The 57,671-nt window shown below is 31.4% G+C and carries 55 protein-coding genes, 2 tRNA genes and 1 pseudogene (2 of these 58 running past the window's edge); 25 read left to right on the top strand and 33 right to left on the bottom strand.

Annotation, left to right across the window (positions count from 1 at the left end):
* The 12 genes in view from pseC to C7H52_RS03105 are tightly spaced (at most 41 nt apart) and all read right to left on the bottom strand, a layout consistent with a single transcriptional unit that may run on beyond the window.
* Positions 1–239, bottom strand: partial view of a UDP-4-amino-4,6-dideoxy-N-acetyl-beta-L-altrosamine transaminase gene (pseC, locus tag C7H52_RS03050; protein WP_106462414.1) — the 5' end (the start) only. The gene continues 910 nt to the left of window position 1, outside the view; the window shows 239 of its 1,149 coding nt (coding positions 1–239); it begins with the start codon at positions 237–239; its stop codon lies off the left edge, out of view.
* A 2-nt stretch (positions 240–241) separates the two neighbouring features.
* The gene (pseB, locus tag C7H52_RS03055) at positions 242–1,261 is read right to left on the bottom strand and encodes a UDP-N-acetylglucosamine 4,6-dehydratase (inverting) (protein WP_106462415.1); all 1,020 of its coding nucleotides are present in this window, start codon (positions 1,259–1,261) and stop codon (positions 242–244) included.
* A gap of 41 nt (positions 1,262–1,302) precedes the next feature.
* Complete coding sequence (locus tag C7H52_RS03060; RefSeq protein ID WP_106462416.1) at positions 1,303–2,289, bottom strand: SDR family oxidoreductase; 987 nt, start codon at positions 2,287–2,289, stop codon at positions 1,303–1,305.
* A gap of 6 nt (positions 2,290–2,295) precedes the next feature.
* Positions 2,296–3,564, bottom strand: a complete 1,269-nt coding sequence (locus C7H52_RS03065) for a nucleotide sugar dehydrogenase (protein WP_106462417.1) — start codon at positions 3,562–3,564, stop codon at positions 2,296–2,298.
* 19 nt (positions 3,565–3,583) lie between these two features.
* Positions 3,584–4,432, bottom strand: a complete 849-nt coding sequence (rfbD, locus tag C7H52_RS03070; RefSeq protein ID WP_106462418.1) for a dTDP-4-dehydrorhamnose reductase — start codon at positions 4,430–4,432, stop codon at positions 3,584–3,586.
* On the bottom strand, positions 4,433–4,975 hold the full coding sequence (rfbC, locus tag C7H52_RS03075; RefSeq protein ID WP_106462419.1) for a dTDP-4-dehydrorhamnose 3,5-epimerase: 543 nt from the start codon (positions 4,973–4,975) through the stop codon (positions 4,433–4,435).
* Position 4,976: 1 nt separating this feature from the next.
* Complete coding sequence (gene rfbA / locus C7H52_RS03080; RefSeq protein WP_106462420.1) at positions 4,977–5,837, bottom strand: glucose-1-phosphate thymidylyltransferase RfbA; 861 nt, start codon at positions 5,835–5,837, stop codon at positions 4,977–4,979.
* Positions 5,838–5,839: 2 nt separating this feature from the next.
* The gene (rfbB, locus tag C7H52_RS03085) at positions 5,840–6,850 is read right to left on the bottom strand and encodes a dTDP-glucose 4,6-dehydratase (protein WP_106462421.1); all 1,011 of its coding nucleotides are present in this window, start codon (positions 6,848–6,850) and stop codon (positions 5,840–5,842) included.
* Positions 6,840–7,892, bottom strand: coding sequence for a YveK family protein (locus C7H52_RS03090; RefSeq protein ID WP_106462422.1), 1,053 nt, complete (start codon positions 7,890–7,892; stop codon positions 6,840–6,842). The genes rfbB and C7H52_RS03090 overlap by 11 nt, the downstream gene beginning before the upstream one ends.
* Positions 7,893–9,584 (bottom strand): DUF6909 family protein, encoded by a 1,692-nt coding sequence (locus C7H52_RS03095; protein WP_106462423.1) that lies wholly within the window; start codon positions 9,582–9,584, stop codon positions 7,893–7,895.
* Positions 9,585–9,615: 31 nt separating this feature from the next.
* A complete protein-coding gene (locus tag C7H52_RS03100) occupies positions 9,616–11,112 on the bottom strand; it encodes a GH3 auxin-responsive promoter family protein (protein ID WP_106462424.1) in 1,497 nt (498 codons plus the stop codon).
* Entirely contained in the window at positions 11,113–11,982 is an 870-nt protein-coding gene (locus C7H52_RS03105; protein ID WP_106462425.1) for a M23 family metallopeptidase, read from the bottom strand.
* A 118-nt stretch (positions 11,983–12,100) separates the two neighbouring features.
* Here C7H52_RS03105 and tatA point away from each other — a divergent pair, with 118 nt between their 5' ends.
* Entirely contained in the window at positions 12,101–12,289 is a 189-nt protein-coding gene (tatA, locus tag C7H52_RS03110; RefSeq protein WP_106462426.1) for a twin-arginine translocase TatA/TatE family subunit, read from the top strand.
* A gap of 71 nt (positions 12,290–12,360) precedes the next feature.
* Here tatA and C7H52_RS03115 read toward each other — a convergent pair whose 3' ends face one another.
* The 3 genes from C7H52_RS03115 to C7H52_RS03125 form a co-directional block, all read right to left on the bottom strand.
* A complete protein-coding gene (locus C7H52_RS03115) occupies positions 12,361–13,341 on the bottom strand; it encodes a DUF4837 family protein (protein ID WP_106462427.1) in 981 nt (326 codons plus the stop codon).
* A 4-nt stretch (positions 13,342–13,345) separates the two neighbouring features.
* Positions 13,346–14,899, bottom strand: a complete 1,554-nt coding sequence (locus C7H52_RS03120) for a lytic transglycosylase domain-containing protein (protein WP_106462428.1) — start codon at positions 14,897–14,899, stop codon at positions 13,346–13,348.
* A gap of 103 nt (positions 14,900–15,002) precedes the next feature.
* A complete protein-coding gene (locus tag C7H52_RS03125; protein WP_106462429.1) occupies positions 15,003–16,190 on the bottom strand; it encodes a phosphoglycerate kinase in 1,188 nt (395 codons plus the stop codon).
* A gap of 112 nt (positions 16,191–16,302) precedes the next feature.
* Between C7H52_RS03125 and C7H52_RS03130 the strand changes: the two genes are divergently transcribed.
* Positions 16,303–17,457, top strand: a complete 1,155-nt coding sequence (locus C7H52_RS03130) for a DNA polymerase III subunit (RefSeq protein ID WP_106462430.1) — start codon at positions 16,303–16,305, stop codon at positions 17,455–17,457.
* Positions 17,458–17,459: 2 nt separating this feature from the next.
* Complete coding sequence (locus C7H52_RS03135) at positions 17,460–17,858, top strand: DoxX family protein (RefSeq protein WP_106462431.1); 399 nt, start codon at positions 17,460–17,462, stop codon at positions 17,856–17,858.
* Positions 17,859–17,913: 55 nt separating this feature from the next.
* On the opposite strand, the gene C7H52_RS03140 is transcribed toward C7H52_RS03135, so the two are convergent.
* From C7H52_RS03140 to C7H52_RS03165, 6 genes are all read right to left on the bottom strand, one after another.
* On the bottom strand, positions 17,914–18,423 hold the full coding sequence (locus C7H52_RS03140; protein WP_106462432.1) for an OmpH family outer membrane protein: 510 nt from the start codon (positions 18,421–18,423) through the stop codon (positions 17,914–17,916).
* 217 nt (positions 18,424–18,640) lie between these two features.
* Positions 18,641–19,483 (bottom strand): class I SAM-dependent methyltransferase, encoded by an 843-nt coding sequence (locus C7H52_RS03145; RefSeq protein WP_106462433.1) that lies wholly within the window; start codon positions 19,481–19,483, stop codon positions 18,641–18,643.
* A complete protein-coding gene (locus tag C7H52_RS03150; protein ID WP_106462434.1) occupies positions 19,476–19,904 on the bottom strand; it encodes a hypothetical protein in 429 nt (142 codons plus the stop codon). Before C7H52_RS03150 ends, C7H52_RS03145 begins: the two co-directional genes overlap by 8 nt.
* A 30-nt stretch (positions 19,905–19,934) precedes the next feature.
* On the bottom strand, positions 19,935–21,806 hold the full coding sequence (gene mnmG / locus C7H52_RS03155; RefSeq protein WP_106462435.1) for a tRNA uridine-5-carboxymethylaminomethyl(34) synthesis enzyme MnmG: 1,872 nt from the start codon (positions 21,804–21,806) through the stop codon (positions 19,935–19,937).
* A gap of 38 nt (positions 21,807–21,844) precedes the next feature.
* Positions 21,845–22,279, bottom strand: a complete 435-nt coding sequence (ybeY, locus tag C7H52_RS03160; protein WP_106462436.1) for an rRNA maturation RNase YbeY — start codon at positions 22,277–22,279, stop codon at positions 21,845–21,847.
* Positions 22,272–25,814 (bottom strand): DUF4175 family protein, encoded by a 3,543-nt coding sequence (locus C7H52_RS03165; RefSeq protein ID WP_106463064.1) that lies wholly within the window; start codon positions 25,812–25,814, stop codon positions 22,272–22,274. The genes ybeY and C7H52_RS03165 overlap by 8 nt, the downstream gene beginning before the upstream one ends.
* Before the next feature lie 154 nt (positions 25,815–25,968).
* Here C7H52_RS03165 and gltX point away from each other — a divergent pair, with 154 nt between their 5' ends.
* Positions 25,969–27,477: a glutamate--tRNA ligase gene (gltX, locus tag C7H52_RS03170; RefSeq protein ID WP_106462437.1), complete on the top strand. Its 1,509-nt coding sequence runs from the start codon at positions 25,969–25,971 to the stop codon at positions 27,475–27,477.
* A gap of 74 nt (positions 27,478–27,551) precedes the next feature.
* Here gltX and C7H52_RS03175 read toward each other — a convergent pair whose 3' ends face one another.
* Entirely contained in the window at positions 27,552–28,244 is a 693-nt protein-coding gene (locus C7H52_RS03175; RefSeq protein WP_106462438.1) for a hypothetical protein, read from the bottom strand.
* A gap of 75 nt (positions 28,245–28,319) precedes the next feature.
* Here C7H52_RS03175 and C7H52_RS03180 point away from each other — a divergent pair, with 75 nt between their 5' ends.
* Positions 28,320–29,243, top strand: coding sequence for an SPFH domain-containing protein (locus C7H52_RS03180; protein ID WP_106462439.1), 924 nt, complete (start codon positions 28,320–28,322; stop codon positions 29,241–29,243).
* A 58-nt stretch (positions 29,244–29,301) separates the two neighbouring features.
* Here C7H52_RS03180 and C7H52_RS03185 read toward each other — a convergent pair whose 3' ends face one another.
* Positions 29,302–29,514: a hypothetical protein gene (locus C7H52_RS03185; protein WP_106462440.1), complete on the bottom strand. Its 213-nt coding sequence runs from the start codon at positions 29,512–29,514 to the stop codon at positions 29,302–29,304.
* A gap of 434 nt (positions 29,515–29,948) precedes the next feature.
* Here C7H52_RS03185 and C7H52_RS03190 point away from each other — a divergent pair, with 434 nt between their 5' ends.
* Both C7H52_RS03190 and C7H52_RS03195 read left to right on the top strand, forming a co-directional pair.
* Positions 29,949–30,548: a hypothetical protein gene (locus C7H52_RS03190; RefSeq protein ID WP_106462441.1), complete on the top strand. Its 600-nt coding sequence runs from the start codon at positions 29,949–29,951 to the stop codon at positions 30,546–30,548.
* Between the two features lies 1 nt (position 30,549).
* Complete coding sequence (locus tag C7H52_RS03195; RefSeq protein WP_106462442.1) at positions 30,550–31,152, top strand: hypothetical protein; 603 nt, start codon at positions 30,550–30,552, stop codon at positions 31,150–31,152.
* 7 nt (positions 31,153–31,159) lie between these two features.
* Here the strand turns inward: C7H52_RS03195 and C7H52_RS03200 are convergent, their stop codons facing one another.
* Together C7H52_RS03200 and C7H52_RS03205 are read right to left on the bottom strand one after the other, a co-directional pair.
* Positions 31,160–32,311: a GNAT family N-acetyltransferase gene (locus C7H52_RS03200; protein WP_106462443.1), complete on the bottom strand. Its 1,152-nt coding sequence runs from the start codon at positions 32,309–32,311 to the stop codon at positions 31,160–31,162.
* A 64-nt stretch (positions 32,312–32,375) separates the two neighbouring features.
* Positions 32,376–32,857 (bottom strand): annotated as a pseudogene (locus C7H52_RS03205) (DUF1761 domain-containing protein).
* A 163-nt stretch (positions 32,858–33,020) separates the two neighbouring features.
* Between C7H52_RS03205 and dusB the strand changes: the two are divergent.
* A complete protein-coding gene (gene dusB, locus C7H52_RS03210; RefSeq protein ID WP_106462444.1) occupies positions 33,021–34,016 on the top strand; it encodes a tRNA dihydrouridine synthase DusB in 996 nt (331 codons plus the stop codon).
* A gap of 479 nt (positions 34,017–34,495) precedes the next feature.
* Here the strand turns inward: dusB and C7H52_RS03215 are convergent, their stop codons facing one another.
* Together C7H52_RS03215 and rbfA are read right to left on the bottom strand one after the other, a co-directional pair.
* Complete coding sequence (locus C7H52_RS03215) at positions 34,496–35,701, bottom strand: ABC transporter permease (RefSeq protein WP_106462445.1); 1,206 nt, start codon at positions 35,699–35,701, stop codon at positions 34,496–34,498.
* 1 nt (position 35,702) lies between these two features.
* A complete protein-coding gene (rbfA, locus tag C7H52_RS03220; protein WP_106462446.1) occupies positions 35,703–36,098 on the bottom strand; it encodes a 30S ribosome-binding factor RbfA in 396 nt (131 codons plus the stop codon).
* A gap of 78 nt (positions 36,099–36,176) precedes the next feature.
* On the opposite strand from rbfA, the gene mce reads away from it, so the two are divergent.
* From mce to C7H52_RS03255, 7 genes are all read left to right on the top strand, one after another.
* Positions 36,177–36,578: a methylmalonyl-CoA epimerase gene (gene mce, locus C7H52_RS03225; protein ID WP_106462447.1), complete on the top strand. Its 402-nt coding sequence runs from the start codon at positions 36,177–36,179 to the stop codon at positions 36,576–36,578.
* A gap of 56 nt (positions 36,579–36,634) precedes the next feature.
* Positions 36,635–36,708, top strand: a tRNA-Ile gene (locus C7H52_RS03230).
* A gap of 128 nt (positions 36,709–36,836) precedes the next feature.
* On the top strand, positions 36,837–37,577 hold the full coding sequence (locus C7H52_RS03235; protein ID WP_146130001.1) for a hypothetical protein: 741 nt from the start codon (positions 36,837–36,839) through the stop codon (positions 37,575–37,577).
* Between the two features lie 4 nt (positions 37,578–37,581).
* Complete coding sequence (locus C7H52_RS03240) at positions 37,582–38,124, top strand: hypothetical protein (protein ID WP_106462449.1); 543 nt, start codon at positions 37,582–37,584, stop codon at positions 38,122–38,124.
* Positions 38,121–38,696: a hypothetical protein gene (locus tag C7H52_RS03245; RefSeq protein ID WP_106462450.1), complete on the top strand. Its 576-nt coding sequence runs from the start codon at positions 38,121–38,123 to the stop codon at positions 38,694–38,696. The genes C7H52_RS03240 and C7H52_RS03245 overlap by 4 nt, the downstream gene beginning before the upstream one ends.
* Positions 38,697–38,759: 63 nt before the next feature.
* Positions 38,760–39,731 carry a type I phosphomannose isomerase catalytic subunit gene (locus tag C7H52_RS03250; RefSeq protein ID WP_106462451.1) on the top strand — a complete coding sequence of 324 codons (972 nt, stop codon included), beginning with the start codon at positions 38,760–38,762 and terminating at the stop codon, positions 39,729–39,731.
* Positions 39,732–39,809: 78 nt separating this feature from the next.
* Entirely contained in the window at positions 39,810–41,618 is a 1,809-nt protein-coding gene (locus C7H52_RS03255) for a M1 family metallopeptidase (RefSeq protein WP_106462452.1), read from the top strand.
* Positions 41,619–41,668: 50 nt separating this feature from the next.
* On the opposite strand, the gene C7H52_RS03260 is transcribed toward C7H52_RS03255, so the two are convergent.
* Positions 41,669–42,304, bottom strand: a complete 636-nt coding sequence (locus C7H52_RS03260) for a peroxiredoxin-like family protein (RefSeq protein ID WP_106462453.1) — start codon at positions 42,302–42,304, stop codon at positions 41,669–41,671.
* Between the two features lie 100 nt (positions 42,305–42,404).
* Between C7H52_RS03260 and rnpA the strand changes: the two genes are divergently transcribed.
* From rnpA to C7H52_RS03275, 3 genes are read left to right on the top strand one after another with little or no spacing between them, the layout of a single operon-like run.
* Positions 42,405–42,779: a ribonuclease P protein component gene (gene rnpA, locus C7H52_RS03265; RefSeq protein WP_106462454.1), complete on the top strand. Its 375-nt coding sequence runs from the start codon at positions 42,405–42,407 to the stop codon at positions 42,777–42,779.
* A 10-nt stretch (positions 42,780–42,789) separates the two neighbouring features.
* Complete coding sequence (locus C7H52_RS03270) at positions 42,790–44,424, top strand: S41 family peptidase (protein WP_106462455.1); 1,635 nt, start codon at positions 42,790–42,792, stop codon at positions 44,422–44,424.
* 7 nt (positions 44,425–44,431) lie between these two features.
* A complete protein-coding gene (locus tag C7H52_RS03275; protein ID WP_106462456.1) occupies positions 44,432–45,310 on the top strand; it encodes an OmpA family protein in 879 nt (292 codons plus the stop codon).
* A gap of 34 nt (positions 45,311–45,344) precedes the next feature.
* On the opposite strand, the gene C7H52_RS03280 is transcribed toward C7H52_RS03275, so the two are convergent.
* The 3 genes from C7H52_RS03280 to rpiB all read right to left on the bottom strand — a co-directional run bounded on the left by C7H52_RS03280 (position 45,345) and on the right by rpiB (position 47,270).
* A complete protein-coding gene (locus C7H52_RS03280; protein WP_106462457.1) occupies positions 45,345–45,788 on the bottom strand; it encodes a GNAT family N-acetyltransferase in 444 nt (147 codons plus the stop codon).
* Positions 45,789–45,923: 135 nt separating this feature from the next.
* Positions 45,924–46,835, bottom strand: a complete 912-nt coding sequence (locus C7H52_RS03285) for a cation diffusion facilitator family transporter (RefSeq protein WP_106462458.1) — start codon at positions 46,833–46,835, stop codon at positions 45,924–45,926.
* Between the two features lie 3 nt (positions 46,836–46,838).
* Complete coding sequence (gene rpiB, locus C7H52_RS03290) at positions 46,839–47,270, bottom strand: ribose 5-phosphate isomerase B (protein WP_106462459.1); 432 nt, start codon at positions 47,268–47,270, stop codon at positions 46,839–46,841.
* A 645-nt stretch (positions 47,271–47,915) separates the two neighbouring features.
* Between rpiB and C7H52_RS03295 the strand changes: the two genes are divergently transcribed.
* The 6 genes from C7H52_RS03295 (at position 47,916) to C7H52_RS03320 (ending at position 55,071) form a co-directional block, all read left to right on the top strand.
* A complete protein-coding gene (locus C7H52_RS03295) occupies positions 47,916–49,361 on the top strand; it encodes a T9SS type A sorting domain-containing protein (protein WP_106462460.1) in 1,446 nt (481 codons plus the stop codon).
* Between the two features lie 4 nt (positions 49,362–49,365).
* Positions 49,366–50,835 (top strand): T9SS type A sorting domain-containing protein, encoded by a 1,470-nt coding sequence (locus C7H52_RS03300; protein WP_106462461.1) that lies wholly within the window; start codon positions 49,366–49,368, stop codon positions 50,833–50,835.
* A 151-nt stretch (positions 50,836–50,986) separates the two neighbouring features.
* Positions 50,987–51,397, top strand: coding sequence for a hypothetical protein (locus C7H52_RS03305; RefSeq protein WP_106462462.1), 411 nt, complete (start codon positions 50,987–50,989; stop codon positions 51,395–51,397).
* A gap of 226 nt (positions 51,398–51,623) precedes the next feature.
* Positions 51,624–53,819, top strand: coding sequence for a ribonuclease R (rnr, locus tag C7H52_RS03310; protein ID WP_106462463.1), 2,196 nt, complete (start codon positions 51,624–51,626; stop codon positions 53,817–53,819).
* A gap of 231 nt (positions 53,820–54,050) precedes the next feature.
* A complete protein-coding gene (locus tag C7H52_RS03315; RefSeq protein WP_106462464.1) occupies positions 54,051–54,347 on the top strand; it encodes a YbjQ family protein in 297 nt (98 codons plus the stop codon).
* A 43-nt stretch (positions 54,348–54,390) separates the two neighbouring features.
* Positions 54,391–55,071 carry a LysE family translocator gene (locus C7H52_RS03320; RefSeq protein WP_106462465.1) on the top strand — a complete coding sequence of 227 codons (681 nt, stop codon included), beginning with the start codon at positions 54,391–54,393 and terminating at the stop codon, positions 55,069–55,071.
* A 14-nt stretch (positions 55,072–55,085) separates the two neighbouring features.
* Here C7H52_RS03320 and C7H52_RS03325 read toward each other — a convergent pair whose 3' ends face one another.
* A complete protein-coding gene (locus C7H52_RS03325; protein WP_106462466.1) occupies positions 55,086–55,826 on the bottom strand; it encodes a response regulator transcription factor in 741 nt (246 codons plus the stop codon).
* A 132-nt stretch (positions 55,827–55,958) separates the two neighbouring features.
* On the opposite strand from C7H52_RS03325, the gene C7H52_RS03330 reads away from it, so the two are divergent.
* Complete coding sequence (locus tag C7H52_RS03330) at positions 55,959–57,428, top strand: T9SS type A sorting domain-containing protein (RefSeq protein ID WP_106462467.1); 1,470 nt, start codon at positions 55,959–55,961, stop codon at positions 57,426–57,428.
* A gap of 178 nt (positions 57,429–57,606) precedes the next feature.
* Here C7H52_RS03330 and C7H52_RS03335 read toward each other — a convergent pair.
* Positions 57,607–57,671, bottom strand: a tRNA-Cys gene (locus C7H52_RS03335) (it continues 6 nt past the right edge of the window).

The raw sequence follows: 57,671 nt of genomic DNA on the forward strand, positions 1-57,671 counted from the left end.
GGTGTAGTTATAACACGGTCTCCAGGTTGTAAATCTAACGCTAAAACAGCTAGATGTAATCCCGCAGTTGCATTATTAACTGCAACCGCATATTTTGAACCAACATAGTTTGCAAAAGCAGTTTCAAACTCTGCTACTTTTGGTCCTTGTGTTAAATAATCTGAGGTTAAAGCTTGTACAACAGCATCTATATCGTCCTGCTGAATATTTTGCTTACCATATGGAATAGATTGTTTCATTTTTAAGCTTCAAACGTTGCATCTACATGCTCTTTAATTAGTGTTCTTAAACTTTCTACCGTTTCCCATTTTTCGTTATCTCCAGAATTGTAACTAAAGCCACTTTCTACTTTTTTAGCATCAAAAGCTTGTATAAAATCATCTACACTCCACGATGGGGTAGCAGGAATAATAGTATAGTACTTTCCTAAATCGTAAGTATAGAAAGAGTCTGAAGCAGTAATCATTTCTTCATGAACTTTTTCTCCAGGACGAATTCCAACAACGGGTTTTTCACAATTTGGTCCAATTGCTTCGGCAACATCCATAATTCGATAAGATGGGATTTTGGGCACAAATAATTCGCCACCCCAAGCGTGCTCTAAAGCATGCATTACCATATCTACTCCACCTTGAAGAGAAATATTGAATCTAGTCATGTTTGGATCTGTTATTGGTAACTTATTATCTTCTTTCTTTTTATTAATAAAAAAAGGAATAACAGAGCCATTAGACCCCATAACATTACCATATCTAACGACAGAGAAACGAATTGGATTTTCACCTTTAATATTATTGGCTGCAATAAATAATTTATCTGAAGTCAATTTAGTAGCACCGTAAAGGTTTATAGGTGCGCAAGCTTTATCTGTAGATAATGCAACGACACGTTTAACCTTAGTTTTAAAACAAGCATCTACTACATTTTCTGCACCACCAATATTTGTTTTAATACATTCGTCTGGGTTATATTCTGCAATATGTACATGTTTCATTGCTGCAGCATGTATAACATAATCTACCTTTTGAAATGCACGTTCTAACCTTTCTTTGTCACGAACATCTCCAATAAAATAACGTATTTGAGGGTATTTTGATGCAGGAAACTCTTGAGCCATTTGAAACTGCTTTTGTTCATCTCTTGAGAAAACAATTAAGCGTTTTAAATTTGGATACTTATGTAATATATGAGTCGTTAAAGCTTTTCCTAAAGAGCCTGTACCTCCTGTAATTAGTATTGATTTTTCTTTTAAATCTAGCATTTTTTTATTTTTCTTTTAAAAGGCCAATATAAGTATTTTAATTAAACATTTTTATTATTAAACCAGTCTAGAGTTATTCCCAACCCTTTCTCTAATTCAAATTTAGGTGTGTAATTTAATAGATTTTTCGCTTTGCTAATATCTGCTAAAGAATCTTTTACATCACCCTGTCTTGGTGAATTATACTTTATTTCACTTTTTGAATTAGTGATTGTTTTTATGGTATTCCATAATTTATTTACACTAATCCTATCATTAACAGCTACATTGAATACTTCATGCTGTTCTAAATTAGAAAGTACTGCTTTAATATTGGCTTGCACAACATTTTCTATAAATGTAAAATCTCTAGTTTGCTCGCCATCACCATTAATTGTAATGGTCTTATTTCCCAACGCACCCTTCATAAATAATGGAATAACCGCCGCGTAAGCACCGTTTGGATCTTGCTTAGGGCCAAAGACATTAAAATATCGTAATCCGATTGTATGAACACCGTACGTTTTTGAAAATACATCTGCGTACAACTCGTTTACGTATTTTGTTATAGCATATGGAGATAACGGTTTACCAATATTATCTTCAACTTTTGGTAACACTTTACTGTCTCCATAGGTACTAGAAGACGCTGCATAAACCATTTTTTTAACGGTTTTTGACTCTTTTACGGCTAACAACATATTAAGAAATCCAGATACATTTACATCGTTTGAAGTAATAGGATCGTTTATTGATCTTGGAACAGAACCTAATGCTGCTTGGTGTAGTACATAATCTATATCTTTAATAGCAGTTTTACAGGTTTCTAAGTTCCTTATATCACCTTCTATAAATTCACATTTTGGTGGGTTTACGAAACCTTCTATATTTTTAAAATGTCCATTGCTAAGATTGTCTAAAATAACGACCTTTTTTGCATTATACTTTAATAAATACTCGACAAGATTAGATCCTATAAATCCAGCTCCACCTGTAACTAAAAAAGAGTAAGTTGATAAATCGTTTGTATGATAAGGGGTTTCGTACATTTTATATTATAATCGTTTATCAATTTTAGTAACATCCAAAGTTCCTTTAACATCGTAAATTACTGCATTTTCTTTTGCCAGTTTTGTGATGTCTAAAGTTTTAAATTTAGTGTGAGCTACAGTATGAATTATAGCGTCATAGGCTTCATTTAAATTTTCCTTTAAAGTAATTCCATATTCACTTTCTACTTCGTTTTTATCCGCCCAAGGATCGTAAACATCCACATTCATATTAAAAGATGCTAAGGTTTTGTAAACATCTATTGCTTTAGTGTTTCTTATATCTGGACAGTTTTCTTTAAACGTAATCCCTAACATTAAAACTTTCGAATTTTTAACTTCAATAGCTTTTTGAGCCATTAATTTTAAGACTTGTGTTGCCACAAATTCTCCCATAGAATCATTAATACGTCTTCCTGCTAAAATAATTTCTGGATGGTATCCAACTTCCTGAGCTTTTTGGGCTAAATAATATGGGTCTACGCCTATACAATGCCCACCAACTAAACCTGGTTTAAATGGTAAAAAATTCCATTTTGTTCCTGCAGCTTCTAAAACTGAATGTGTATCAATGTCTAATTTATTGAAAATTTTTGCTAACTCATTAACAAATGCAATATTAATATCGCGTTGGGCATTTTCAATAACTTTAGCAGCTTCTGCTACTTTAATACTTTGCGCCAAATGGGTTCCTGCAGTTATTATTGATGCATAAACTGCATTTACTTTTTCACCAATCTCTGGCGTAGAACCTGATGTTACTTTTTTTATTTTCGTAACCGTGTGTGTTTTATCACCAGGGTTTATACGCTCTGGAGAATAGCCGCAATAAAAATCTTTATTAAATTGAAGTCCGCTATTTTTTTCTAAAATAGGGACACAAACATCTTCAGTAACACCTGGGTAAACGGTAGATTCGTAAACCACAATGTCATTAGGTTTTAAAACCTGTGCAATGGTTTCTGATGCTTTAACTAACGGAGTTAAAATTGGCATTTTATTATCGTCTACTGGTGTAGGTACGGTTACAATATAAAAATTGGCTTCTTTTAAATCATCTATACTTGATGAAAAAACCAAGCCTAATTTTTCCTGATTCAAAACTGACTGTAGCGCCTTTTTAGAAACCTCTAAGGTATGATCTTCCCCTTTATTTAATTCTGAAATACGGCTTTGATTAATATCGAAACCTATAACTTGATACTTTTTTGCAAACTCCACAGCTAAGGGCAATCCAACGTAACCTAAGCCTATTATAGCTATTTTAACTTCCATCTAAAAGATAAATTTTATGCTAAAATAAGGCTTTTATGCATTTTTTAAGACTTTCCTGCCAATAAGGTATTTCTAAATTAAAATTCTGAACAATTTTTGCCTTATTTAGAACACTAAAATGAGGTCTTTCAGCTGGTGTAGGATAACTAGATGCTGGTATAGGATTAACTTTAATTGTTGTCTGTGTTAATTCAAAAATAACTTTAGCAAAATCATACCAACTCGCAACACCTTGATTACTAAAATGATACAACCCATAATATACTTCAGTAGGTATCATTTTCAAAATAACCTTTGCCAAGTCCATAGCGTAGGTTGGTGTTCCTATTTGATTATCTACAATATTTAGCTCGTCACGGTTTCTGGCTAAATGAAGCATCCTTTTAACAAAGTTTTTTCCAAATTCAGAGTACAACCAGGACGTTCTAATAATATAATACCTTTCTAAAATCTCTTGAATATATTGCTCGGCTTCTAATTTTGTTTGTCCATAAACCGATAAAGGATTGGTTGCGTCTGTTTCTATATATGATATATGCTTGGTACCATCAAACACAAAATCTGTTGAAATATGTATTAGAACTGTGTTAAATGTTTTACAGGCTTCTGCAAGATTTTTAGCGCCTTGAGCATTTATGCTTTGAGCTTGGTTTACCTCACTTTCAGCCTTATCTACCGCTGTGTAAGCTGCACAGTTAATACAAAAATCGTAGGATTGTGTCTTAAAAACAGAAGTGATTTGGTTTGGGTTTGTTACATCTAATTCTTTACTATTTAAAAAAGTAAAGCTATGCTCTGAGGATTGAGCCAGCACTTTTAAACATTGCCCCAATTGACCATTTGCACCTGTTACTAAAATGTGTTTCATTTAAAACAAATCGTTTATAGATGGTAAAATTTTATCTTTATCTGAAATAATAAAAGTCTCTTCATCTAGAATCCAATCTATATTTAAGGTAGTATCGTTATAAATAATTCCACCTTCTGAAGGTTTATGATAAACATTGTCACATTTGTAATTAAATACAGCCGTGTTACTAAGTACAATATAACCGTGAGCAAAACCTCTGGGTACAAATAATTGTTTTTTATTTTCCGCTGAAAGCTCTATCGAAATATATTCCTTAAAAGTTGAAGAATCAGGTCTTAAATCAACCGCAACATCTAAAACTTCCCCTTGAGTAACTCTTACTAGTTTGGCTTGAGCATACTCTCCTTTCTGAAAATGTAAACCACGTAAAGTGCCTTTTGTGGAATACGCCTCATTATCCTGAATAAAATCCGGGTTTAGACCTGTTTCTTTTTCAAAATTAGTCTTGTTATACGATTCAAAAAAATAACCTCTTTGATCGTCAAAAACTTTAGGCTCTATAATAAAACAATGGTTTAATTTGGTTTTTGTAACTGTCATTTTAACTTAATAAGCTCATTAAATGCTTTCCGTAACCGCTTTTTAGAAGTGGTGTTGCCAATGCTTCCAATTGTTTAGATGTAATGTATCCCATTTTATATGCCACACCTTCTATAGCGCCAATTTTCAAACCCTGACGTTCTTCGATAACCTCAACAAACTGAGAAGCCTGCATAAGTGAATTAAAAGTTCCTGTGTCTAGCCACGCAGTTCCTTTGTCAAGAATACTCACTTTTAATTTACCTTGCTCTAAGTAAGCTTTATTTACATCTGTAATTTCAAGTTCTCCTCGATGACTTGGTTTTATAGATTTTGCAATATTTACAACTGTATTATCATAAAAATAGATTCCTGGTACCGCAAAATTAGATTTTGGATGTTCTGGTTTTTCTTCTATTGAAAGTACTTTTCCACTTTTATCAAAATTTACCACACCATAACGCTCTGGATCTGTAACGTGATATGCGTAAACAATACCACCATCCGGATCATTGTTATCCTGAAGTAACTCTGATAATCCTGTGCCGTAAAAAATATTATCGCCCAAAATTAAAGCCACTTTATCGTCTCCAATAAAATCTGCACCAATAATAAAAGCTTCGGCTAAACCATTAGGGTCTTTTTGTACAGCATATTCAAATGTGCAGCCCAAATGAGAACCATCTCCTAATAATTGTTTAAATAACGGTAAATGTTCTGGGGTTGAAATAATTAAAATTTCATTTATACCAGCTTCCATTAATGTTGAAAGCGGATAATAAATCATGGGTTTATCATAAATAGGCATAAGCTGTTTACTCAAAACCTTTGTTAGTGGATGTAATCTTGTTCCCGATCCACCTGCTAAAATTATGCCTTTCATAATTAATTATATTTTTTTAAGTACCAGTTTATGGTCTTCTCAATCCCAGACTCAAAATTTTCATCGGCTTTCCAGCCTAATTCCTTTTCAAGTTTATTAGCATCTATAGCATATCTAAAATCGTGTCCTGGTCTATCGGTTACAAAAGATATTTGCTCTTTATAACTTTTTTTAGAAGGTTTAATTTTATCTAAAATACTACAAATGGTATCTACAATATATAAGTTGTTCCGTTCATTTCGACCACCAATATTGTAAGTTTCCCCAGCTTTACCTGTTTCAAAAACCAAGTCTATACCTTTACAGTGGTCTAATACGTATAGCCAATCTCTTATATTTTTTCCATCGCCATAAATAGGAATTGCTTCTCCATTTAAGGCTTTTCTAATAATGGTTGGAATTAATTTTTCATCGTGCTGTTTTGGACCATAATTGTTAGAACAATTTGTGGTAACTACATTCATCCCATAAGTATGAAAATAACTTCTCACGACAAAATCACTAGCCGCTTTTGAGGCACTATATGGACTGTTTGGTGCATATGGTGTATCTTCTGTAAACAAACCTGTTTCTCCGAGAGTACCGTATACCTCATCTGTAGAAATGTGGTGAAATCTTGCGTGTTCAAATTCTTGTTTATAGGTATTAGGAGCAGACATCCAAAAATTTTTGGCAACATCTATTAAGTTAAATGTACCTGTAATATTCGTCTCTATAAACGCACCCGGATTTTTAATAGAGTTATCTACATGAGACTCTGCAGCAAAGTGAATAACTCCGTCAAACTGATGTTTCTCAAATAATTTTTCAATCAAGTCTCTATTACAGATATCTCCTTCTACGAAAGTATAATTAGATTGATTAACTTCTTTAAGATTCTCAAGATTTCCAGCGTAGGTTAATTTATCTAAGTTAACGTAAAAGGTATCCGGGTTTTTAACTACAATATATTCAACAAAGTTTGCCCCTATAAAACCTGCTCCACCTGTAATTAAAACACATCTATTTTTCATAATTAAGTGTGAACTTTATAAACTGTTTCACAAAAAAGAAAATACAAATAAAGAAAAAAGCTAAAATGGGAAATAGGTATATATATCCTCTAAACCATGGTGATACTTTATTTCCGACTTTTTGAAAACCAGAAATAACGTCAAAATATTCATTTTCTTGTATACGCTGCTCTTCTATAGCTTTCAATTGATCTCTAATTCGTTGTTCTTCTAAAAACAAATCGTACTCTTTAGTTGTTTGTCTATCGGTAGAAAATGAAATACCTCCTAAATCTACGTTACTTTTTATTTTTTTCGATTCGTCCTTAAGGACCTCGATATAAATGTTTTGAAGAGAATCAATTTGTTTAAGTTGGACAATTAAATTTCTTTTTTGTATGGCCAACAACGTATCTCTTCGTTGTCTCGATTTTCTAGAGAAATCGTTAGTAAAAGATGCTACAATACCGTCTTCTAATTTGTTAAATATGTTATTTTTTTTAGTATAAGCAGTTATATTAAAAAGCTTACCAGAATAAATACTTCTATTCTCTACAAACTCTTCATAAGAATATTCTTTTGCTCTTGTACTGTCTAATAATTTTAAAAAATCTTCATATTGAAGTTTACGGTCATTTTCAGTTTCAGGACCTGGTTTTATTTCAAATCTTACAATTTGTTTAACAACATCCTCCTCAATATCGAATATATCTTTTAGAGTTTCAATATTTCTACTTGCAATAAGAGCATTAAAATATTCAATATTTGTAACTAATTGATATTTGGTATCAAAATAAGGTTCTACAAGCATAGATGTTTGATACGTACTTGTTCTATTTTTATCAAAAAAGTAACCTAAAATTATAGCAATAATTAAAACACTTAAAATAATCTTCCAGCTCTTAAAAAGAACCTTAAATATATATATTATACTAGAAAACAGATACTTTAGGATGTTTCCTACAAATCTAAATAATCTACTAAGTGCATCCCCTATGTAATTAAAGAATACTATTAAATCTACCTCTTCGGTATCTTTATTATTTTTTTGTTCTGTGCTCATCTACTGTTTGAATATTTGTTCTAAAATTTTTCTTGTAATAACATATGTTGGCTTGACTCCTGAAGTTCCTAAGCCTCCAGAAGCTAAAGTACTTCCAGTTTCCAAAGGATTATCACTTGCATAATAGGCATATCTTACTTTTACCTTTGGATTTATACTCTTTCTTACTTTTGAAGCCGATTGAATAGCTTTTTGGTAATGCGCTCCTTCCATTTCTAATCCTATCACATTCCACGTGGAATTGAAAAAGAATTTTAAAATATCTTTATTTTGAAGCGATGTCCCTAGTACCGTAATCATAGAACCTTCAAAAACATTTAAATCTTCATTTTTAAAGTCGGATTTAGATAACTCGTTTTTAAATGGGTAATTATCTGCAGTACCTTCAAAAATATGTGCTGAAGGTATCATAATATCTCCTTTTTTTCCTTCTAAAATTCCTGCTTTACCCATAATAGAGATAGATTCAATATTTAAACTTACTGTTTTATCTTCTATTTGGTATGGCTTTAAAAGCTCATCTATAACTTCATAAGCCTGCTCTCCAAATGCATAATCCATGACAAATATAATAGGATTTTTAAGCTTATTGGAGTCTAAAGTTAGTTTAATATCTAATTTAGAGACATCAATTTTATTAGAATCAAAAATTTGTACATCAATATTTGTCCCTGAGGTATCTTTAATATTTATCATACCATTAGCCAAAGCAATTTTTTCTACTTTTTGACGTAATTTATCATTTGCTTTTAAACTTAATGCTTCATAAGTAGTAAATACACCATTTTTAATTTCACTTGGAAGAGCTTTTGGGGCATATAATGTGTTCATAACACTATGAAGATTAGCACTTATAATATGAATTGGTCGGTCTTCAAATTTATTTTCAACTAAAATGGTTTTAATATGGTCCGACCAGATTTCTCCATGAATATGATGACCTAAACGTTCACGTAACACCTTACTAAATGTAACTATTCGTTTTTCATTAGTTAAATGCTCCTTTATCGCCAGATGACCTAACCAATATATGATTTCAAGGAAACGTTCCGGTTTTTTATCTGTTGCAAAATTTGTATATAATTCTGATATTTCTTTAAACGTATGCCCTAAAATATTTGCGGTGTGTGTAATAGCAATCTCGCGTTCTTGTTGGCTTAATTCCTCAGTGTTTAAAATGGCATTTTCAAGCTTTTGCCAATCTCTAGAAGTTGTACCATTTTCGTCAATTAAAACACGCTTACAAATCTTTTCAGATTCTATAAACAAAAAGGTAAGATGTGTTAGAATATCATAAATCTCACTTCTTCCACGTGTAATTTCGATATTCATTTGTTCTTTATCGATGCGATAACAATGCCTGCGTCGTTTTTCTGGAATTATTGGCGTAAAGTGAGAATTTTTATAACCCTCATCACTTGTAAGGTTTATAAAACGACACTCTTCTATTCCTATTGGCAAGCGGTCTATTACATATTTTAAACCTACTAATTCTGTTTTGTCTTCGGCTATATAACCATATATTTCAGGTCTTAAAACCAATAGAGATTCTCTTAATGTTTCTCCAGAAACACCCATAGGTTTATAGAAACCTCTGTTAAAGAGATGACGCATTGTAATGTACAAACGCTCTATAGCACTGCTACTTTCTTGAGCGCGTGTGCGTTCTAATATATTTTTATTCGGTTTCATTTAGGCTGTTAGTGTTATTATTAACGACAAGTTACAATAAATATTTTGTAAGCTGGTTTGCTATAGTCCTATCGTTTGTTAATCTTGGAATTTTATTTTGCCCACCTAATTTACCTTGCGACTTCATATAATTTTGAAATGCATGCTTTTTAAGTGAACTTATTTTTAAAGGTTGAAGTACTTTTCCTTCAATTAAATCGAAATAATATGAGTTTTGTTTTTGTAAAGATTCATCAATATACTTAGAAAATTCTGTGAAGTCTTTGGGTTTATTTTCAAATTCAATAAACCATTCATGATAAGGCAAACCGGCTTCTGGGTTAATTTGCGGAGCTACAGTAAATTCCGAAACTCTAACTTGAGGAAATACTTGTAGAGCTTCTTTTAAAGCATATTCCACCTCTTTCCCTATCACATGTTCTCCAAAAGCAGAGATAAAGTGTTTAATACGTCCTGAAACAATAATTCTATATGGTTTTAAGCTGGTAAACATTACAGTGTCTCCAATATTATAAGCCCAAAGTCCTGCATTTGTAGAAATAATCATAACATAATTAACGTTTTTCTCTACATCTTTAATGGTGATTCTTTCAGGGTCTTCATCAAAAAAATGATCTGCTTTTATAAACTCATAAAACATACCAGAATTGAGTTGAAGTAACATCCCATTTTCATTTTGTTTGTCTTGATAAGCGAAAAAACCTTCGCTAGCAGGATATAACTCGATACTATCTACTTTTCGACCTATTAAATTCTCAAATTTAGCACGATAAGGTTCATAATTAACGCCACCGTAAATAAATAAATTGAAATTTTTAAAAACGTCTCCAACTTTTTTATTTGTGGTTTGCTGAATTTTTTCAAAATACATCTGTACCCAAGAAGGAATACCTGAAATAATACTCATGTCTTCTTGCAGGGTTTCTTCAACTATAGCATTGACTTTAGTTTCCCAATCTTCAATACAATTGGTTTCCCAGCTTGGCATGCGATTTTTTTGTAAGTATGCTGGAACATAATGTGCCACAATTCCAGATAAGCGTCCTAATTGAATGCCATTCTTTTCGGTTAAAATAGGGCTACCTTGTAAAAAAATCATTTTTCCATTAACCACACTACTATTACCGGTTTCTGCAATATAAAGTAATATCGCATTTCTTGCAGCTTCAATATGATTAGGCATACTTTCTTTAGTTAGCGGAATATATTTAGCTCCTGAAGTAGTGCCTGAAGTTTTTGCGAAATATAATGGTTTTCCTTTCCACAAAACGTCTTCTTCACCGTTTACTGCTCTATCTACATAGGCTTTTAAGCCTTCATAATCTCGAACTGGAACACGCTTTTTAAAATCTTCGAAAGTATGAATAGAATTAAAATCATGATCTTTTCCAAAAGCGGTTTGAGAAGCTTGTTTTATAAGTTCTTTAAATACTTTTTCTTGTGTTTTCACTGGGTTATTAGCCCAATTATTCACTTTAAATTTTATATAAGTCGCAAATGGTTTTGCTAAAATTGCTTTTAAACCCATTTATTTAAAATCTATGAAATTATTTGGATTTACCGGATAACCATCACTCCAAAGCTCAAAGTGTAAATGAGGTCCAGTAGACAACTCGCCTGTACTGCCTGAAATAGCAATAACTTCTCCTGCTTTAACTAAATCTCCTTGTTTTTTAGTGAGTTTAGAGTTGTGTTTATATACAGATATTAAACCATATTTGTGTTCTATAATAACTACATATCCGGTTTGTGTTGTGAAGTCTGAAAAAACAACTGTTCCATCTGCTGTTGCCTTAACAGGTTCATCTTTTGTTACAGAAATATCTACTGCAAAATGTTTTTCTTTGATATTAAAATTTTCGGTAATAGTTCCTTTTACAGGTCTAAACAAAATAAAATTTGCTTTTGTTTGTGCGGCATCAAAAATACTGTACTTATCTTCTTTATCTACTTTTTCTCTTAACGTAGAGTCTTGAGCATTCGGTTTAAAATTAAGTTTACTAGCTTCTAACTTTACTGAAGCAATAATAGAATCTTTAGAAACGTCTTCAGCTTTTAAATCGCCAGACAAGACTTGTTTTATAGACTCATAATATTTCTCATTAACATTTATGACATCTTGTAAAGAGTCGGTTTTTAGGGTTAATAATGTTGCCTTCTTTTTTAAAGATCTTGATGAGTATCCTGGAATATATTCTTTTAAAGGTGTAAATACAATAAGTAAAGTAGTTGCTGCAACCAGAAAAATAGAAGATAATGAAACTAGAATAAAGACGTTTAGTAGGTTTAATCTTAATGAAAACCTTTCTTCAAACGTATCTTGATTTAATAGTAATAACCTATAGTTGTGTAGCAATTTCTTGCTAATTTTTCTACGGGGTTTTCTCTTTTTTGCCATATGCTAACAAAAGTAATTAAATTATAAGTGTTTTATAGGTCCAACAGATGCTAAAGTTAGTATTTAAACGTTAATATTAAACTTAAATTACTAACTTTGTATCCTAAATTTTTTAGATATGATTTCAGCAAGTATATTTTTAGGAATGATTGGAGTACCTCAAGTCATTTTAGTAGTTGTGGTTTTATTACTTCTTTTTGGTGGTAAAAAAATTCCAGAATTAATGCGTGGTCTTGGTAGCGGAATGAAAGAATTTAAAGACGCTAGTAAGGATGATGATGATAAAAAAGAAGTAAAAAAAGATTAATTATATCATTTTACTATAAATAAAAAAACCAACGCATTTGCGTTGGTTTTTTTATTTAATTTATTTAGATATTATTGCAAAAAGCGAATTGACTTGATAATAGCTTCAAGCTCGAACATATAATCTCTTTTATTTACAGATGGTGCAAATGTAAATCCTTCTGCTATTAGGTAACGGTTATTCTCGTCATCTCGTATAACATAAGTTACAAAAGGACCTGCCATAAAAGCGTCTTTAACATCCCATGTGGCACGCATTTCAAAAGCTGGCTTGCCATCTAAAATAGTTGTGTAAAAAAATGGTGAATAAGCTTCCTCCGTTTTCATGAAGGTACCATCGGTGGGACCTGGAATATATTTTTCGCCAATACTGTCTCTAATTTTAATTATTTGCTGTACTAAAGTAGTATCAATGGTTAACTGGTCTAGAGGAATTTCGTACAACATTATATTTGTTGTACCTGTTGTAATATCTTTTCTTAACCAGAAAAAATTATTTTCTTCTTTTGCTGTTCTATAAACAGAAGGATATTTAATGGTAATTCCTAAACGCTCTTTAATAGCTTTATCGCTACTTAAAGATTTTGCAATTTGGCGTTTTCGTTCTTTAATTTCTACATCTTTAAAGGCTGTAATAATTTTACTAGCATTTTCTTTTAAGACTTCAATAATTTCTGTTTTAGAATTTCCTTTAACTACAACTACTTTCTGTGGTTTTGCATAAGTATTGTTATTAAAATCTACACCTTTTGAAGGATTTTTATCGATTTTTAGTATAAGTCGATTTTTAGTTGCAAAATCTGAAAAAACAGCTGTTGGAATTTGATTAATATTAAATAATGGCTCCTTTTGCGGCAAGCCATCTACAGGAGCAGCAAAAATATTGCGAATACTTTCGCCTATTTCAGAGTTCCAAGCATCGTTGTCTACAACAACAGAAAGGTTATTTAAATTTCCTGAAGAGTCCGACAGGATGCGATTTTTTTTCTTATCTCCATCATTACATGAGGTTAAAAAAACAAGAATTAAAAAAAATTGAATACAATATTTCATGGTGTTAGCTTTTAGAGACTTTAAGTTTCATTCCTAATTTAAGTTTAGTACCACTAATATTGTTCCACTTTTGAATATTTTCTACAGAAACTCCAGGAAATTTTTGTGAGATGCTCCAAAGCGAATCTCCAGATTTCACTGTGTAAATTTTTCCTGAGCTTGTTTTTGAAGATTTTTCAGTACTATTACTACTAGCAACTGTGGTTTTAGAAGGTATGTTCCGCGTGTAAATGGTTAGTCTTTGCCCGATACTAATATTATTATTTCTTAAACCATTCCATTGCTTAAGCTGGCTTATTCTAACATTATATTTTCTTGCAATTTTACCTAAATAATCTCCAGCCCTTACCTTATATCTAATTTTATTTTCAGATTGCACCAATTGAGGTAAAGGTTTTTCTCTCTTATCTTCTTCCTCTTTGACATAAGCATATATTTGCTCCTCATTAGCTACAAAAATGGCCATATTTTCTTTTGGAAGTGTTAATGTGTAGTTTTTGTTTTTTACAAAAGGAATAATGTCTAGTTTATAAGTAGGGTTTAAATACTGGATCTCTTCAATATCCACACCAGTCACTTCAGAAATCTGATCGAAAGAAATGGTACGTTTAATATGAATGGTATCGGTTTCAATATGTCTGTATTTAGGCTTATGTTTTATAAACCCATGTTCTTCGGCATATTCAAAAATATACATAGTCGCTAAAAAAGCTGGTACATATCCGGCTGTTTCACGTGGTAAGAAAGGTCTCAAGTTCCAGTAATTTTTATAACCACCAGAACGTCTTATTGCTTTTAATACATTTCCTGGACCTGAATTATAAGCAGCTAGAGCTAAATCCCAATCGCCAAAAATATCATATAAACGAGATAAATATACTCCTGCTGTTGTAGTTGATTTTATAGGGTCGCTACGCTCATCTACATAACTAGACACATCTAAACCATACTGCTTTCCTGTAGCATACATAAATTGCCATAAACCTGTAGCTCCAACACGAGATTTTGCTTTTGGTTTAAGTGCAGATTCTACAATTGCAAGATATTTCATTTCTAGTGGAATATCTAAATTGTCAAATTCTCTCTCGAACATTGGAAAATAATAGGTACTTAACCCCATTAAACGCTCTAAAGATTGATGCCTGTTTTTCAGAAAGTTTTTAATTACACTTTCAAGTTCTGCGTTATATTCTACATTAAAAGGTGTTCTTGCTTGCAAGCGTTGCAGTCGCGCTTTTAAAGTGTCTGTAGGCAATTCTGGATAATAAACCGCTTCATACTTTAAACCTGTTACATCCCTGTATATAGTATCGAATAAGGTATTACTATATAGTTCCTCTTTCCATTTCTCTTCGAAAGCTTCAGCTATTTGATTATCTAAAAGTGTTTGTGTGCTATCGGAAAGAATTTCTGCTGTAATGGTTTTAGTTTTAAAATCTATACCACCCACTTTCTCGGTTAACACTACTTTTTTTGTAGTTACCTGAGTTGTATCCTGTGCATTAATGGTATTAAAAGTCAGAACAAAAAGAAAAATAAAGAAATACTTAATAGTCATAGGTCTATTTAATTGTCATGTTTTAACGCCATGAGGCGTAAAATCGTATATTTATTATATAAAAAAGGGCTACTTATGAGGCAACCCTTTTATAAATGCTTTTTTATTTTTGTATTGCTGCAATTCCAGGTAATGTAATACCTTCAAGACTTTCCAGCATTGCACCACCACCTGTACTAACGTAACTCACTTTATGTTCAAAACCAAATTCTTTAACTGCAGCTACAGAGTCTCCTCCGCCAACTAAAGAAAAAGCTCCGTTTTTGGTTGCTTCTGCAATAGAGTTACCCAAAGCGATTGTTCCTGCTGCAAAATTTTCCATTTCAAAAACGCCTAATGGTCCATTCCATAAAATGGTTTTACATTGTTTTACAACTACATTGAAATTTTCTCTAGATTTTGGTCCAGCATCAAGTCCTTGCCAACCATCTGGGATTTCTTTAATATCCACAACTTGCGTATTGGCATTGTTATTAAAGTCGTCTGCCGCAATAACATCTACAGGAATATGAACTTTAACATTTTTAGCTTCGGCTTGCTTTAAAATATCTAAAGCCAATTCCATTTTATCGTCTTCACAAATAGAATCTCCTACTTTACCTCCTTGAGCTTTAATAAATGTAAAAGACATTCCACCACCAATAATTAAATGGTCTACTTTGTCTAAAATATTTTCAATAATAGTAATTTTAGAAGACACCTTTGCTCCTCCCAAAATAGCTAAAACAGGTTTTTCGCCTGTTTTCATAACTTTATCGATACTTTTAATTTCCTGTTCTAATAAGAAACCAAAACATTTGTTATCTGGGAAAAATTCTGCAACAATGGTTGTAGAAGCATGTGCTCTATGAGCAGTTCCAAATGCGTCATTAACGTAAATATCTCCTAATTTTGATAATTGTTCTGCAAAGTCTCTATCGCCCGCAGTTTCTTCATCGTGAAATCTTAGATTTTCTAAAATTAAAATTTCTCCAGGTTTTAGGTTTGCTGCGGCTGCTTCAACTTCTTCCCCAACACAGTTATTTACAAATTTGGTCTCTACACCAACAACATTTTCGACTTCGTCTACAATATGTTTTAATGAAAATTCTTCTTGAACGCCTTTTGGACGACCTAAATGTGACATTAACACACAGCTACCGCCATCTTCTAATATTTTTATTATAGTAGGTTTAGCGGCCTTGATACGAGTAGCGTCGGTAATTTTAAAATCTGCATCTAAGGGCACATTAAAATCTACTCTTATTAGTGCTTTTTTATCTTTAAAGTTAAAATCATTCAGGGTTTTCATTCTTTTTAAGTTAAGTAGTTATGTTTCAAATATAACAAAGTCGATAAACTTTTTATATATTTAAAAGACATATTATAACAACTATAATTTTTAAGTCTTTTATATTTGCTTTATGTTATTTAAAGATGTTTTAGGGTTAAATTATATTAAATCTCACCTTATTAAAAGCGTAGATCACGGAAGGATTCCACATGCTCAATTATTTGTGGGTCCAGAAGGATCTGGAACTCTAGCTATGGCGATTGCTTATGCGCAATACGTGTTATGTCAAAATACCGATGGGGAAAATAATACGGGAAATGCAGCTTGTAATTTAAAGTTTGAACAGTTTTCTCATCCAGATTTGCATTTTGCATTTCCAGTAACAACTACAGACCAAGTTAAAAAACATCCGGTCTCATCTCACTTTTTACCAGAATGGAGAACCCTTTTAAAAGAACAACCCTACGGTAACCTTTATGACTGGTATAAACGTTTAGGCGTTGATAATAAACAGGGACAAATTGGTGTAGATGAAGCTTTAGATATTATTAAAGCTTTAGCTTTAAAGTCTTACGAAGGTGGCTATAAGATTATGTTAATTTGGATGGCTGAGAAAATGAATACTGCTGCTGCTAATAAATTACTTAAACTAATTGAAGAACCACCAAATAAAACTATTTTCCTTTTAATAGCTGAAGATGAAGAGCAAATTATAAACACTATTAGATCACGTTGCCAAATTTTACATTTTCCTCCATTGGCAGAAGAAGATATTAAAAACGGCTTGGTCAAACAGTATAGTATTTCTGAAAAAGATGCTTTAGCTATAGCAAGACAATCGGATGGTAATTACAATAAAGCTTGTGATTTAGTTTATCAAGACAGTGAAGAGATTCAATTTGAAACTTGGTTTATTACTTGGATAAGAAGTGCCTTTAAAGCCAAAGGAAACAAAACGGCTATTCATGATTTAATTAGTTGGAGTGAAGAAATTGCTAAAACAGGACGAGAAACTCAAAAACTATTTTTAAATTATTGTATTAATTTTTTTAGACAAGCTTTATTACTTAATTATAACGCTAGCAGTTTAGTATATTTTGATATTAAAACGAAAAATTTTGACTTAGCTAAATTTGCGCCATTTGTACATAATAATAACATTTTAGATATTTCTGAAGCTTTACAAGATGCAATTTACCATATTGAAAGAAATGGAAATTCTAAAATTATTTTAACGGATTTATCAATAAAACTAACCCGATTACTTCACGCTAAACAAGACTAACTATGAAATTTATTTTATTTAATACTACAGAAATTATATTACTATTATTTTTAGTAATAACTTTTTTACAATCCGGAATAGACAAAGTTATAGACTGGAATGGGAATATCTCTTGGCTTAAAGAACATTTTAAAAGTACATTTTTAGGTAAAATCGTGCCTTTAAGTGTAGGTATTATTTTAGCAACTGAAATTTTTGCAGGATTGCTTTGTACTATTGGTATAATTGAAATTCTAGCTTATGGCACGCGCTATTTTGCAACTATGGGAACCGTTTTATCTTGTGTAACCTTACTGTTATTATTATTTGGTCAACGCCTAGCTAAAGATTATGAAGGTGCAAAAACCATAGCTGTTTACTTTATACCTGCTATATTTGCTTTGTATATATTTACATCTTAACTAAAAAAAGGCTCAACTTATGTTGAGCCTTTTTTTATAATTAGATTAAAAGTATTTACTTTTTTTCATTAAATTTTTTGATAATCTCTTCTGTTAAATCCTCTCCTTCAGGTCCGTACATTACACTTGCAGTATTATCGCTAGTTCCAAAAATATAATCGTAACCATTAGATTTACCATATTCCTTTACAAACTTCTTAACGTTAGAAATTAACGAATCAACTTCTGTTCTGTACTCGTTAGCTAACTGCTGCTTTTCACCTTGTAACATACGACTTAAATTATCGTTTTTCTGTTGTAAGTTTTGAGATAATTCTTGAATACGAGATTCACTTTTTAAAGTTGCTGCTAATTCACTAGCCACTTTAACCTCTTCCTGAAAAGAGCGCCCTAAACTATCAGCTTTTTTATTTAATTTTTCTTCTCTGGCAGTAAATTTAGTTTCTAAATCTTTTTTGAAATTTACTTCATTGATAACTTTAGTATTATTTACAAAACCAAATTTTTGTTTTTGACATGAGCTTAATGCTAAAGCTGCAACTAAAATTAAACCTATTTTTTTCATTTTATTATCTTTTATATTTTAAGCTGCAAATGTAATGTAAACCTAAGACATGATGAAAAAATATTAATCATAAGAATTAATTATTATAATTTTATATGTGATAGTTTAATCTTATCATAAATATGTTATTTTTAAAGGTTCTAAGAGCGTAATTTTAGAATCTACACAAACTCCCTAGAAATGGTTTAAAAAAGGCTTAAAACTTTTTAAAATACGTTTAATTGTGCTTTATTGTATAAATGAGTGAAGAAAACTCTTTATTACGTAAACTTTTTAAGTTAGATCGCAATCCTATCCAAAATGATTTTAAAAAGTTGGATTGACCTGTTTTATATTTTTCAGATAATAAAGAAACATAAAAAGCATCAAACCACATGGGTTTAGTTTGAGTAAGTTTAAGATTGAAAGCTTTAGATAAAGCATTTATACTTTTTTTGTCAAAATGCCATAAGTGTCTTGGCACATCATATGCAGCCCAATATTTTCCGTAATAAGATGCATCATCACTTTTGTAATTAGGTACCGCAACTATTAAAATGCCATCTGGCTTTAATAAGTTTTTAAATTGTTGCATATGATGTTCTAAATCTGGTAAATGTTCTAAAACATGCCATAATGTAATCACATCAAAACTAGAAGGTTTTAATTGAAATAGCTCTTTAGAATCTAATATGTTTTTTTTTGTTAGTTGACTTGCAATAGTTCTGGCTTGTGGATTTGGTTCCACTCCAGTAATATTCCAACCTTCATTTAAACAAGATTTTAAAAAATGTCCTGTTCCGCAACCAATATCTAAAATATGTTTTTGATTAGATTCATGTTGCGATTTTATAAGATTAATTTTTTGCTTAAGAGTTATTTCTCGAACAGTATGATATATTTTTTCAAATAAATTTCTTTTACTATTGGTATGCGAAATATAATCGGTTGACTCATAATATGACGCTAAGTCATTTAATTTTGGCTGAGGTGTTGTTTCTAAATAACCATATTTATTATTTTTAACCAGAGTAAAAATTTCATTAGAAACGGAATAATCTTTTACTTTTAAATTAATCATAATCTTCAAAAGGGTTATACAAATCTATATGTAATAAATGACTTAGTTGAGATGCTAAATTAGATACATAAAAATAATCTTTATGAATTACAATTATCTCATATTCTTTATCGGTTCCAATTCTTAATTCATATTTAGTATCCTGAACAGCTTTATGTATTAATAAGTAATTTGCAGAATGTTCAAATATTGAATTTTCATTAAGTTTCAAACCCAGAAACCTAACTTGAACCAGTTGTTTTTTAAATTCGAAAATATAATATTTCCTAAAGCCTAAACAGATTAAAATAAGTACACATTTTAAAATTACAGGCCAATCAAAATATAAAGTAAAAACAGGATGTATTGGAAATAACGCAATTAAAACCGCAGTTATAATTTTATAAATATCTTTATTTTTCTTTAAAACTATAGATTCCATTCCGGATGTTCCACGTGGAACACTTTAAAATTAACGCCCTAAATAAACTAATAAAACAGAAATATCACTAGGTGATACACCACTAACTCTACTCGCTTGAGCAATGGTAACAGGTTTAATGTTTTTAAGCTTTTCTCTAGCCTCTAAACTCATTGATACTAACTTAGAGTAATCAAAATCTTGTGGAATTTTAATATATTCTAGACGAGTTAATTTATCGGCATTAGCACGTTCTCGTTCAATATATCCAGAATATTTAATTTGAATTTCCGCCTGCTCTATTTCTTCGTTAACTAAATTATGCTCTTTAATATATTCAGAAACAGATTCAATTTGTTTCATATCTGAGATATCTATATTAGGCCTAGCAAACAGTTTAAACATCTTATCTTTCTGTCTCACCTCGGCAGAATTTTTAGATACTAAGATCGGATTAACCTCATCTGGTTCCACACTAGTTTCTTTAAAAAACTCCACAAATTGCATAGCTTTATCGTTCTTTTCTTCCATACGTCTTAAACGTTTTTCGGAAGCTAATCCTATTTCAAAACCTTTTGGCGTTAATCGAACATCGGCATTATCTTGACGAAGAAGGGTTCTATATTCGGCTCTCGAAGTAAACATTCTGTACGGCTCCTCAGTACCTTTTGTAATTAAATCATCTATTAAAACACCTATATAAGCCTCATCTCTTTGTAAAATAAAAGATTCTTTTTCATGTATTTTTAGAGACGCATTAATACCCGCCATTAAACCTTGAGATGCTGCCTCTTCATAACCGGTAGTACCATTTATTTGTCCAGCAAAATATAATCCTTCAACTAACTTTGTTTCTAAGGTGTGTTTTAATTGTGTTGGTGGGAAATAATCATATTCTATAGCATATCCAGGTCTAAAAAATTTGACGTTTTCAAAACCAGCTACAGAACTTAAGGCTTTAAATTGCACATCTTCTGGAAGTGAAGTGGAAAACCCATTAATATAATATTCGCAGGTATTCCAGCCCTCAGGCTCCACAAAAAGTTGATGCCTGTCTTTATCTGCAAAACGATTAATTTTATCTTCTATTGAAGGACAATAACGCGGACCCAAACTTTTAATACGTCCATTAAACATAGGACTTCTATCGAAACCTTCCCGCAACAAATCATGGACCTTCTCGCTAGTATATGACATATGGCAAGAACGTTGATGCGTTAAAGGTTTTGTAATATCGGAATATGAAAACTTTTCTGGGTTTAAATCTCCGGGTTGCTCTGTCATTTTAGAAAAATCTAAAGATCTACCATCTACACGTGGCGGTGTACCTGTTTTCATTCGGCCAGATTCAAAACCTAACTGAACTAATTGCTCGGTAATTCCAGTTGCAGCTCTTTCTCCTGCTCTACCACCACCAAAATTTTTATCACCAATATGAATAAGTCCATTTAAAAAAGTTCCGTTTGTTAAAACAACAGATTTACCTTTTACTTTAACACCAAGCGATGTAGTTACTCCAACTACTTTATGATTTTCAATTAACAAACCTGAAACCATTTCTTGGTAAAAATCTAAGTTTTTAGTTTGCTCAAGCATCATACGCCAATCTTCTGCAAAACGCATACGGTCACTTTGCACCCTTGGACTCCACATAGCAGGACCCTTAGATTTATTAAGCATTTTAAATTGTATAGCAGAAGTATCTGAAACAATACCACTATAACCACCTAAAGCATCAATTTCTCTTACAATTTGACCTTTAGCAATACCACCCATAGCCGGATTACAAGACATTTGCGCAATGTTTTGTAAATTCATGGTTATAAGAAGAGTTTTGGACCCCATATTAGCTGCTGCAGCTGCTGCTTCACTACCAGCATGACCAGCACCAACAACTATTACATCATATTCATCTTGAAACATAATTGTTCTCCATTAATTATAATGTTCCACGTGGAACATTATAAAGTATTTGTATTAAATTTACTTTTATAAAGACTTAACGCCTCGTTTTCTTTACTACGCATAAGGACTGCATCTTCTTCAGATTTATCTTTGTAGCCACAAAAATGAAATAAACCGTGACACATTACTCTTAGTAATTCTTCATTAAAAGAAACCTTAAAATCATTTGCATTATCTTGAACACGTTCTATAGAAATAAAAATATCTCCTTGTAGGTTTTTACCTACACAATAATCAAAACTAATCACATCGGTTAAGGTATCGTGATCAAGAAAATCCACATTTAATTTATGAAGATAATCATCATCACAAAAAATATAATTCACCTCATTTAAAACACATCCTTCATCTTGAATAATTTGTTGTAACCAATTAGAAATTTGAGTTTTTAAACCTAACTCAAAATCTGTTTCGTAATGAAATTCAATCATCTTTTAAATTAAAATACTGTTGCACTTTTTCTTTATAAACTGGCTGCAAAGGTAAGTTTTGTTTATTTAAAATTTCAGTGGTATTAAAATAAGATTTCGCTTTACGAATTGAACTATCTGGTGGATCCTGGAATTCTTTTTTATTTGTGTCCGATTTTCGCTTTGTATCTTCACCTTGTTGTAACACCGCTTTTTCAAGTTTTAAAAGCTGGTGTTTAATATTTTTCATTTTTGAAACAGTTTCATCGGTTATTCCATTGTTTAATAAATCCAACTCTAGACGTTCCATATCTTTCAAAAGTCTTGAAGCATCACCATTTTCTTTTAAACCATCTTTCTCTAAACGCTTATCTAGAGCTTCACGTAATTGCTGTTGCTCTTGGTAAATTTGAAATAATTCACCATTTAATGCCTCATTAAGTTTTTGTTCTTCACTTAAACCATTTTCATTACCAGAACCTTGTTTACCATTTTTACCTTTAGAACCATCTTTGCCGTTAGTTCCGTTATCTCCGTCTTTACCAGAACCCTTTCCATTTTTACCAGATTTACCATTTTTGCCTGAAGAACCATTACTACCACTACTTCCATTTTCGCCTTGTTCACCATCTTGACCTTCTTTTCCATCCTTTCCAGATTCACCCTTTTCCCCTTGCTCTCCTTCCTGACCTTGGTCTCCTTCTTTGCCTTCCTTACCTTCTTTCCCTTTTTTATTAGCCTTCTCCATTTTTTTAGCTAATTCTTCCTGACTAATAATAATGTCTGGTAGAGGCATTCCTCCTTCGCCAGAACCAGGTGAGGGCATTCCCATTTGCATATCCATAGCATCCAAAGTGTCACTTAACAAATCTGCCAACGTATTAGTAGACGTGATAGCGTATTGCTGGTAACCAACACCTTGGTACAAATCATTTTCTGAAAAACGAGCTAAAGCTTTATCGATATTAAAATATATATTTTCTATTTCGGTATTTACTTTTTCTGATATTAAAGGTTGTCTTAATGATAATGCAAATAGACTATCATCAATATGCTCAAAATTATTTTTAAGCTCATTTTGGGTTTTAAGCAACTTAGTATATTGGCTATTATTTGTTTTAATTTTAGAAAATTTAGTCATATTCTCTTCTTCATTAAAAGAAAATACTAATAAATTGTCTAGGATTTGACGTAACATCTCTCGGTCTTCCTCCATTTGTTCTCCTGCAGAAGATTGCATATTCATTTTCATGGACATACTCATTTTCTTCATTTGTTGGGCAGCACTTTTTTGTTTTTTCTTAGCTTTAGACTTTGCTTGTTCTTTCTTTTCTTTACTTGATGAAGATTCATTTTCTTCTAAAGCTTCAGAAGCTTCTTTTTGCTCTTCAGAGATAGTGTCTTCAGCATTTTCGTTACGATTGGTGTCTAAAGGAGATTTTAAGTCTTTATTATCCTTCTCTAGTTGATCTAACTCCTTTTTTAAATCGTTAAACGCTTTATTAAGTTTTTCCTGAGAATCTTGTGTGTTTTCTTTATCTTTTTTAGAAAGCTCATCTTGTTGTTTAGCTAGGTCATCCAACTTTTCAGAAATTTGTTCTAATTTCTTTTTAACATAATAACGTTTTGTCATTTCTAAAATTTGTTCCAGACTGCGCTTTTGAGATTTTGCTTTTTTAGCTAGCTCATCTAATTTTTCAGTAAACTCTTCTTTAGAAAATTTTTCTTGCAATTTTCGAAGCTCCTCAAGCAGTTTTTCATCTTTTTTAGCCTGAGCTTCATTTTCTTTTAAACGCTTCTTTAAATCTTCTTTAAATGCGTCTTTTTCCTTCTCTTGAATATTTTCTTTCTTAAACTCGTCTAAGTTTTTTTGAAGAGATTTATTAATTTGTTGAAGTTCTTTTTTTTGTTCTAACTGACGCTCTAAAAATTGATTTAATTTCTTTTTGTCTGAAAAATTTAATTCACTTTTTTCTTTTTGAGTTTTAGATAAACTTTCTAAACTTTTTTCTTCTTTTTTAAATTGCTTGATAGATTGCCCTAAAGCATCAATACTTTTATTCTGATCTTGGAGTTGTTTATCTGTTTCCTCAGATTCTGTTCTCTTACGGTAAGTAAATGTGCTACTTTTTGTGGATTTAGAGGATAAACCATTATCGAACACCTCAAAATACATTTCATAGGTTTTTCCGGATTCAATAGGAAGATTTTGAGGAAATGTGCTTAAAAATTCAGAAAAATTACTTGAAGCTATAGGAATGTTTTTTTTAACAGCTTTGGTTTCTTCTTGAATAGGAAAATACACCAATTGCAAATGTTTTAAACCATAATCGTCCGATGCTTTGCCATAAAAATAAAGGGTTTGCTGGTCTAAAGAATCTGTCTTTACTTGAACATTTAATTCTGGGAACTGATCCTTTAAAACTTTTAAGTTAAAAGACAAATTTTCATAATTTTTCAAGGTTGTATTGCTTGAAGATATGGTATAATCCAAAGGATTATAAACGCGTTTAGACAAATTAAATCTATCTGCTTTAGCTTGAGTAAAATTTAAAGTATCTGAACTTAAAAGCTGGATTTGATTACTATTGGCACTTTTAATTTCCCAAGTAACTTGAGTTCCTTCTGGCACAACTGCATTACCAATACTTTTAAGTGTTTCTCTGGTTTTACCTGTGTAAGCTGGGTAATCTAGAATCATATCAAAACTTACCACTTGTGGCGCATTTATAATTTGGATGGTATAAGGACGAGAAGTAACCCCATTGGCAGATAACCGAAATGTGATTGGAGCAGTCAATTGATTAAACGTAAAGGTCGATATCCCAAGCTCTGAACGTTCTAAAAAATAAGTTTCATTATTATACGAAATACTTATAGTTTCTGGAACAACAGTACCTGCTGTTTCTACTTTAAGCGTAAACGGTTTATTTTCAATAGTATTTAAATCGGTATTTAATACAAAAAATTTAAATGGTGCAGGTGGCTCGTAAGCTAAATTATAATTTACAACACGTGTGTAACTGTCACTAAACCAGTTAAGCTTACCAGAAAACCAAAAAGCAGTTACAATAAGCACTGGAATAAGCGCATACTTAACATACTTTACATTGGTTTTATAATTTACTGCGTTTTTAAATGGTATAGGCTGTAACTCATTAGACTTCTGCTCTATGCTTGCCAGCAGTAAATCCGATTGTTCTGATGTGCTATTTAATTGTAAAACATTTAAAAGCTTATCGCTAACTTCCGGAAAATGTTCTCCAATAATTTGAGAGGCCTGAGAAAAGCTAATCCCTTTTTTAAGGTTAAAGAGTTTCGCTAATGGTATAGCAACAAACTTATAAAGTAACACTAACTCTACACTTATAAACACCCAAAAAAGAAGTGTTCTTAATCCTGAATTTAACCAGAACACATGCTCTATTAAAAGAATAAATATGATATATAAAGCACCTAAAGTGAAGAATAATAATCCTCCTTTAATAAGTTCATTTGTGTAATATTTCTTTACAAACTGAACGAGTTTTGATTGTAAGTTACTAAATGAATTCACTTTAAAATAAATCTGTTTACATAAATAACCTCTAAAATACATATTTATTCTGTGCTAAATGATTACAAATGCTTCATTTAACGTAAAAATGAAGGCTTGTAAAACTTTATAGTTAACCTATAACCTATATCTTTGCAGTCTTAAATTCAAAAAAATGACTAAAAATGTACGCGTGCGTTTTGCACCAAGCCCAACGGGTCCTTTACATATTGGAGGCGTAAGAACAGCCTTATTTAATTATTTATTTGCTAAAAAACATGGTGGAACTTTTATTTTAAGAATTGAAGATACCGACCAGAAGCGTTTTGTTGAAGGCGCTGAAGACTATATAACAAAAGCACTAAACTGGTGCCACATGGTGATAGACGAAGGGCCAAAAAATCCTGGAAATTATGGACCATACAAACAAAGTGAGCGTAAACATTTATATAGACAATATGCCGATCAATTAATTGAAAGTGGAAATGCCTATTATGCATTTGATACGGCTGATGCATTGGATGCTCATAGAAAAGACCACGAAGAAAAAGGAAAAACTTTTATATATAACTGGCATAATAGAGAGAAACTAGAGAATTCTCTAACACTTTCTCCGGAAGAAGTCGCTGCTAAAATGGAAGCTGGTGAGGATTATGTAATAAGATTTAAATCTCCTGAAAATCAAACACTTCATTTAAAAGATATTATTAGAGGTGATATAAATATAGACACCAATATTTTAGATGATAAAGTTCTTTTTAAAAGTGACGGTATGCCAACTTACCACTTGGCTAATATTGTTGACGACCATTTAATGGAAATTTCTCATGTGATAAGAGGTGAAGAATGGCTACCTAGTTTAGCACTACACTATCAATTATATGATGCATTTGGTTGGGAAAAACCAGAATTTGCACACCTACCCCTATTATTAAAACCAACAGGAAAAGGAAAATTAAGTAAACGTGATGGCGATAAGTTAGGTTTCCCTGTATTTCCTTTAGAATATACTGCTCCAGACGGTACTGTATCCAGAGGTTATAAAGAAGATGGTTATTTTAGTGAAGCTGTAACTAATTTCTTAGCGTTTTTAGGCTGGAACCCAGGTACTGAACAAGAAATTTTTACTATTGAAGAACTTATAGCTGCATTCGATTTAAACAAAGTTAATAAAGCTGGAGCACGTTTTGATCCAGATAAAACCAAATGGTTTAACCACCATTACATGCAGGAACAAAACAATTACGAACTTGCAGAAACATTTAAAGCGCTATGTCCTGAATTAAAAGACATTGATATTAATTATATTGAATTGGTAGTCGATTTAATTAAAGAACGTGCTACGTTTGTAAATGAATTTTGGGGCTTAAGTCATTTTTTCTTTGTTACTCCAGAGCAGTTTGATGATAAAGCTTTTAAAAAAGCTGTTAAAGAAGATACGAAACCATTATTACAAGAATTAGTAACGCTTTTGGAAGGTATTTCAGAATTTGAAAAAGAGACCATTCAAACTACCGTAAAAACATGGATTGGTTCTAAAGACATTGGTTTTGGAAAAGTAATGATGCCATTACGTTTGGCTTTAGTTGGCGAATTAGCTGGTCCAGATGTGTTTGATATCATGTTTATGATAGGACAAACGGAAACTATAAAACGTATAAAAAAGTTAATTGAAGCTTGTTAAACAGTACTTTAAAAAGTAAAAAGCGAGTTAAATGAAATCATTAACTCGCTTTCTTTATTTAGAACAATATTTATTTAAAACGAAAACATAGCTGTCAAAGCCAGCATACTTTGATTTCCTTTAAATTTTTTATCGATATTATCTGAAAAATCGTTGTTATTTAAATTTCCTAAAATATTAGTAAACCCATAAATATATTGGGCTCTAACTTTTAAATGAGAGAATCCTGCTGTTATTCCTACAGCACCATTAACATTAAAGTTATTGATATCTTTTATATTATCTGCTGTAACGGTAGTGTAACCATCTAAAATAGCATTTTCGTAAGTATCATCTTTTATTTCCAAATCGCTATTGTATTGTAACATAGGACCAACATCTAATGTAACATACTCACTCAATAATTTAATATGCCATAAAAAAACAACTTGAGCAGTAAACACTTTATAATCAACACTAGTATCGGATAAAGTTAGACCTAAAGGTTTAGAAGCAATACCTATATTATTTTCAGACAGTTGCATGCCATAACTTACATTAAACCATTTATGAGGTATTTCTACCGTAGCGCTCATATTTACTATCCATCCATCCTTTTCTATAGTCGAAAAATTATCCGTTAAAATATCAAAAGAAGTAATACCACCTCCAATTGAAAAACCATTTACAATATTAACGGTTCCTTTAGCTTTTCGTCTTTGTGCTGAAGAAAGTGTAACAAAACATAGTATAAGTACTACTAATAGGTAATTGCGTTTATTTTTCATAATAAATAGATCTAGGATGAGCAAATATAGCGTAAATTAGTAAAGATTTCATTTTAACCATTAAAACCAAATACTATGTTATTTATTCCTTTTATTGTTTTAGCCTTAATTATTGTATTTACAGGCCTTTTTACAGTCAAACAACAAAGTGCCGCTATTATAGAACGCTTTGGAAAGTTTGAAAGTATAAGACACTCGGGATTAAAACTAAAAATTCCGTTAGTAGACCGTATAGCTGGTCGTTTAAGTCTAAAAATTCAGCAATTAGATGTCATTGTTGAAACCAAAACCTTAGATGATGTATTTGTTAAACTTAAGGTTTCTGTACAATACAAAGTAATCTCAGAAAAAGTTTACGATGCATTTTACAAGTTAGATTACCCGCACGAACAAATTACATCTTATGTTTTTGATGTGGTGCGTGCCGAAGTACCAAAAATGAGATTAGATGACGTTTTTGTGAAAAAAGATGATATTGCCTTAGCTGTAAAAGCAGAATTAAACGATGCCATGATGGATTATGGTTTTGATATTATTAGAACATTAGTAACAGATATCGATCCAGATCCACAAGTTAAGATAGCTATGAACCGAATTAATGCTGCCGATAGAGAAAAAACTGCTGCACAATATGAAGGTGATGCACAACGCATTTTAATTGTAGAAAAAGCTAAAGCTGAAGCAGAAAGTAAACGTTTACAAGGACAAGGTATTGCCGATCAAAGACGTGAGATTGCAAGAGGATTAGAAGAAAGTGTTGAGGTTTTAAATAAGGTAGGAATAAATTCTCAGGAAGCTTCTGCACTAATAGTAGTCACACAGCATTATGATACATTACAAGCAATTGGTAGTGAAACAAATAGTAATTTAATATTATTACCAAATTCGCCACAAGCAGGTAGTAACATGTTAAATGATATGGTAGCAAGTTTTGCTGCTAGTAATCAAATTGGTGAAGCTATGAAAGAAGCTAAATTAAGACAAGAAAACAAAGACTAATTTAGAATTTATCATAAAAAAAAGACCATGAAATTTCATGGTCTTTTTTTATGATTTACTATGACTTATTATCTTTATAATTTTTAATTAATTCTTCCAATTCATTCATATAATTCTCTAAACTTTTTGAATCTATTTCAGCATCACTATTATCACCTTGTGGTAATGTAATTCTAGTCTCATCCAAATATTTCTGTAATTCTGGATATTTAGTTTTAATTTCTGTAGTTAACATTGAAATTTTTGTTAGAACATCTTGTTGATTTGCCATAATTTTAGTTTTTAATAAAGATACAAACCGTATTTTAAGCCCAACTATAGGTTTTATTAAAGGTTTATTAAAATTTTATTCTATTATCTTAAAATACTATTTATTAGCGATTTTTTACTACTCAAAATAGAATACCATTATAAAAAACGTCTTAAACCAGTAATATCAACAAAATTTTAATATTTTTTCTAAATATTTTCAGCTCTAAATTTAACAGTTAATATAAAATTTTACACGACAAACGGTGCTTAAAAAAGGTTAAAGTGTGTTTTATTAAAATTATCAATTGGAAATACTTAAAAAAAAGTTAATAAAACTAAACTTTTTACGCTTATCGATTAATTAAGCTGTAGAGCTAAAAATACAATAATTAACTGTTAAACAGGGTTTTAATAATTATTACTGTATATATTTTTGTATAAAATTACAGTACAATGAATAAAATAATATCCACCATTTGTCTTTTCTCATATCTTGTAGCTTCTGCACAAGTTGGGATTGGTACTATTGACCCTAGGGCGGAGTTACATATCGCTACAACAAATAACGGTATACCTGCATTACGCCTAGAACCACAAACTAATCCTGTAGGAACAGATTCAGGACAGCTTGCAGTAATAGATAATGAGTTATTTCTATACGACCAATCAAGAGGAAAATGGTTAAGTATTGAGGCTAATAAATACTCATTTGGTCTAGAAGATGGGGCTGATAACGAACCATTAGAATACGTGGGTGACGTACAAAACAATGGTCCAAAAATAAAAGAAAACTCAACCATTGTTTATGTATCACTAAATGCACGAAATGGACAAGATGGAAAAATGATACAAATGATTTTAGATAATGTTAACGTTCCATTTAACCCAGATGCTAATGTAAATGGCTTACTAAGGTTAGACCCATACAGTTATATAAATACTAATTTTAATATGGATATAAATGCCGGACAGGTATTAAAGTTTTTTGTTACAGGTGCAGGTGCAGCTACTACAGATATTACAGTAGACGTATGGATAAAAAAAAGAAAGTAGTATGAAACCACGTATTTTTATTTTATTATTCTTTTTTGTATTGTCTACTTACGCACAAAAAGTAGGAATAAACACCACGCAACCCCAAGCCAAACTAGATATCAATAATCAAGAAAACGGTTTACCTTCGTTGTACTTAATGCCCCAAACATCGCCAATAGGTTCAAGTGATGGTGAATTCGCTGTAATTGGTGATAGACTTTATTTATACAGTGCAAGTAAAGGAAAATGGCTTTCTGCAGAAACTAGTTTATACTCCTATGCCGAAGATGGAATTGCAGCAACACGTCTGGAATATACCGGTGATGTAGAACTTACAGGGCCTAAAATACCCATAAATGGAACAATTGTTGAAATTAACATAAGAGCAGAGGTTGCTTCTCCATTAAAAAGAATACAGTTAGTTATTAATGGAATTCCTGTTCCGAACAATGATACTAATCCAAATATTGATGGAACTCTCGCTTTAGATGCTAATGGCGAATTTTTTACAAACACCTATAATTTAGATATTAATAGTGGAGACATTTTAACTGTAACTCAAGGTGGCACTGGAACTTTAGTAAATGTTTTTGTAGATATTGTCATTAAGTGGAGACAATAGTAAAATTTTAATTTACAAAAGGGTGGCGTTCTTGCCATTCTTTTTTTGGAGTCATTAGTTTTACACACCATTTTAATATCCTATTAAGAAAGCGATTGGTGTGTTTCATATACATCACCATTTCTAAAGGCTTTGCTCCTACACTACTCTTTATTTCCATTGCTGTTCTTGCAAAAATAATATGCTTGTAATCTTGCTCTATACCATGCTTAATCATGCGATACAACATATTTAAATAAATTTGATAGGTATAATTTAACTCGTTATTATAACCTAAAAAATAGGTGTCCAAAGTGTCATTATGTTTTATTAAACTAAAAAAACCAATCAATTTTTCGTTTAAAAAATAACCATAAATATAAAAATCCTCTTGAAGAAAATGTTTTAAAGTCGTGAAGTGATGCTCTGGTAATTTAAAGAGGTTTATTGTGGCATTAGAAGCAACTTCATTATAAAGTTTAAAAATTTCAGGCTCAAAACGCTCTATTTCAACTTGATTAAGAAGGCGAACACTAAGCGCTTTACCTTTCTTAGATGCTGTGGTAAAACGTCTGCGGTATTTTTTATTTAAACCCTTTACATAATCATCAAAACTATTCCATTGAGGTGGAATATTCATCACCATACTAGGCTGAACATTAACCTTAAAAAAATGATTCTGTTTTAAAAAATTATCTTGAGAATGAATTCTATCGGTAATTTCATAATCCTTTAAAAGAATACATTTAACTCGCTTATTTGTTTCGGCTTTAATACGTTTTGAAAGTTCATCGATTGCATTATAAACTGTTTCAAAAAATAAATCTAAACTAAAATTAGAGCTTACAAAGTAACTATGCTGTCCAGTCTGTAGTAAATTTCCTAAAACAATAATTTGTCCTTTCGAAACAAAGTTAACTGCTTTAAAGATTTGTTTTTTTAATGATGAATTGGCTTCATCCAGAGAAACATCCAAATTAAAATCGACATGCTGTAAAATGGCAATTCCACAAAGAGCTTCTTCATTAAAAACCGCTATATAATAGGGTTTAATGGTGTTTGGCATACCTAACTCTGTCGCTCTTAAAAACCTGGTTTTTAAGAAAAGATCATCATCCTGCAATCCATCCCAAGAATCTGGAACATCGTTAATAGAGCTAATTAAAGTATAGGTAACCAATAGGAATTAAAAAAAGACTGAATTTAATGTAATTCAGCCTTTTTATGTGTTAAAATTTAAAAAATTATACCCAGCCGCACACAATTGCTCCCATTATAGTTAAAGTAACTAGCCAATATCCTGAATTAACAAAAATATAAGTCCAACTTTTACGCTCAAACAAACCGTTAATTGCAATTACAGGAAAAAAAAAAATACGCCTGCTAAAGCACCATGTAACGCACCATGCCTAAACGTTCTAAATGCCATACCATAGTCTGCCATAAATTGATGAAAAGATGGTTTTGCAAACTCTAGATCTCCACCCGTTAATTGGATTGCGCCTGTTTGGTGATTGGTAAGTTGTTGTAAAAAAAACGACAATAAAAAAGATAAAAATAAGGTAATCCCAAATATAACTGCCATATTTCCCTTTTTCATTTTAGCTTCTGTCATTTCTGCTTCACGCATCCAAACGCTTCCAAATAATTTAGGACTGTACCATAAAAAACCTATAATTAAAGGTACAATTGCAGCAACTAAAATGGCTAAATAATTCATTTCCATAGTTTTAAAATTAAAAGTTAGTTACATTAAAATTAATTAAAAACTTCCTTTGTTTAATATAATTTTGAAAAAAAACTGTTTTGTAGGTAAAAAGTTAAACAGTTTAAACTCTTTAGTATTCTATATAAAAAATCCCTAATTTTGCATCAAATTAGAACATATTTTGGTAAAAATAGGCGACATAGAATTACCCGATTTTCCTTTGCTTTTAGCACCTATGGAAGACGTTAGTGATCCACCATTTAGAGCGTTATGTAAAGAACAAGGCGCAGATGTGGTATATACAGAATTTGTGTCTAGTGAAGGTCTTATTCGTAATGCTGCCAAAAGTGTTATGAAACTTGATATTTATGAAAAGGAACGTCCTGTAGGCATCCAAATATTTGGAGCCAATATTGATAGTATGCTGGAAACCATAGACATTGTTGCCCAGTCTAAACCAGATATTATAGATATAAATTTTGGCTGTCCTGTTAAAAAGGTGGTTAGTAAAGGAGCCGGAGCTGGTATTTTAAAAGATATTTGCTTAATGGAGCAATTAACTGCCGAAATGGTAAAGCGAACCAACATTCCTGTTACAGTAAAAACCCGTCTGGGTTGGGATCATGATTCTATACGTATTTTAGAAGTTGCAGAACGTTTACAAGATGTAGGTTGTAAAGCTATAGCTATACATGGACGTACCAGAGCCCAGATGTATAAAGGAGATGCCGACTGGAAACCTATTGCTGCCGTAAAAAATAACCCACGTATGCACATTCCCGTTTTTGGAAATGGCGATGTAACCTCTCCAGAGCGCGCAATGGAAATGCGCGACGATTATGGCTTGGATGGTTGTATGATTGGTCGTGCAACTATTGGAAATCCGTGGTTTTTTAAGCAAGTAAAGCACTTTTTTAATACAGGTGAACACTTAGCTCCAATTACTATACAAGAACGCGTAGAAGCTGCCAGAAGACATTTACAGATGGCTATAGACTGGAAAGGAGAAACGCTTGGTGTTTTTGAAACGCGACGTCACTATACCAATTATTTTAAAAACATTCCACATTTTAAAGAGATGCGTATGAAAATGGTAACCAGCGACAATTCTAAAGATGTTTTTGCGGCTTTTGATGAGGTTTTAGAACATTTTGGGGACTATCAGTTTACCGAGTAGTTTTCTATTGTTTTGGCCAAGTGCTAAAGCACCGCGCTATACGTTTTAGTTTTGTAAAATTTCTAATAAATTTTACAAAAGCTACCACTGCTATCGCTCTTGCGGTAACCCTATTTTAACAAATTCATTCAATTTTTGTCCGTTCGAGCGGAGTCGAGAACTTAATAAAACACTCCATTTAACCGTCATTTCGACGATAGGAGAAATCTATATAACTTCTAAAATCTAAATCAAATTTTTGTTAGTACTTGTGTGAGGTCTCGACTACGCTCGACCTGACATATTCTTATGTTATTAATCACTAAACTTTTGTCCGTTCGAGCGGAGTTAAGAACATATTAAGTAAAAAAATTATGAATACACTAAAATATCGCAAGAACGATTGAGGCTTTGTTGGAGCTCTTTTTTGTTTGTTGCAGTTATGCAAACAAAAAAAGCGACTGCCGAAAGCGTGTTGGCTTTGCCACTTGCCCTACTTTTTATAATTTATGAAGTAAATTTTTAGAAATACGGCTACTCGCAATTTTAGAGGCTATAACGCCTAAAACAGTAATAGTTACAAATACGATTACAAAATTCATCAATTTAATAGCAACCGGATATGGTAAATTTGGCGTTAACATAACCAATGAAAAGCTGTATTGCAGTTGTACAATGCCATAGCCTATAACTAAGCCAATAAATCCTCCTAAAACAGACATTAAAACGCCTTGCATAAAGAAAATATTTCTTATCTGACTTATGGGAGAGCCTAAATTATATAATGTTGAAAGGGTTTTACGCTTGTCTAAAATCATCATAACAATTGACCCAATAACATTAAATAAAGCTATGATAAGGACTAAGGTAAAAATTAAATACACCGCAAGATTTTCGGTATTTAGCATTTTATACAAGGCTTCGTTAAGTTGCGAGGTGTCTTTAATTCTAAAATTTTTACCTAAAGCAGTTTCAATTTGTGTTCTGGTTTCTGAAGATAATTCGGGGTTTTTAAGCTTTATTTCTAATGAAGAGACTTGATTATCTTTATAGTCTAATAAGTTTTGAGCTGTATTAAAACTGGTAAAAATGTATTTATTATCTAATGCTTCATTTAAGCTATAAATGCCCACATTTATAGCAGAAAAGGTATTAAAAGCCTGGTCTTCTCTGGTAATTTGACCTTTTCCTGGTTTAGGTACATAGATGTTAATAGCCTTTCCATAATCTAAAACTCCAATAGATAATGCACTTGCAATCCCATAACCACTTACAATTTGTGGTGTATTTTGTGTAAGCCAAGAACCGTTATAAAGTATAGAATCTGTTAAAGTAATTTTTTCGTAATTCTGGTCTACGCCTTTTATAAACGCCATAACCTGCTTGCCTTCTGAAGTAGCAATAACACGTTCTTCAATAATTTTAGAGTAAAGGTTTATATTATTTATAGCTTTTAAATCGGTTGCCATTTTAGGCGTTAATTGGAACGATTTACCACTAACACTTTCTACCTTAAAATCCGGATCTATAACACTAGTAAATTTTAGAGTAAAATCTCGTAATCCCGAAAATCCGGACAGCACAATAAACAAAGAAGCTGCACCAAGTATAACACCAATTAAAGCAATATAGGTTATAAAATTAATCGCATTATTACTGCTCTTAGATTTTAAATAGCGCTTAGCGATGTAAAGGGCAAAATTCAACCTATTGTTTTTTACGTTTTTCTAATAAGTCGCGGTTTGTAATAGGATTATCTGTACGCTTTAAAGATTGCTCAATTTTGTCAATATGTTCTAAAGAATCGTCTACAAAAAATTCTAAATTTGGCATACGACGTAATTGGTTTTTAGTACGTTGTGCCATTTCATGACGTATAAATGGAGTATTAGAACGAATACCTTCTATTAATTCTTTAGCTTTATTATTAGGAAAAATACTTAAGTAAACTTTAGCAACTCCTAAATCTACCGTTACTTTTACTTTAGATACAGATATAATTATACCACGCATACCACCTTGTGTTGCTGCGGTTTGTAAGATATCGGCTAAGTCTTTTTGTAAGACCGTGCCTATTTTTTTTTGTCTTTGCGTTTCTTCCATAGTGCAAAAATAGTGTTATTTAAAGATTTAAGTACTTTTGTAAACAAAAATTATACCTAACCTAAAGATACATTTTTTATGAATAACATAGAACATATTGGCATTGCTGTTAAAAATCTTAAAGATTCCAACGCGTTATTTTCAAAATTATTTGGGAAACCTCATTATAAAGAAGAAGCTGTAGAAAGTGAAGGCGTTAATACATCTTTTTTTAAAGTAGGGTCTAATAAAATTGAATTATTAGAAGCTACAAACCCAGACAGTCCTATAGCAAAATTTATAGAGAAAAAAGGTGAAGGCATCCATCATATTGCATTTGATGTAGATGATATTGAAGCTGAGATTAAACGCCTTAAAAATGAGGCTTTTATCGTACTGAATGAAACGCCTAAAAAAGGTGCCGATAATAAGCTGGTAGCCTTTTTACATCCCAAAAGTAGTAATGGTGTTTTAATTGAATTATGCCAAGAGATTAGATAACTAAAATTTTTCTTGCTGAAAATTAAAATATGTAGTAATATTGCATCCTCGATTGCGGTCCTATAACTCAGCTGGTTAGAGTATCTGACTCATAATCAGAAAGTCCCTGGTTCGAGCCCAGGTGGGACCACTTCAATTGACAAGCCTTTACAGTAATGTAAAGGCTTTTTTTTCTTATAATTATTTAATCACTCAACGAAAGGCACCAGTTACTCATTTAAACTTTTTAATATAACGCGTTTTCTTAATTTTGATAGTATGATGAAAACAACTTTATTATTTAGTGCATTGCTTGTAGTATTAAATGTATCGGCTCAATTACGGGGACCAGATTCGTTTAAATTTAGGTTTATAGATAAAGAAGAACTCATTATAAATCCTGTAATAAGAGTTTCATCCAAAAGTTTACATAGAACGCAAAATGGACTTAATTTTAAAAAAGATGCATTAGATTTTTATAGTCACCACATTTCAAAAAATGAGCATTTAATAATTGCCAATACTGTATTTTTCCCTCTAATAACATGTATTGAAGCAAGATTGCATAAAAAAGTGATGAAGCTTATTATTTTGAATTTTAACTTTATGATGCCAGAATACACAAATGCTAATATCATTTTTTCGGAAGGAGATTATTTATATATACCCAGTTATAGTCAAGGAAATCAAATAGAATCTTTATCGGACAAAGCAGAAAAAATAAAACTAATAAAAACTTCTAAGAATTTCGAAATTTTTAAAAAAGTAAAGGCTCTTAATTGTTCAACAATAGATACGTTGTTTCAAGTAAGAGATAAAAATAATCAGCTCATTTTAGTAAAAAACTATATAAATACGTATTTAAATTCTACAACTAAAGATCAATTTGAGGACGTTATATTACCTTATTATCTAAATAATGACATAAAAGGTTATGTGTATCTGTCTACAAATAAAAACTCCTGTGAATATCTACAATTTACCGAAGAATTATTAAAAAAATTCAGTTTAAAAAAATAAGTAAATGAAAAAATTAATGCTTTGCATCTTCACATTAAGTATCACCTTAACGTCCTTTAGCCAAGCTAGTAATAGCGGTCATTTTGAGTTAACCGTACATTTTGATACCGATATACCTATTGAAACGATAGTACCTCACTATTTTAAAACATCTGGCAATGTTTTAAATAGTGTTAGTTATTCGATAAATAAGTTAGAAAACTCCATGACATTAAAAGGATATAATAGCTACATTGTTAATGTAAACTTTCCTCTACTTGCATTTATGGTAACTAGCTCTAACATACCCGAACATGAAATTAAACCTATAGAAACCAAAAGGTTCTATTACCTCAGTTCGCACAATGTTAGTTCATATACAGGCGAACAAAATAAACACATTTTCTTTTCTAAGAAAAAAGAACACTTGGTAATTATAGCCAGTCAAAAAATTAACCATGCAGAAAACGTACACCAAACTTTAGAATTAAATAAAGTACATTATTACGATGGAGACCCCATGAATCTTTCAATAACAAATGAATTAGTCAAAATCAATCGGTTATGAAAAAATTAATTTTTTGCAGTCTTTGTTTATTAGGTTCTTTGGGTTTAAATGCTCAAGATGGCGTGTTTTGGGGATATACCGTAAAATTAGAATTTGAAACATTTCAATTTAAAAAATCAACAGATAGTATTGTTTCTATTAAATTTTATGAGAATACCTCATCAGAACCTTATTTACCAAGTCGTGGAAACTGTTATTCTGGAGTAAAAACAAGTGGTACTAATAGTTTTAATTACATCATATCAAAATCTTGCTCCGCTATTGGTGGGCCAAATTCCTTCTTAAAAATTAAACCGCCAAACCTTTATTTGTATTTTACCATTACGTCTAAAGGCTTTAAAAAACAACCTTATACATACGTAAAAGTAATACCAATTTATTTTTCAGCTACAGAAAAAAATGGAGCAATATGGAACTTAAGTCAGATAAATTTAAAAGACTATTTACATATAGACGCTTTACCTAAAGCAATAAAAGTAAATAATTTAGAAAATTTTGAGTTTATAAGTCCGAGTTTATTAGATGTTGAAGTGTTTTCTTTAATTGAACTGAACAGTAATGATGAACTTTAAACTTGCCTTTTAGAAAAATGATTGTAAAATTTCTTTACTTTTGTTTTTAGACTAATAACTTCTATGGCTTTATATCCTCTAAAATTCGAACCTATTTTTAAATACCGCATGTGGGGTGGTAATAAATTAAAGTCTGAACTTCATAAAGATTATGAGGAAGATTGCATAGGGGAATCTTGGGAAATTTCAGATGTGGAACATGATGAGTCTATTGTTGCATCTGGTAACTTAAAAGGAAAAAGCTTAAAAGAATTAATTTCAACGTATAAAGATGACTTTTTAGGTAAAAAAGTTTACGAACAGTTTGGAGAGAAATTCCCATTACTTATTAAGTTTATTGATGCCAAAACGCCACTTTCTATACAAGTTCACCCTAGTAACGAGGTCGCAAAAGAGCGCCATAATTCATTTGGGAAAAATGAAATGTGGTACATTATGCAGGCCGATAAAGATGCTGAAATTATTGTAGGTTTTGAAAATGACACCAATAAAAAAGATTACCAAACACATTTAGAAAATGGTAAGGTATTAGAGTTAATGCATCATGAAAACGTTTCAAAAGGCGACACGTATTATATTCCAACAGGACGCATACACGCTATAGGTGCAGGAGTTTTGTTAGCAGAAATACAACAAACATCAGATATTACCTATCGTGTTTACGATTATGATCGTGTAGATGCTTCAACAGGTGAAAAAAGAGAACTCCATAATGATTTGGCTTTAGATGTGATTGATTTTAAACGTCAGGATTCTTATAAAACCAATTATGTATCAGAATTAAACCAATCTAACCAACTCGTTCATTCACCTTACTTTAAAACTAATTTCTTACCTATTAATGGAGAAATTGTAAAAGACTATTCCACTTTAGATTCTTTTGTTATTTTAATGTGCGTATCTGGAGAAGCATCATTAATATGTAATAATATAGATTACAAAATAGCGCTAGGAGAAACTATTTTAATTCCAGCTACGATAACTTCTTTTAAAATTGAAGCCAAACAAGCTGAGCTATTAGAGGTTTTTATGTAAATTAATACGATAACTCATAATGTGTTTTGAGGCTATCTATATTAATTGTAATTTTAAAGTCTACTTTAAAATTTATACATGAAAAAATTATTTATACCGTTACTTTCAGTAGCATTCGTGTTAACTTCTTGTAATTCTTCTCAAGAAGCAGTTGCACAAACAAACACTCCACAAACGCCTTTAACATCTAAAACCTCAACATACTGGCAACAACATGTTGACTATGATATGAGTATTGATATGGACGTGAATACCTTTAAATATAAAGGAAATCAAACACTTAAATACACGAACAACTCTCCAGATGTTTTAAACCGAGTCTATTACCATTTATACTTTAATGCGTTTCAACCAGGTAGTGAAATGGATGTGAGATCTCGCAGTATTGCAGATCCAGACCGACGTGTTGGCGATCGTATTAGCAAATTACAACCAGATGAAATTGGGTACATTAAAGTAAACGCTTTAACCCAAAATGGTACAACTTTAACGCATGAAACGGTTGGTACTGTTTTAGAAGTTAATTTAAGTAAGCCAATCCAACCTGGGGAAACTGTAACATTTAAAATGGATTTTGATGCTCAAGTTCCTGTACAAATTAGACGTTCTGGACGTAATAATGCCGAAGGTGTTGCTCTTTCTATGACACAATGGTACCCAAAATTAGCCGAATATGATTTTGAAGGTTGGCATGCAGACCCATATATTGGTAGAGAATTTCATGGGGTTTGGGGAGATTTTGATGTGAAATTAACCATAGACAAAAATTACGTGGTTGGTGGCACAGGTTATCAACAAGGTGAAGCTAAAATAAATGGGTCTAAAAAAACACTTCATTTTAAAGCTCCAAAAGTACACGACTTTACTTGGGCTGCAGATCCAGATTTTATTCACGATACCATGCAGGTTCCAAATGGACCATTATTACATTTTTACTATAAAAAAGATTTAGAGCAAACCTATTTAGATAACTGGAAAAACTTACAACCTAAAACGGTAGAGTTAATGCAGTATTTTAGTGAAAACATTGGTAAATATCCTTACGAGCAATATTCCGTTATTCAAGGCGGCGATGGTGGAATGGAGTATGCTATGTGTACTTTAATTACAGGACAGCGTAAATTTGGTAGCTTAGTTGGTGTTACGGCACACGAATTGGCTCACAGTTGGTTTCAGTTTTTATTAGCCACTAATGAAGCTAAACATGAGTGGATGGATGAAGGTTTTACCAGCTATATTAGCGATTTGGCTATGAATGAAGTTATGAATGAAAACAAATCATTTCCTACTGAAGGTGCTTATAAAAGTTACTATGGTTTAGCTAAATCTGGTATAGAACAACCGCAAAGTACGCATGCCGATCGATATAATTATAATGGAGCTTATGGTGTTTCTGCCTACAGTAAAGGTGAAGTATTTTTAGCACAATTAGGTTATATTATAGGTGAAGAAAACTTAGCTAAAACCCTTAAAAAGTATTTTGCAGATTTTTCATTTAAACACCCAAGACCTATTGATATTATTCGTTCTGCCGAAAAAGTATCTGGTTTAGAATTAGATTGGTATTTAATGGATTGGACACAAACTACAAATACAATTGATTACGCAGTAGATAGTGTTGAAGGTTCTAAAATTACTTTAAGTCGTAAGGCTTTAATGCCAATGCCATTAGATTTAAAAGTTGAATATACTGATGGTACAACAGAAGATATATACATTCCACTACAAATGATGCGTGGCGAAAAACCTACCACAGCAACCATTTTAAAAGACTGGGCTTGGGCATATCCAACCTATGAGTTTACAGCAAAAAAAGCGGTTAAATCTGTAGAGATTGACCCTAAACAACGTATGGCAGATATTGATAAAACAAATAATAAAAAGTAATATCAAAATCTCTTTAATAAAAAAACCACCTAAATTAGGTGGTTTTTTTATTATAAAGCTTCAATAATAGCTTCTAAGTCGGCACGTTTTTTATAATCGGCATCTACATAATGATAAGTAATTTCTCCAGCTTGATTAACAACATAGGTTGCTGGAATTGGAAGTTGAGCTTCTACTTCCATATCACTTTTCGATAATTCTATACCATTTTCGTAATAAATATTTATTAAACTTGGCGGTAACGTATAAGCCAAACTTAATGCATTTGCATATTTATTATTCACATCAGACAAAATCGTAAACTTTAAATTATTAATTTCTTTTGTTTGAAAAGATTGATTTGGTAATTCTGGTGTAATAGCAATTAAACTATAACCTTTATCAACAATATCTGGTAAAATACGCTGTAATGCTTTGAGTTGAAGATTACAAAAAGGACACCAACCACCGCGATAAAAGGTAATGACTAAAGGGGTTTGTTTAATTAAATCATAAATCTTTATTGGAATTCCATTTGAATCTATCAAACTTCCATTAGGAAGTGAGTCTCCAGTTTTTAACGTTCTGGTTAATAAATCACTAGATTTTAAAGTTCTTACGGACCAATCCGTAATTTGCAAATACTCTTTTGAAGCGTTTTGTTCATATTCGCTTACAAAAGCCTTTAGTTGGTTAGTAAAAGACATTGTAATAATATTTAGTTGGTTAAAAAGACTTAATTTTGAATTCTTCAAATCAAGATTAAATCCTAAGATAACTAAAACTTCTCTATATTTACCAATAATTATGGATTTTACTTACAAAAAAAACGAAAAACTTAAAAGTAAAAAGGCTGTAGACCAGATATTTACAAACGGCAAGTCCATTTCGGCATATCCTTTGCGGTTAGTTTTTGTAAAAAATAATACAAGTTTAAAAGTTGGTGTTTCAGTAAGTAAGCGAAATTTTAAAAATGCTGTTCACAGAAATAGGATTAAACGCTTACTAAGAGAGGCTTACCGCTTAAACAAATCCGTATTATACGATAATCAACTTACAGACTATGCTTTTATGATTATTTATAATCATAAAGATATGCCAGATTTTGAACTAATTAATGAAAAAACTAAAAAACTGTTTCATAAATTTATAGAACAAAATAGAGACGTTACAAACTTCTAAATCCCTAAAAATGAAGAAAAAAATCGTTCAATTTATAGTTTTACCAGTAGTTGCTATATTCATTTTTATATCAACAACAGCTTATAATAACGACTTCTTTGAAATTGCAAAACAAATAGAAATATTTACCACGCTTTTTAAAGAAGTTAATATGAATTATGTAGACGATACCAATCCTGCAGATTTAATGGATACCGCTATAAAAAGTATGTTGGAAGATTTAGATCCTTACACCAATTTTTATAATGAGCAAGATGTAGAGGCAGAGCGTATAAGACGTACTGGAGATTACTCGGGCATTGGTGCACATATTGCCACTTTAAAAGATAAAGTAGTCATTATTGAAGCTTATAAAGATTATCCGGCAGATAAAGCAGGTTTAAAAGCTGGAGATGAAATTATAAAAGTAGACGGAACACTTCTAGCAGATTATAAAGAAGATGCTTTAGATCTTCTAAAAGGCGCTCCAAATAGCAAGATTAGTGTTGAATATTTCAGACAAGGCAAAACATTTACTGCCGAAGTCTCAAGATCTGAAAGAGAAATAGATGCAGTTCCTCATTTTTCATTAATTAACGAACAAGTAGGATATATTGTTTTAAGTAAATTTAATCAGAAAACAACCACTCAAACTATATATGCGCTTAAAGATTTAAAGGCTCAAGGTGCTAAACAAATTATACTAGACTTAAGAGGTAACCCTGGAGGTTTGTTAAGTGAAGCTGTTAATATTGTAAACTTATTTGTTCCTAAAGGTCAGGTTGTAGTTACAACTAAATCAAAAATTAAAGAGTATAATAAAACCTATACCACTCAAAATGAGCCTTTAGATTTAAACATTCCGGTAGTGGTGCTAATAGATGGTAAAAGTGCTTCCGCAAGTGAGATTGTAGCTGGTACTTTACAGGATTTAGACCGAGCGGTTATAGTTGGATCAAGAAGTTTTGGTAAAGGTTTGGTACAACGTGTAAAGAAGTTAACGTATGGGACACAATTTAAAGTGACTATTTCAAGGTATTATACGCCTTCAGGTAGATGTATTCAGGCATTAGATTATAGAAACAGAGACGACAAAGGAAATGCTATAAGAAAGAAGGAAGATAACTTTTCAGAATTTACAACTAAAAATGGACGAAAAGTATTTGATGGTGGCGGGGTAATGCCAGATAAGGTTTTAGCGAATACTAAAAATTCTGCTATTACAAGAGCGATTTTAGATAATCAAAGTATTTTCGATTTTGCTACTGAATTTTACTATTCTAATTCTATTCCTAATATTAATACTTTCAAGTTTTCGGATGCTCATTTCAATGAATTTAAAAACTTCTTAAAATCTTCTGGTTTTAATTTTAAAACAGAAACCGAATTGGCTTTAGAAAAAGCATTAGAAGTCGCAAAAAACGAACAATTAGATGATGATATTAAGAAAGACTATAATGCATTACTAAAAAACATTGAAGCTTCTAAATTAGAAGCTATAGACGACAATAAATCGCAATTAGTAAATTTACTTACGGAAGAAATTGTAAAACGTTATGCGTATCGTGAAGGTTTATATGAATATTATAAAATTCATAACGAGGAAATTAAAACCGCAAGTGCTATATTGCAAAACCCAAATACCTATAACAGTTATTTAAAATAAATCGACCATGTACTTTAAACACACATATAAATTAGTCTTCTTATTATGTATAGGATTAATTTCTAATGTTATAACAGCTCAAAAAGACTATAAACATGATGTCTATTTTGATACCGATAAATATGAAGTTCCTTTAACTGAAGAAAACAGATTACTGCTTTTTATATCTACTCTAGATACTTTAAAAGTAAGTAAAATTGCTATTTATGGCTTTTGTGATGATAGAGGTACTAACGATTATAACTTAAAATTATCTCAACAAAGAGCCGATAAAATTAAAGATCTCTTTTCTGGTTATGGTATAGATGAAAGTCTTATTACCAACGTTAATGGAAAAGGAGAAATTTTATTAAAGGTTATTAAAGAAGCCGAATTAAACCAAATTAGAGGTTTAAATAGAAAAGTTGAAATTTTGGTATCTACTGTTGCTAAAAAGAAAGAAGAACTGGAAGAAGAGAAACTTGCTGAAAACAGCAAAATGCAACGAACCATTGACGATTTAGATAAAGATTTGATTCAAAAAGGTGATAAGCTTCTTCTTGAAAATATTCATTTTAAAACCAACTACAGTTATATTACAAAAGAGTCTAAACCTGTTTTAGAAAAAATTGCAGCGGTATTAAAAAGAAATCCACATGTGTATTTTACAATAGAAGGTCATGTGTGTTGTACAGAAGGCTCAAGAGATGCTATAGATAAAAAAACAAAAAAACGTAACTTATCGGTTGCCAGAGCACGATTTATTTTTAATTATTTGGAAGACCAAGGAATTAATAGAAACCGAATGAAATATGTTGGGATGCGACGTCGTTATCCACTTGGTGGTGACCCAGAATTTGACCGACGTGTAGAAATACTAATTACGTATATAGGCAAACGCAGATAACAAAAAAGCTTCAGAATATAACTGAAGCTTTTTTTTAAGATTTTATCATGGCCATATGCGGAATACCATCTTCTAAATAGGATTCTCCAGTAGGTTTAAATCCTAAATTGGTATAAAATTTTTCTAAATAACATTGTGCAGAAATTTTAATTTCGCTTTCATTAAATATAGATTGTATAGCTGTAATAGAAGCCTCCATAATTTGATAACCATACTTGTGTTGTCTTTCATTTTTTGCTACCACTACACGACCAATACTGGCTAATTCAAAATAGTCCTTAGGTTTAAATAAACGCGAATAAGCCACTACTTTATTATTTTTATAACCTATTACATGAATGGCTTTTTGATCCTTATAATCGATATCCTGATAAACACAATCCTGTTCTACCACAAAAACTTCGCTACGCAATTCTAAAATAGCGTATAAGTCTTCTGTGTTTAAGTCTTGAAAGGTTTTGGTAACTATTTTTAGCATTTTTTTTTTATTTAACTGAAATTGAATTGATAAACATATATTGCAAAAACGATAGAAGCGGCATCCTTTTTGGGCTCTTTTTAGACCAAAAAGATATAGCGTATAGCGTGGTGGCTTGCCATTTGCCAAAAAAGCTTAATCCTGGACAATCACATCTTTTGGATCTTTTTTATTAAACTCGGGTTGAATAGTAATATGGTTAATATTAAATTGCTCGTGCAAAAGCTGTTCAATTTTCTCTAAAATTCTATTAAATTGAGTGGTTGTAACGTCTGCTTCTAAATCTAAGTGCGCTTCTAAATGTAATTCGTTATCGCTTAAATTCCAGATGTGTACATGGTGTAATTTTTTTACCTGATCTAAGGTATTTACAGCATTCACTACTTTTTGAACATCGATATGGTCTGGTGTAAACAGCATTAAAACTTTGGTAGAAACCTTTAATAAATCGTAACCCACATAAACCAGATAAACAGCAATAGCAAAGGTTAACACACTATCTACCCAGAATAACTGGTAAAATTTCATAAGTAAACCGCCCACTAAAACGGCAACACTTGCTAACATGTCTGTTAATAAGTGTAGATAAGCACTTTTCATGTTCATGTTAGATTTAGCATCTTTTTTTAATAATAACACACTAAACCCGTTAGCTAAAATACCTAAAATGGAAAGCCAGATTACCACTTCGGACTCTATCTCTTGAGGCTCCTGAAAACGTTTTATCGCTTCAATAATTAAAAGTATAGCAATAACAATTAAACTAACTGCATTTACAAAAGCAGCTAATACTTCGGCACGTTTATAGCCAAAGGTGCGTTGTAAAGATGCTTTACGCCGGCTTAACTTATTAGCTATATAACTAACAATTAAAGAAATAACATCGCTAAAATTGTGTAACGCATCGCTTAACAAACTTAAACTTCCAGATAACAATCCACCTATAACTTGTGCTACCGTTATAAGTATGTTTAAAAGTATAGAAATAAATAAATTTCTACCTTTTAACTCTGGATGAGCATGGTTATGTGCGTGCGAATGCCCCATAATTTAAGAGCAGGCAATCTTATTAACACGGTTTTGATGTCTTCCGCCTTCAAACTCGGTATTTAAAAACGTATCTACCATATCTACCGCTTGATGAATGGCAGTAAAACGAGCAGGAATACATAATATATTGGCATTATTATGTTGGCGTATTAAACTTACAATTTCTTTAGACCAGCATAAACCAGCACGCACGTTTGCGTATTTATTAGCGGTCATAGCAACACCATTGGCACTACCACAAATAAGAATACCAAATTCTACTTTTTTATCATTAACATCTTTAGATACCAAATGTGCGTAATCTGGATAATCTACACTATCAAAACTATCGGTGCCATAATTATTAATAGTGTAACCTTTAGCTTCCAGATGTTTTACAATAGCTTGTTTGTAGTCGGTTCCTGCGTGATCGTTTCCTATAGAAATTGTCATAATATATGTATTTGTTAAGAAGACAAAGTTAATAATAAGTCATAACTATAATAACTTTAAAGACTTAAGATATTGTATTAATTTAATTTTGATTTTTTAAAATCTAACTTATGTTTAGAATTGTTAATTACGGTTTATTTTCATTTAATTACTTGTTAATAACTGTTTGTAGTTTCTTAAAACTTTTATTAGGAATATCCGTAAAAAATTACAAACCAAAATTGAGAATTACTATGCAAATAAGTTAACCAAAATTTTTAGCGAAGTTGTTAGCGTTAAAATTTAGGTTTATGAGACTTAAAATTTTAAATACTTATAAAAAATTAACGGTTAACTAAGGTTATTAACAACTGTTAATAGCAAACTCAAAAGAGTTCATATATAAGCTTTTAAAGCGATTTTTAACTGTTAATAGTGGTTTAATAAAGAACCCATAAATTTTAAACCAAGAAAAAATTAAAAAAGTTATACCGCTATTAACACAACATAATCATCATTATTTTTTTTTAAATTTTTAAAAGAAAAGATGATTAATATATAATAGTTGTTAATAAGGTTTGAAGCTTAAAAAAATACATAAAATTAGGTATGGTTTAGTTTTATTTAAAAACATAATTTTGAAGGTTAATTATAATTTAAAAAACTATGAAACAATTTTTACTTCTATTAATAATCCCTTTTTTAAGCATAAGTCAAGTACAAATAGGTCAAGATATAGATGGAGAAGCAGCAGGAGATTTTTCTGGTTTTAGTACAGATATTTCGGGTGATGGAACTATAATTGCTATTGGATCGATAAATAACGATGGAAATGGTTCAAATTCCGGTCATGTTCGTGTTTATGAAAATCAATCTGGCGTTTGGACACAAATAGGTCAAGATATCGATGGTGAAGTAGCTGAAGATCGTAGTGGTTGGTCAGTTAGTATATCATCCGATGGTTCTGTTGTAGCTATTGGAGCAATAAATAACGATGGAAATGGTTCAAATTCTGGTCATGTTCGTGTATTTGAAAATTTGAATAGCGTTTGGACACAAATTGGACAAGATATAAACGGAGAAGAGGCAGGAGATACTTTTGGAAGATCTGTTGATTTATCAGAAAATGGAAATATTCTTGCTGTAGGAGCTGAAAGTAATAATTCAAATACTGGACATGTTCGTGTATTTGAAAATTTAAATGGAGTTTGGACACAAATAGGACAAGATATTGATGGTGAAGCAGTAGGAGATTTTTTTGGTGGATCGGTTAGCTTAAGTAATGATGGAAATATTATTGCTATAGGAGGGAGAAACAATGATGGAAATGGTTCAGACTCTGGTCATGTACGCATTTATGAAAATTTAAATGGAGTTTGGGCACAAATTGGACAAGATATTGATGGTGAAGCTTCAAATGATTTATTTGGAATTTCAGTAGATTTAAATGATAGTGGTAATATCTTAGCTGCAGGTGCAATTTTAAATAGTGGTAATGGTTTTTGGTCTGGTCATATTCGTGTATTTAATAATTTAAATGGAGTTTGGACCCAAATTGGTCAGGATATTGATGGTTTGAACTCACAAGATCAATCTGGTAGATCTGTTAGTTTAAATAGTTCCGGTAATGTTGTTTCTGTAGGAGCAAGTGATAATAGTAATGGCTATGCTCGTGTTTTTGAAAATATTAATGGTAATTGGATACTGGCAGGAAATATAATAAATGGAGAATCAGCATTAGATAATTTTGGTTTTTCCGTAAATTTATCATCAAACTCTAATAATGTTATTATTGGAGGTTATACTAACGATGGAAACGGAAGTAACTCAGGCCACGTAAGAATTTTTGATATTTCAGGAATTACTTTAGCATCAGACAATTTTGTATTAGATAACTTTAACATATCACCAAACCCAACAACAGATAAAGTCACTTTAAAATTAAATTCTAATTTAGAACTTCAACAAGTTACAGTTTATAATTATTTCGGTCAAAATATAAAAACAACACAGTCAACAGAAGTAGATTTAAGTGATGTTTCAACAGGTGTTTATTTTATAGAAATAGAAACCAATAAAGGAAAAGCAAGTAGAAAAATAATTAAAAAATAAAGTTATGAAGTACATTTTACTCTTAATATTATTTCCTTTTTTAGGATTTAGTCAAGTACAAATAGGCCAAGATATAGATGGTGAAGCTCCAGATGACCAAAGTGGATTTTCTGTAAGTTTATCTGCGAATGGTACCATAGTAGCAATTGGAGCAACCCGTACCGATGGAAATGGTTCTACTTCAGGACATGTAAGAGTTTTTGAAAACCAAAGTGGTGTTTGGACTCAAATAGGACAAGATATCGATGGTGAAGCAGCTAATGATTTAAGTGGATATTCAGTAAGCTTATCTTCTGATGGTTCTATTGTTGCAGTTGGAGCTCCTTCTAACGATGGAAATGGTTCTAATTCAGGACATGTAAGAGTTTTTGAAAACCAAAGTGGCGTTTGGACTCAAATAGGACAAGATATTGATGGTGAAGCATTAGGAGATTTAAGTGGTTATTCTGTTAGTTTAAATAATGATGGTAATATTTTAGCTATCGGTGCAATTCAGAACGATGGTAACGATTTTTTCGTTGGCCATGTACGTATTTTTGAAAACATAGTAAATACATGGACACAAATAGGACAAGATATTGATGGAGAAGCAAATTTTGATCAAAGTGGCAATTTTATAAAATTATCTTCAAATGGAACTATAGTAGCTATTGGAGCAATGTTAAACGATGGTAATGGCACAGATTCTGGTCATGTACGTATTTTTGAAAACATAGCAAATACATGGACTCAGATAGGACAAGATATTGATGGAGAAGCAGCAGCAGACCAAAGTGGTCACACTGTTAGTTTAAATAGTGATGGCTCTATAGTCTCTATAGGAGCTATATTAAATGATGGTAATGGCAATAATTCAGGTCACGTAAGAATATTTGAAAACCAAAATGGTGTTTGGACACAGATTGGTCAAGATATTGATGGGGAAGTTTCAGAAGACCAAAGTGGTCATTCTGTTAGTTTAAATAGTGATGGTTCTGTAATCGCTATTGGAGCAATTTACAATGATGGAAATGGCTCAGATTCCGGTCATGTGCGTGTGTATGAAAATCAATCAGGCACTTGGACCCAAATAGGACAAGATATTGATGGAGAAGCCGTAGGTGATTTTAGTGGATTGAGCGTATCTTTAAGTAGTGATGCTTCTACTTTAGCTATTGGTTCACCATTCAATGATGGAAATGGAACAGACTCAGGTCACGTTCGTGTTTACGATTTATCAGGAATTACTTTAGCTTCGGATAGTTTTGTATTAGAAAATTTTAGTGTATCACCAAACCCCACAACTGATAAAGTTTCTATAACACTAACTAATAATTTAGAGTTAAAAGCTGTAACCATTTACAATTATTTCGGTCAAAAAATAAAAACAACACAGTCTACAGAAATAGATTTAAGTGAATTCCCAACAGGTGTTTATTTTCTAGAAATAGAAACCAATAAAGGTAAAGCGAGTAGAAAAGTGGTGAAGAAATAAGCTGTAAGCTTTAAGTAATAATTTATAAAAAGTTTTAAGCCTTGCTATGTATTTAGTGAGGCTTTTTTTGTTTTAAAAAGTACATAAAATTAGGTATTTCATAAGAGTGTAAGACTTATTAAATTTATAAGAATCTTAAAATCAATTTATTATGAAAAAATTACTTGTATTAAGTGTATTTGTATTTTTATTATGTAGTACAAGCATTATAGCCCAAAATAGTTGGGGTTCTTGGCGTACCACAGACTGTCTAAAAGGTTTAGACTTTAGAGTAAAACGTGGCGATTATAATAAATATGCTAAAAAATATAAATGGTTTATAGAATATAAAAACCGTTACAGAGATAACATTCATTTTAGTACCATTGCCGTGTCTCCAGATAGACGCTCGGAAATTAGAAGTTCTGGTAAAACTACTAATAGATTACATGCAGATGGAAATGGTGGAACTGTACAAACTTATTTTCTAATAGATGCTTCATCTTCCATTTATGTGCACATAAATAGAATAAGAATAAACGAAAAAGATTATGGAGTAGATTATTACGACTGTGATAATTAAAGTTTAGTTCACTTAAATTTTAGAAGTCAGTTAATTAATAACTGACTTTTTTATTAAAATAAACTTAACAAAAATGTCATTTAATTATAAAAGTGTAGCTTTGTAAAAATAATAATAGTGTTTCCTCTTCTTCACCATACTATTATTTATCAATTATTTAATACAATAATTGAATCAAACATTAAAAATTCCTATAACTTTAAGGAATGATTACATAAAAAATTACATGAGTAAAAAGAAAACTAGAAAACCATCACATAATCGCGTTGCCAACCTATCGGATACTATTTTAAGTATCTTAAAAAAAGATAGAAATGCAACTTATAATTATAAACAAATTGCATCAAAATTAAACATTACAGATGCTAGTGGACGCAATCAAATTATTAAAAAATTAGCAGCTTTAAAACAAAAAGGAGATATTGAAGAAATAGATCGCGGCAAGTTTAAAGCTATTAATAATACCGAATATTATACTGGAACTTTAGATATGACCAGTAAAGGTTCTGGATATGTGATTTGCGAAGAATTTACAGACGATATTTACATTGCCTCAAACAATATTAACCAAGCTTTAGACGGCGATACGGTAGAACTTTACATATACAAACGCCGTAAAAACGGACGTATGGAAGGCGAAATTACCAACATAATCAATCGTAAGAAAAGCGAATTTGTGGGTATTATTCAAATACACGAAAAAAAGAATTTTGCATTTGTAGTTCCAGACGATTCTAAAATGTACACCGATATTTTTGTACCTATTAACAAAACCTTAAAGGCAGAAGATGGCGATAAGGTATTGGTAAGGTTGGAAGAATGGGAAGCAAAAGCTTCTTCACCTAACGGAAAAGTTATTAAAGTGCTTGGAAAACCAGGTTTACATAGCACAGAAATTCATTCTATTTTAGCCGAATACGGTTTACCGGCGGAATTTCCTCAGGAAGTTGAAGATTTTGCCAATTCTATTGATTTAGAAATTAAACCTGAAGAAATTGCCAAGCGTCGCGATATGCGTAAAGATTTAACCTTTACCATAGACCCAAAAGATGCTAAAGATTTTGATGATGCGCTGTCGTTTACAGTTTTAGAAAATGGAAATTACGAAATAGGAATTCATATTGCCGATGTGTCTCATTATTTACAAGAAGGCACTATTCTGGACGATGAAGCTTATGAACGTGCTACCAGTGTATATTTAGTAGATCGTGTAGTACCTATGTTACCAGAAATATTAAGTAATGGTGCGTGTAGTTTAAGACCACATGAAGAAAAATATACGTTTTCTGCCGTGTTTGAAATGAACGAAAAAACCGAAATTCTAAACCAATGGTTTGGAAGAACAGTTACTTATAGTGATGCACGTTTTGCTTACGAAGAAGCTCAGGCTGTTATAGAAAGCGGTACAAATAATATACCAGCAGAGGTATCTTTAACCGGTGAAGCCTATAATACTTCGGAAGATATTTCCTATGCCATTTTAAAATTAGACCAGCTTGCCAAAAAAATGCGTATTAAACGTATGGCACATGGGGCTATTTCTTTTGATAAAGTTGAAGTTAAATTCAATTTAGACGAAGATGCTAATCCAGTTGGCGTATTTTTTAAAACCAGTAAAGATGCTAATAAATTAATTGAAGAATTTATGTTATTAGCCAATCGTAAGGTATCCGAATTTGTAAGTAAGAAAAAACCAGAAAAAACATTTGTGTACAGAGTTCATGACGAACCAGACGACACTAAATTAGCATCCTTACAAACTGTGGTTTCTCGTTTTGGTTACAAGCTTAACTTTAAAGACAGAAAAACCACTACAGCCTCTCTAAATAAACTTTTAAGTGATGTTAATGGTCGTAAAGAGCAAAATTTAGTAGATACACTAGCTATTCGTACCATGAGTAAAGCCGAATATACGACCAAAAATATTGGTCATTATGGTTTAGCGTTCGATTATTACAGTCATTTTACCTCACCAATCCGTCGTTATCCCGATGTTATGGCGCATAGATTATTACAACGTTATCTGGATGGCGAAAAAAGCGCCAATGGAGAAGTGTATGAAGAGAAATGTAAACATTCGTCTAACATGGAAAATCTAGCTACAAAAGCCGAGCGTGACAGTATTAAATACATGCAGGTGAAATTTATGCAAGATCACCAAGATGAAGAGTTTTTAGGTGTTATTTCCGGAGCTACCGAATGGGGAATTTATGTAGAAATTATTTCTAATAAATGTGAAGGTATGGTAAGAACCAAAGACATAAAAGGCGATTATTACGAGTTTGATGCAGAAAATTATGCCATAGTTGGAAGAGATACCAAACAAGTGTTTCAACTAGGAGACGAAGTCATCGTAAAAGTAAAAAACGCCGATTTAGTTAAAAAACATTTAGATTTTACTCTAGTTGGGAAACCGGAATAAAAAGTTTTAAAGCAACTTTCAATAAATCCTTTAGAAAACACTAATCTAAAGGATTTTTTATTTTAAAATTGTGTCTGGTCGAGCGAAGTCGAGACCTCATTCAAGATATGAAAAAGTGTCAATTCGAGTGTTTTAATTTGTAGCGTAGCGAAAAATTAAAATGTATCGAGAACCTTTTTCATTAAAATTTATTTAGATTTACTTCTCAACTAACCTCTAAATACTACTAAAATGATACTTACCACCACAAATTCCGTAGAAGGCTATAAAATAATAGAATATAAAGGTTTAGTTACTGGAACCTCATCTAATGTTAAAACCAAATTTTCATTTAAAACAGAAAAAAACTTAGACATTAGCTCAGAGGTTATTAACACAGCGCAAGAAGAAGCTTTTCAAAAGCTACAAGAGCATGCCGAGTTAAAAAATGCCAATGCAGTTGTAGGAATAAGTGTAGATTTTGAAAATTTTCAAGGTTCTTATTTTTTCGTGACGGTAATAGGAACAGCTGTTCATATCGCTAAGTAATTCATAAAATTTTCTTTACTTTGTAGTAAACAGCTATATTTTTATGTTAGACGATATAATTGCGGGAATTCCTTTTGGTATTATACTTTCCTTTACCATAGGACCTGTTTTTTTCGTTTTATTAGAAACTGGTGCTACAAAAGGCTTTAAAAGCGCATTGGTTTTTGATGCTGGCGTTATTTTAGCCGATATTTTATTTATCCTCGTAGCATTTTACAGTACCGAAAATTTAATAGATAAAGTTAAAGGCGATAGTAATTTTTTGGTCTTTGGTGGCGTATTACTTATTATTTACGGCATAATTTCTTTCCTAAAAGCTTCAAAATCTTTTAAATCTATTGTTAGAGAATATCAAGAAGTTCATATTCAAAAAGATTACTGGAAGCTATTTGTAAAAGGATTTTTACTAAACTTTATAAATATTGGGGTTTTAATAGGTTGGTTAGGTTTTATTGTTTTAGCCAACTCCTTAACCAGTTCTTACAATGGCGTTTTTCTATTTATTTGTGGAATGTTAGGAAGTTATTTTGTGGCCGATTTATTCAAAATTACTTTGGCAAAACGCTTAAAACGAAAATTAACTCCTAAACGCATTTTTAAAACTAAGAAAATTATAGCACTTGTTATTCTTGGATTTGGCATATTACTACTCGTACAAGGTTTTTTCCCAAAAGAAAAAGCACGTTTGCAACATAAAATTGAAGCTTTAAATCCGTTGGATTAATTTTTTTTAAACAATTAAAAAAACACATCGATATATTTTTTCCAATCCGACTGCGATTTAATATTTAATTTCTTAATTATATTTCTTCGGTGTGTAATTACGGTGTTTTTAGATATAAATAAAGCTTTAGCAATTTCTGTTTTATCTTTGCCTTCACCAATTAATTTAATTATTTCAATTTCTCTTATCGTTAATAAATCAAAAAATTGTTTATTATGTACTCTAAAGTTTAAATGTTTATTTAATTTTTTTAGATATTTTATGGTTTGTGGTAAATGTCTATGTTCAACATCAAAACTCACCTTACTTTTGTCATTAAGATGGTCTATTTTAAGGCTAGTTTCTGTAATATTCTCTTCTAGATTTTTTTCGTGTAAAAAAGCCAAAGCCTTTTCTGTACATATAAAATATCTAGGTTGTAAAACCGACTTTACTTCGTTAAAAGAATTTATAATAGACAAGTATGCAAATTGTTCTTTAGGCACAGTAAAAGCAAGTTTACGCAAACCAGCTTTGTATTGAGGGACTAATATGTGCTCTTCTATCCAATTGTACATCTCTTCAGGGATTTCTAAATCGAAATTATCTTGAATCCAAAGTAAGCCTTTTGGTTTATACTTAAAAAATAGGTCTAAAAAATGTTTTAATTCATTTTTAAAAACAGAAGTATTTAAAGGTTTAGTTGTCCAATTTTGTATTAATATATTATTACTACTATAAATTTCTATATATGCGGAAGCATAGATTTTCGTCATTTTATTTTAATTATAAGTTGGTTGTGTTTGAAAAATAGTGATAAAATAATAATTAACAAAAAAATACCTAGAAGTAGGTATTTACAATAATTAGTTAAAAATATAACTTTGTAAATATTTAAAAATATTATTATGAAACATTTTTTACTCTTTTTAATCATTCCATTTATTAGCTTAAGTCAAGTACAAATAGGGCAAGATATAGATGGTGAAGCGGCTAATGACTCTAGTGGTAGTTCAATAAGTTTAAATGCAATAGGAAATATAATAGCTATCGGTGCAACTAATAATGATGGGAATGGTAATTTCTCTGGACATGTACGAATTTATGAAAACCAAAGCGGTAATTGGATGCAAATTGGTCAAGATATAGATGGAGAAGTAGCAGATGACAGAAGTGGTCGAAGTGTGAGTTTATCATCAGATGGTGGCATTGTTGCTATTGGAGCAAATTTTAACGATGCAAATGGATCTGAAGCCGGTCATGTTCGTGTATATGAAAATATTGCTGACAATTGGATTCAGTTAGGTCAGGATATAGACGGTGAAGCTTTAGGTGACTTGAGTGGTCAATCAATAAGTTTAAATTCAACTGGAAATATTATTGCTATCGGTGCTCCTCATAATGACGAAAACGGTGCTAACTCTGGTCATGTTCGTATATTTGAATATGTTTCTAATAATTGGTTACAGATTGGGAGTGATATTGACGGTGTAGGTACAAATGATCAAAGCGGTTTTTCAGTAAGTTTGAACTCAACTGGAAATATCATTGCTATCGGAGCTCCTTATAATGACGGAAATGGTAATGGTTCAGGCCATGTTCGTGTTTATGAAAACATCGCTGGAAATTGGACACAAATTGGTAATGATATAGAAGGAGAAATTGCTGGTGATCAAATTGGATACGACATTGAATTAAATGGGTTAGGTGATATAATAGCAATTGGTACAGCTCCAAAGTTTGCAATAGGAATAGATTCTGGTATTAGTAGAATCTATAAATTTCAAAATAACAATTGGGTAAAAGTTGGTAGTGATATCATTGGAGAAACAATTAATGATGAAAGTGGTAGTGCCATAAGTTTGAGTTCTGATGGTAATATAGTAGCTATTGGTGCATATAGAAATGATGGAAATGGAACTGACTCTGGCCATGTAAGGGTTTTACAAAATATAAATGACAACTGGATTCAAATCGGAAATGATATTGATGGCGAATCAGCTGATGATATCAGTGGATCAAATGTTAGTTTATCTTCAGATGGCACAACTTTAGCGGTAGGTGCACAATTAAATGATGGAAATGGTAACAATTCCGGTCACGTGCGTGTTTTCGATATTTCTGGAATTACTTTATCTACAACCAAACAATCTTTACCAAGTATTAGTTTGGTACCAAACCCAACACAAGATAGTTTTACTATTAGTTTATCAAATGCTATACAATTACAAAAAGTCGTTATTTATAACAGTTTAGGGCAATTAGTTAGCACTTATAACACATCAACAATAAGTGTTGCAAATTTTAATACAGGTGTGTATTATATTTCTATACATACTAATAAAGGGATAAGCAAACACAAACTTATAAAACGTTAAAGCAAGTAAATACTAATTATAAAGTCATTACGAGGAGGGACAACGAAGTAATCTTTTCATTTTGAAAGGGTTTTAATTTAACATTTTGCTTCGTCATACTTCCTCGCAAAGACGATTGAAAGAATGTTACAATTAAAAATAAAAAAGCGCTACTTAAATAAGTAACGCTTAAATCTAGAGGCGTCGAGCGGATTCGAACCGCTGTACAAGGTTTTGCAGACCTCTGCCTAGCCACTCGGCCAC

Origin of the sequence: Aurantibacter aestuarii (assembly GCF_003008425.1) — a bacterium.
GTDB lineage: Bacteria > Bacteroidota > Bacteroidia > Flavobacteriales > Flavobacteriaceae > Aurantibacter > Aurantibacter aestuarii.

Coding starts and splice junctions, on each gene's coding strand:
- C7H52_RS03175 (WP_106462438.1), bottom strand. CDS start 28,244: ATGAAAAATAAACGCAATTACCTATTAGTAGTACTTATACTATGTTTT.
- C7H52_RS03105 (WP_106462425.1), bottom strand. CDS start 11,982: ATGGCAAAAAAGAGAAAACCCCGTAGAAAAATTAGCAAGAAATTGCTA.
- C7H52_RS03190 (WP_106462441.1), top strand. CDS start 29,949: ATGAATAAAATAATATCCACCATTTGTCTTTTCTCATATCTTGTAGCT.
- C7H52_RS03305 (WP_106462462.1), top strand. CDS start 50,987: ATGAAAAAATTACTTGTATTAAGTGTATTTGTATTTTTATTATGTAGT.
- gltX (WP_106462437.1), top strand. CDS start 25,969: ATGACTAAAAATGTACGCGTGCGTTTTGCACCAAGCCCAACGGGTCCT.
- C7H52_RS03140 (WP_106462432.1), bottom strand. CDS start 18,423: ATGAAAAAAATAGGTTTAATTTTAGTTGCAGCTTTAGCATTAAGCTCA.
- C7H52_RS03250 (WP_106462451.1), top strand. CDS start 38,760: ATGGCTTTATATCCTCTAAAATTCGAACCTATTTTTAAATACCGCATG.
- rbfA (WP_106462446.1), bottom strand. CDS start 36,098: ATGGAAGAAACGCAAAGACAAAAAAAAATAGGCACGGTCTTACAAAAA.
- C7H52_RS03185 (WP_106462440.1), bottom strand. CDS start 29,514: ATGGCAAATCAACAAGATGTTCTAACAAAAATTTCAATGTTAACTACA.
- C7H52_RS03120 (WP_106462428.1), bottom strand. CDS start 14,899: ATGACTATTAAGTATTTCTTTATTTTTCTTTTTGTTCTGACTTTTAAT.
- mnmG (WP_106462435.1), bottom strand. CDS start 21,806: ATGTTTCAAGATGAATATGATGTAATAGTTGTTGGTGCTGGTCATGCT.
- C7H52_RS03315 (WP_106462464.1), top strand. CDS start 54,051: ATGATACTTACCACCACAAATTCCGTAGAAGGCTATAAAATAATAGAA.
- C7H52_RS03060 (WP_106462416.1), bottom strand. CDS start 2,289: ATGTACGAAACCCCTTATCATACAAACGATTTATCAACTTACTCTTTT.
- C7H52_RS03325 (WP_106462466.1), bottom strand. CDS start 55,826: ATGACGAAAATCTATGCTTCCGCATATATAGAAATTTATAGTAGTAAT.
- rfbA (WP_106462420.1), bottom strand. CDS start 5,837: ATGAAAGGCATAATTTTAGCAGGTGGATCGGGAACAAGATTACATCCA.
- C7H52_RS03090 (WP_106462422.1), bottom strand. CDS start 7,892: ATGAGCACAGAACAAAAAAATAATAAAGATACCGAAGAGGTAGATTTA.
- mce (WP_106462447.1), top strand. CDS start 36,177: ATGAATAACATAGAACATATTGGCATTGCTGTTAAAAATCTTAAAGAT.
- C7H52_RS03125 (WP_106462429.1), bottom strand. CDS start 16,190: ATGAAAACCCTGAATGATTTTAACTTTAAAGATAAAAAAGCACTAATA.
- tatA (WP_106462426.1), top strand. CDS start 12,101: ATGATTTCAGCAAGTATATTTTTAGGAATGATTGGAGTACCTCAAGTC.
- C7H52_RS03255 (WP_106462452.1), top strand. CDS start 39,810: ATGAAAAAATTATTTATACCGTTACTTTCAGTAGCATTCGTGTTAACT.
- rfbC (WP_106462419.1), bottom strand. CDS start 4,975: ATGACAGTTACAAAAACCAAATTAAACCATTGTTTTATTATAGAGCCT.
- C7H52_RS03270 (WP_106462455.1), top strand. CDS start 42,790: ATGAAGAAAAAAATCGTTCAATTTATAGTTTTACCAGTAGTTGCTATA.
- rfbD (WP_106462418.1), bottom strand. CDS start 4,432: ATGAAACACATTTTAGTAACAGGTGCAAATGGTCAATTGGGGCAATGT.
- C7H52_RS03135 (WP_106462431.1), top strand. CDS start 17,460: ATGAAATTTATTTTATTTAATACTACAGAAATTATATTACTATTATTT.
- C7H52_RS03260 (WP_106462453.1), bottom strand. CDS start 42,304: ATGTCTTTTACTAACCAACTAAAGGCTTTTGTAAGCGAATATGAACAA.
- C7H52_RS03235 (WP_146130001.1), top strand. CDS start 36,837: ATGATGAAAACAACTTTATTATTTAGTGCATTGCTTGTAGTATTAAAT.
- C7H52_RS03280 (WP_106462457.1), bottom strand. CDS start 45,788: ATGCTAAAAATAGTTACCAAAACCTTTCAAGACTTAAACACAGAAGAC.
- C7H52_RS03240 (WP_106462449.1), top strand. CDS start 37,582: ATGAAAAAATTAATGCTTTGCATCTTCACATTAAGTATCACCTTAACG.
- C7H52_RS03195 (WP_106462442.1), top strand. CDS start 30,550: ATGAAACCACGTATTTTTATTTTATTATTCTTTTTTGTATTGTCTACT.
- rfbB (WP_106462421.1), bottom strand. CDS start 6,850: ATGAAAAATAGATGTGTTTTAATTACAGGTGGAGCAGGTTTTATAGGG.
- C7H52_RS03130 (WP_106462430.1), top strand. CDS start 16,303: ATGTTATTTAAAGATGTTTTAGGGTTAAATTATATTAAATCTCACCTT.
- rnpA (WP_106462454.1), top strand. CDS start 42,405: ATGGATTTTACTTACAAAAAAAACGAAAAACTTAAAAGTAAAAAGGCT.
- C7H52_RS03275 (WP_106462456.1), top strand. CDS start 44,432: ATGTACTTTAAACACACATATAAATTAGTCTTCTTATTATGTATAGGA.
- C7H52_RS03320 (WP_106462465.1), top strand. CDS start 54,391: ATGTTAGACGATATAATTGCGGGAATTCCTTTTGGTATTATACTTTCC.
- C7H52_RS03180 (WP_106462439.1), top strand. CDS start 28,320: ATGTTATTTATTCCTTTTATTGTTTTAGCCTTAATTATTGTATTTACA.
- rpiB (WP_106462459.1), bottom strand. CDS start 47,270: ATGACAATTTCTATAGGAAACGATCACGCAGGAACCGACTACAAACAA.
- ybeY (WP_106462436.1), bottom strand. CDS start 22,279: ATGATTGAATTTCATTACGAAACAGATTTTGAGTTAGGTTTAAAAACT.
- C7H52_RS03065 (WP_106462417.1), bottom strand. CDS start 3,564: ATGGAAGTTAAAATAGCTATAATAGGCTTAGGTTACGTTGGATTGCCC.
- C7H52_RS03245 (WP_106462450.1), top strand. CDS start 38,121: ATGAAAAAATTAATTTTTTGCAGTCTTTGTTTATTAGGTTCTTTGGGT.
- C7H52_RS03285 (WP_106462458.1), bottom strand. CDS start 46,835: ATGGGGCATTCGCACGCACATAACCATGCTCATCCAGAGTTAAAAGGT.
- C7H52_RS03330 (WP_106462467.1), top strand. CDS start 55,959: ATGAAACATTTTTTACTCTTTTTAATCATTCCATTTATTAGCTTAAGT.
- C7H52_RS03145 (WP_106462433.1), bottom strand. CDS start 19,483: ATGATTAATTTAAAAGTAAAAGATTATTCCGTTTCTAATGAAATTTTT.
- C7H52_RS03115 (WP_106462427.1), bottom strand. CDS start 13,341: ATGAAATATTGTATTCAATTTTTTTTAATTCTTGTTTTTTTAACCTCA.
- pseB (WP_106462415.1), bottom strand. CDS start 1,261: ATGCTAGATTTAAAAGAAAAATCAATACTAATTACAGGAGGTACAGGC.
- C7H52_RS03150 (WP_106462434.1), bottom strand. CDS start 19,904: ATGGAATCTATAGTTTTAAAGAAAAATAAAGATATTTATAAAATTATA.
- rnr (WP_106462463.1), top strand. CDS start 51,624: ATGAGTAAAAAGAAAACTAGAAAACCATCACATAATCGCGTTGCCAAC.
- C7H52_RS03295 (WP_106462460.1), top strand. CDS start 47,916: ATGAAACAATTTTTACTTCTATTAATAATCCCTTTTTTAAGCATAAGT.
- C7H52_RS03100 (WP_106462424.1), bottom strand. CDS start 11,112: ATGGGTTTAAAAGCAATTTTAGCAAAACCATTTGCGACTTATATAAAA.
- C7H52_RS03300 (WP_106462461.1), top strand. CDS start 49,366: ATGAAGTACATTTTACTCTTAATATTATTTCCTTTTTTAGGATTTAGT.
- C7H52_RS03095 (WP_106462423.1), bottom strand. CDS start 9,584: ATGAAACCGAATAAAAATATATTAGAACGCACACGCGCTCAAGAAAGT.